Source organism: Janthinobacterium agaricidamnosum NBRC 102515 = DSM 9628 (genome assembly GCF_000723165.1).
In the GTDB taxonomy this organism is placed as follows: domain Bacteria; phylum Pseudomonadota; class Gammaproteobacteria; order Burkholderiales; family Burkholderiaceae_D; genus Janthinobacterium; species Janthinobacterium agaricidamnosum.
Window position 1 is genome coordinate 1914921 of record NZ_HG322949.1, and the last position, 57671, is coordinate 1972591.

General features: G+C 63.0%; 49 protein-coding genes and 4 pseudogenes (1 of these 53 only partly in view). 30 read left to right on the forward strand and 23 right to left on the reverse strand.

What is annotated here, in order from left to right:
* The first annotated feature begins 22 nt into the window (after positions 1-22).
* The 4 genes and pseudogenes from GJA_RS08150 (at position 23) to GJA_RS08160 (ending at position 10905) form a co-directional block, all read left to right on the forward strand.
* Complete coding sequence (locus GJA_RS08150) at positions 23-2041, forward strand: non-ribosomal peptide synthetase (RefSeq protein WP_206778343.1); 2019 nt, start codon at positions 23-25, stop codon at positions 2039-2041.
* Between the two features lie 36 nt (positions 2042-2077).
* Positions 2078-5299: pseudogene (locus tag GJA_RS08155) on the forward strand (amino acid adenylation domain-containing protein); the annotation flags it as partial.
* Positions 5300-5395: 96 nt separating this feature from the next.
* Positions 5396-6751, forward strand: a pseudogene (locus GJA_RS28675) (condensation domain-containing protein); the annotation flags it as partial.
* Positions 6748-10905 (forward strand): non-ribosomal peptide synthetase, encoded by a 4158-nt coding sequence (locus GJA_RS08160; protein ID WP_051780472.1) that lies wholly within the window; start codon positions 6748-6750, stop codon positions 10903-10905. The pseudogene GJA_RS28675 and the gene GJA_RS08160, both read left to right, overlap by 4 nt.
* Here GJA_RS08160 and GJA_RS08165 read toward each other — a convergent pair whose 3' ends face one another.
* From GJA_RS08165 to GJA_RS27185, 3 genes are all read right to left on the reverse strand, one after another.
* The gene (locus GJA_RS08165; RefSeq protein WP_038490820.1) at positions 10906-12186 is read right to left on the reverse strand and encodes a nucleotide disphospho-sugar-binding domain-containing protein; all 1281 of its coding nucleotides are present in this window, start codon (positions 12184-12186) and stop codon (positions 10906-10908) included.
* Positions 12187-12313: 127 nt separating this feature from the next.
* Positions 12314-12622 (reverse strand): YceI family protein, encoded by a 309-nt coding sequence (locus tag GJA_RS27770; protein ID WP_277914396.1) that lies wholly within the window; start codon positions 12620-12622, stop codon positions 12314-12316.
* A gap of 49 nt (positions 12623-12671) precedes the next feature.
* On the reverse strand, positions 12672-13136 hold the full coding sequence (locus tag GJA_RS27185; RefSeq protein ID WP_144241460.1) for a hypothetical protein: 465 nt from the start codon (positions 13134-13136) through the stop codon (positions 12672-12674).
* Positions 13137-13356: 220 nt separating this feature from the next.
* Between GJA_RS27185 and GJA_RS08180 the strand changes: the two genes are divergently transcribed.
* Positions 13357-14022, forward strand: a complete 666-nt coding sequence (locus GJA_RS08180) for a helix-turn-helix transcriptional regulator (RefSeq protein ID WP_051780476.1) — start codon at positions 13357-13359, stop codon at positions 14020-14022.
* 191 nt (positions 14023-14213) lie between these two features.
* Here the strand turns inward: GJA_RS08180 and GJA_RS08185 are convergent, their stop codons facing one another.
* Together GJA_RS08185 and GJA_RS08190 are read right to left on the reverse strand one after the other, a co-directional pair.
* Positions 14214-15155, reverse strand: coding sequence for a LysR family transcriptional regulator (locus GJA_RS08185; protein ID WP_051780478.1), 942 nt, complete (start codon positions 15153-15155; stop codon positions 14214-14216).
* Positions 15156-15521: 366 nt separating this feature from the next.
* On the reverse strand, positions 15522-15707 hold the full coding sequence (locus GJA_RS08190; RefSeq protein ID WP_038490830.1) for a hypothetical protein: 186 nt from the start codon (positions 15705-15707) through the stop codon (positions 15522-15524).
* Positions 15708-15805: 98 nt separating this feature from the next.
* Here GJA_RS08190 and GJA_RS08195 point away from each other — a divergent pair, with 98 nt between their 5' ends.
* From GJA_RS08195 to GJA_RS08230, 8 genes are read left to right on the forward strand one after another with little or no spacing between them, the layout of a single operon-like run.
* Positions 15806-18058, forward strand: coding sequence for a TonB-dependent receptor (locus tag GJA_RS08195; RefSeq protein ID WP_167541092.1), 2253 nt, complete (start codon positions 15806-15808; stop codon positions 18056-18058).
* 30 nt (positions 18059-18088) lie between these two features.
* On the forward strand, positions 18089-19027 hold the full coding sequence (locus GJA_RS08200; RefSeq protein WP_038490836.1) for a glycine betaine ABC transporter substrate-binding protein: 939 nt from the start codon (positions 18089-18091) through the stop codon (positions 19025-19027).
* Positions 19024-20439 (forward strand): ABC transporter permease, encoded by a 1416-nt coding sequence (locus GJA_RS08205; RefSeq protein WP_051780480.1) that lies wholly within the window; start codon positions 19024-19026, stop codon positions 20437-20439. The genes GJA_RS08200 and GJA_RS08205 overlap by 4 nt, the downstream gene beginning before the upstream one ends.
* Positions 20436-21371 carry an ABC transporter ATP-binding protein gene (locus tag GJA_RS08210; RefSeq protein WP_038490839.1) on the forward strand — a complete coding sequence of 312 codons (936 nt, stop codon included), beginning with the start codon at positions 20436-20438 and terminating at the stop codon, positions 21369-21371. Before GJA_RS08205 ends, GJA_RS08210 begins: the two co-directional genes overlap by 4 nt.
* A gap of 2 nt (positions 21372-21373) precedes the next feature.
* Positions 21374-22114 (forward strand): ABC transporter permease, encoded by a 741-nt coding sequence (locus tag GJA_RS08215; RefSeq protein ID WP_038490843.1) that lies wholly within the window; start codon positions 21374-21376, stop codon positions 22112-22114.
* A 13-nt stretch (positions 22115-22127) separates the two neighbouring features.
* Entirely contained in the window at positions 22128-23660 is a 1533-nt protein-coding gene (locus GJA_RS08220) for an HAL/PAL/TAL family ammonia-lyase (protein ID WP_197539786.1), read from the forward strand.
* A gap of 48 nt (positions 23661-23708) precedes the next feature.
* Complete coding sequence (locus tag GJA_RS08225; protein ID WP_242404483.1) at positions 23709-24668, forward strand: fatty acid desaturase; 960 nt, start codon at positions 23709-23711, stop codon at positions 24666-24668.
* 4 nt (positions 24669-24672) lie between these two features.
* Positions 24673-25476, forward strand: coding sequence for a phosphate/phosphite/phosphonate ABC transporter substrate-binding protein (locus tag GJA_RS08230; protein ID WP_038490849.1), 804 nt, complete (start codon positions 24673-24675; stop codon positions 25474-25476).
* An 18-nt stretch (positions 25477-25494) separates the two neighbouring features.
* Here the strand turns inward: GJA_RS08230 and GJA_RS08235 are convergent, their stop codons facing one another.
* From GJA_RS08235 to fur, 5 genes are all read right to left on the reverse strand, one after another.
* Complete coding sequence (locus tag GJA_RS08235; protein ID WP_038490852.1) at positions 25495-26172, reverse strand: HAD family hydrolase; 678 nt, start codon at positions 26170-26172, stop codon at positions 25495-25497.
* A gap of 105 nt (positions 26173-26277) precedes the next feature.
* Positions 26278-26724 carry a DUF2442 domain-containing protein gene (locus GJA_RS08240; protein WP_038490854.1) on the reverse strand — a complete coding sequence of 149 codons (447 nt, stop codon included), beginning with the start codon at positions 26722-26724 and terminating at the stop codon, positions 26278-26280.
* Complete coding sequence (locus GJA_RS08245) at positions 26721-27149, reverse strand: hypothetical protein (RefSeq protein ID WP_038490857.1); 429 nt, start codon at positions 27147-27149, stop codon at positions 26721-26723. The genes GJA_RS08240 and GJA_RS08245 overlap by 4 nt, the downstream gene beginning before the upstream one ends.
* Positions 27150-27267: 118 nt before the next feature.
* Positions 27268-28140: an EamA family transporter gene (locus tag GJA_RS08250; protein ID WP_038490860.1), complete on the reverse strand. Its 873-nt coding sequence runs from the start codon at positions 28138-28140 to the stop codon at positions 27268-27270.
* A 76-nt stretch (positions 28141-28216) separates the two neighbouring features.
* Positions 28217-28651 carry a ferric iron uptake transcriptional regulator gene (gene fur / locus GJA_RS08255; protein WP_038490863.1) on the reverse strand — a complete coding sequence of 145 codons (435 nt, stop codon included), beginning with the start codon at positions 28649-28651 and terminating at the stop codon, positions 28217-28219.
* 213 nt (positions 28652-28864) lie between these two features.
* Between fur and GJA_RS08260 the strand changes: the two genes are divergently transcribed.
* The 3 genes from GJA_RS08260 to GJA_RS08270 are packed head-to-tail and all read left to right on the forward strand — an operon-like array spanning position 28865 to position 31119.
* The gene (locus GJA_RS08260) at positions 28865-29587 is read left to right on the forward strand and encodes a CPBP family intramembrane glutamic endopeptidase (protein ID WP_038490866.1); all 723 of its coding nucleotides are present in this window, start codon (positions 28865-28867) and stop codon (positions 29585-29587) included.
* Between the two features lie 49 nt (positions 29588-29636).
* Positions 29637-30173 carry a gamma carbonic anhydrase family protein gene (locus GJA_RS08265; protein WP_038490869.1) on the forward strand — a complete coding sequence of 179 codons (537 nt, stop codon included), beginning with the start codon at positions 29637-29639 and terminating at the stop codon, positions 30171-30173.
* Positions 30174-30210: 37 nt separating this feature from the next.
* Positions 30211-31119: a hypothetical protein gene (locus GJA_RS08270; RefSeq protein WP_038490871.1), complete on the forward strand. Its 909-nt coding sequence runs from the start codon at positions 30211-30213 to the stop codon at positions 31117-31119.
* A gap of 315 nt (positions 31120-31434) precedes the next feature.
* On the opposite strand, the gene GJA_RS08275 is transcribed toward GJA_RS08270, so the two are convergent.
* Positions 31435-33075: a Na+/H+ antiporter gene (locus GJA_RS08275; RefSeq protein WP_038490874.1), complete on the reverse strand. Its 1641-nt coding sequence runs from the start codon at positions 33073-33075 to the stop codon at positions 31435-31437.
* 218 nt (positions 33076-33293) lie between these two features.
* Here GJA_RS08275 and GJA_RS08280 point away from each other — a divergent pair, with 218 nt between their 5' ends.
* On the forward strand, positions 33294-33953 hold the full coding sequence (locus GJA_RS08280; RefSeq protein WP_038490876.1) for a dienelactone hydrolase family protein: 660 nt from the start codon (positions 33294-33296) through the stop codon (positions 33951-33953).
* Positions 33954-33968: 15 nt separating this feature from the next.
* Here the strand turns inward: GJA_RS08280 and fghA are convergent, their stop codons facing one another.
* The 7 genes and pseudogenes from fghA to GJA_RS08310 all read right to left on the reverse strand — a co-directional run bounded on the left by fghA (position 33969) and on the right by GJA_RS08310 (position 38863).
* The gene (gene fghA, locus GJA_RS08285; protein WP_038490879.1) at positions 33969-34814 is read right to left on the reverse strand and encodes an S-formylglutathione hydrolase; all 846 of its coding nucleotides are present in this window, start codon (positions 34812-34814) and stop codon (positions 33969-33971) included.
* A 76-nt stretch (positions 34815-34890) separates the two neighbouring features.
* Positions 34891-35169, reverse strand: coding sequence for a Sir2 family NAD-dependent protein deacetylase (locus tag GJA_RS28580; RefSeq protein ID WP_339325652.1), 279 nt, complete (start codon positions 35167-35169; stop codon positions 34891-34893).
* Positions 35166-35732: a Sir2 family NAD-dependent protein deacetylase gene (locus GJA_RS08290; protein ID WP_339325653.1), complete on the reverse strand. Its 567-nt coding sequence runs from the start codon at positions 35730-35732 to the stop codon at positions 35166-35168. The genes GJA_RS28580 and GJA_RS08290 overlap by 4 nt, the downstream gene beginning before the upstream one ends.
* Positions 35733-35784: 52 nt before the next feature.
* Complete coding sequence (locus GJA_RS08295; protein WP_038499145.1) at positions 35785-36261, reverse strand: DUF6328 family protein; 477 nt, start codon at positions 36259-36261, stop codon at positions 35785-35787.
* 64 nt (positions 36262-36325) lie between these two features.
* Positions 36326-36827 (reverse strand): annotated as a pseudogene (lepB, locus tag GJA_RS26590) (signal peptidase I).
* Between the two features lie 49 nt (positions 36828-36876).
* Positions 36877-37458, reverse strand: a complete 582-nt coding sequence (locus tag GJA_RS08305) for a DinB family protein (RefSeq protein ID WP_038490882.1) — start codon at positions 37456-37458, stop codon at positions 36877-36879.
* A gap of 132 nt (positions 37459-37590) precedes the next feature.
* Positions 37591-38863, reverse strand: a pseudogene (locus GJA_RS08310) (class I adenylate-forming enzyme family protein).
* 134 nt (positions 38864-38997) lie between these two features.
* Here GJA_RS08310 and GJA_RS08315 point away from each other — a divergent pair.
* The gene (locus GJA_RS08315; RefSeq protein WP_242404484.1) at positions 38998-39501 is read left to right on the forward strand and encodes a molybdopterin-dependent oxidoreductase; all 504 of its coding nucleotides are present in this window, start codon (positions 38998-39000) and stop codon (positions 39499-39501) included.
* 22 nt (positions 39502-39523) lie between these two features.
* Here the strand turns inward: GJA_RS08315 and GJA_RS08320 are convergent, their stop codons facing one another.
* Complete coding sequence (locus GJA_RS08320; protein WP_242404485.1) at positions 39524-39883, reverse strand: flagellar basal body protein; 360 nt, start codon at positions 39881-39883, stop codon at positions 39524-39526.
* Between the two features lie 256 nt (positions 39884-40139).
* Between GJA_RS08320 and GJA_RS08325 the strand changes: the two genes are divergently transcribed.
* From GJA_RS08325 to GJA_RS08345, 5 genes are all read left to right on the forward strand, one after another.
* Positions 40140-41240, forward strand: coding sequence for a dienelactone hydrolase family protein (locus GJA_RS08325; RefSeq protein WP_242404486.1), 1101 nt, complete (start codon positions 40140-40142; stop codon positions 41238-41240).
* Positions 41241-41334: 94 nt separating this feature from the next.
* On the forward strand, positions 41335-42939 hold the full coding sequence (locus GJA_RS08330) for an NYN domain-containing protein (RefSeq protein WP_038490893.1): 1605 nt from the start codon (positions 41335-41337) through the stop codon (positions 42937-42939).
* Between the two features lie 179 nt (positions 42940-43118).
* Positions 43119-44726, forward strand: coding sequence for a hypothetical protein (locus tag GJA_RS08335; RefSeq protein WP_038490896.1), 1608 nt, complete (start codon positions 43119-43121; stop codon positions 44724-44726).
* Positions 44727-44789: 63 nt separating this feature from the next.
* The gene (locus GJA_RS08340) at positions 44790-45158 is read left to right on the forward strand and encodes a VOC family protein (protein ID WP_038499149.1); all 369 of its coding nucleotides are present in this window, start codon (positions 44790-44792) and stop codon (positions 45156-45158) included.
* 361 nt (positions 45159-45519) lie between these two features.
* Positions 45520-46140, forward strand: coding sequence for a phasin family protein (locus GJA_RS08345; RefSeq protein ID WP_242404487.1), 621 nt, complete (start codon positions 45520-45522; stop codon positions 46138-46140).
* A gap of 111 nt (positions 46141-46251) precedes the next feature.
* On the opposite strand, the gene GJA_RS08350 is transcribed toward GJA_RS08345, so the two are convergent.
* Together GJA_RS08350 and GJA_RS08355 are read right to left on the reverse strand one after the other, a co-directional pair.
* Positions 46252-47148, reverse strand: coding sequence for an alpha/beta hydrolase (locus GJA_RS08350; protein ID WP_038499151.1), 897 nt, complete (start codon positions 47146-47148; stop codon positions 46252-46254).
* Positions 47149-47256: 108 nt separating this feature from the next.
* Positions 47257-48141, reverse strand: a complete 885-nt coding sequence (locus tag GJA_RS08355; RefSeq protein WP_038490902.1) for a LysR family transcriptional regulator ArgP — start codon at positions 48139-48141, stop codon at positions 47257-47259.
* An 87-nt stretch (positions 48142-48228) separates the two neighbouring features.
* Between GJA_RS08355 and GJA_RS08360 the strand changes: the two genes are divergently transcribed.
* Entirely contained in the window at positions 48229-48834 is a 606-nt protein-coding gene (locus GJA_RS08360; protein WP_038490905.1) for a LysE/ArgO family amino acid transporter, read from the forward strand.
* 55 nt (positions 48835-48889) lie between these two features.
* The gene (gene trxC / locus GJA_RS08365) at positions 48890-49339 is read left to right on the forward strand and encodes a thioredoxin TrxC (protein WP_038490909.1); all 450 of its coding nucleotides are present in this window, start codon (positions 48890-48892) and stop codon (positions 49337-49339) included.
* A gap of 9 nt (positions 49340-49348) precedes the next feature.
* Here the strand turns inward: trxC and GJA_RS08370 are convergent, their stop codons facing one another.
* A complete protein-coding gene (locus tag GJA_RS08370; protein ID WP_144241462.1) occupies positions 49349-49981 on the reverse strand; it encodes a hypothetical protein in 633 nt (210 codons plus the stop codon).
* A gap of 158 nt (positions 49982-50139) precedes the next feature.
* Here GJA_RS08370 and GJA_RS08380 point away from each other — a divergent pair, with 158 nt between their 5' ends.
* Complete coding sequence (locus tag GJA_RS08380) at positions 50140-50412, forward strand: hypothetical protein (RefSeq protein ID WP_038490915.1); 273 nt, start codon at positions 50140-50142, stop codon at positions 50410-50412.
* Positions 50413-50427: 15 nt separating this feature from the next.
* Here the strand turns inward: GJA_RS08380 and GJA_RS08385 are convergent, their stop codons facing one another.
* A complete protein-coding gene (locus tag GJA_RS08385; RefSeq protein ID WP_051780490.1) occupies positions 50428-52203 on the reverse strand; it encodes a glycoside hydrolase family 9 protein in 1776 nt (591 codons plus the stop codon).
* Between the two features lie 261 nt (positions 52204-52464).
* On the opposite strand from GJA_RS08385, the gene GJA_RS08390 reads away from it, so the two are divergent.
* The 4 genes from GJA_RS08390 to GJA_RS08405 all read left to right on the forward strand — a co-directional run.
* Positions 52465-53721, forward strand: coding sequence for an ROK family transcriptional regulator (locus tag GJA_RS08390; RefSeq protein ID WP_038490918.1), 1257 nt, complete (start codon positions 52465-52467; stop codon positions 53719-53721).
* Between the two features lie 122 nt (positions 53722-53843).
* Complete coding sequence (locus GJA_RS08395; protein WP_051780492.1) at positions 53844-54731, forward strand: carbohydrate kinase family protein; 888 nt, start codon at positions 53844-53846, stop codon at positions 54729-54731.
* Between the two features lie 28 nt (positions 54732-54759).
* Positions 54760-56007 carry an MFS transporter gene (locus GJA_RS08400; protein WP_038490922.1) on the forward strand — a complete coding sequence of 416 codons (1248 nt, stop codon included), beginning with the start codon at positions 54760-54762 and terminating at the stop codon, positions 56005-56007.
* Between the two features lie 91 nt (positions 56008-56098).
* Positions 56099-57671: the 5' portion of a TonB-dependent receptor gene (locus tag GJA_RS08405; protein ID WP_038490926.1), read on the forward strand. It continues 1130 nt past the right edge of the window; the window shows 1573 of its 2703 coding nt (coding positions 1-1573); its start codon is at positions 56099-56101; its stop codon lies off the right edge, out of view.

Genomic DNA, 57671 nt, shown 5'->3' on the forward strand with positions numbered 1-57671 from the left:
CCGGCCGTCGGCCGCGCTGCAGGTGGCGAGCGCGCATTATCAGTCGTCCGACGCGGCGATCCTGCTGCAACAATACCTGGCGCTGCTGGACGGCTGCTCGAACCAGCCGGATGCCGCGCCGTCCGAGTTGACCTTGCCGGCCGGCGCGGTCGGCGGCGCCAGCGCCGCCAGCGTCGATTTCGGCGACGTGTTGGTCGGCCAGCGCATCGGACAACTGGCTGCCGATACGCCGCAGGCGCCGGCCATCGTCGACGGCAGCAGCACGCTGAATTACCGCGAGCTGGACCAGGCCGCCAGCCGCCTGGCGCACTGGATGGCTGGCCAGGGCGTCGGCCGTGGCCACCTGGTCGGCCTGAACCTGGAACGTTCCGCCTCGTTCGTGGTGGCGCTGCTGGCGGCCTGGCGCCTGGGCGCCGGCTACCTGCCGCTGGACCCGCACTGGCCGGCCGGCCGGCGCGACGCGATCCTGGCCGACGCCCGGCCCGCGCTGCTGCTGCACGCCAGCACGGCGGCGCTGCACAGTGCGGGCGCCGACTGGCCCGCGCAGTTCGCGCTGGACGTGGTGCTGGAAACGCTGGCGGCCGGCGCCGAGCACAGCGGGCCGGTGCCTGCTGGCGCCGGCGACATCGCCTATCTGCTGTACACCTCCGGCTCGACCGGCACGCCGAAGGGCGTCATCGTCGAACACGGCCAGTTGCTGAACTATGTGGCCGGCGCATCCCAGGCGATGCAACTGGGCGACAGCCGCCGCTGGGCGCTGACCGGCACCGTGGCGGCCGACCTGGGCAATACCGCATTGTTCGGCGCGCTGTACAACGGCGCCTGCCTGGTGATCGCCGGCGCGGCCGACATGCAGGATGCGCCATCGTTCGCGCGCTTCCTGCGCAGCCAGCAGATCGACGCCGTCAAGCTGGTGCCGTCGCACCTGGAAGCGCTGCTCGATTGCGACGAGGCGCTGCTGCCGCAACGCGTGGTGCTGGGCGGCGAGGCCGCGTCGGCCGCGCTGATCGGCCGCATGCTGCGGCTGGCGCCAGCCTGCCGCATCTACAACCATTACGGCCCGACCGAAACCACCGTCGGCGTGATGATCCACGCCGTCGACGGCGCCGCGCCGCCGGTGGGCGTACTGCCGCTCAGCGCCGCGCTGCCGAATTGCCGCATCCTGGTGCTGGATGGACAGCGGCGGCTGGTGCCGGCCGGCGCGCTGGGCGAGCTGTATATCGGCGGCGCGCAACTGGCGCGCGGCTACCTGAACCGCGACGGCGCGGCGGTCTTCGTCGATGATCCGGCCGCCCCGGGCCAGCGCCTGTACCGCAGCGGCGACCTGGCCTGGCTGATGCCAAGCGGCGCCGTGCAACTGGCCGGCCGCGCCGACCACCAGGTCAAGATACGCGGCTACCGCGTCGAGCCGGCCGAAATCGAGGCGGTCCTGCTGGCGGCGCCGGGCGTGCGCCAGGCGGTGGTGCTGGCGGTGCCGGACCAGGCCGGCCAGGCCGGCTTGCTGGCGGTGCTGGTGCATGACGATGGCGCGCAGGGCGCCGAGGCGGAACTCAGGGCGCACCTGGCGGCGCGGCTGCCGGCCCATATGCTGCCGGGGCGCTATCTGTTCGCGGCGCAGTTGCCGCGCCTGGCCAACGGCAAGATCGACCGCGCCGCGCTGGCGCTGTCGGCCCCGCCGGAACGCGGCGCGGCCATCGTGGCGCCGCGCGATGCGCTGGAATGGCTGCTGGCCGATTGCATGGCCGGCTTGCTGGCGCGCCAGGAAATCGGCGTCGACCAGGACTTCTTCGAACTGGGCGGCCATTCGCTGCTGGTAATCAAGCTGACCGCGCGCATCCGCAAGTTGCTGAAGGTCGAAATCGCGCCCGGCCTGGTGTTCGACCACGCCACGGTGGAAGCGCTGGCGCGGCTGCTGCGCGGCGTCAGCCCGGACGCCGCCCAGCTCGACAAGCTGGCCGAGGCGCAGCGCAAGCTGGCGCTGCTGACGCCGGAACAGCGCGCCGCCTTGCTGGAGCGTTCGCGCCAGGGCCAGGCCGCGTAATTCATGAACAAGAGATCGGATCAATCGATGAGCGAGATGGACCAGGAGTTGCAGCAAGCGTCAGCCACGGAGTTCGACCCGGATTTGCTGGCCTTGCTGCTGGATGAACAGGATAGTGGCGACGGCCCGGACGCGATCGTCCGGCGCGGGCCTGGCGCCGCGCCGGCGCCGCTGTCGTACGGCCAGCGCCAGTTATGGCTGCTGCACCAGCTGGAGCCCGGTCTGACGGCCTACAACCTGGTGCGCGCCTTCCGCCTGTCCGGCGCGCTCGACGCGGCGGCGCTGGAACGCGCGCTGCAGGCGCTGGTGGCTTGCCACGATGTGCTGCGCACGCGCTTCGAGATCCGTGACGAGCAAGCGGTGCAGGTGGTGCAGCAGCATGCGCCGCTGGCGCTGCGGGTGGAGACGCTGGAGCATGGCGCGGCCGGCGCGGCGCAGCTGCGGCAGCGCCTGCGCGACGCGGCGGACACGGTGTTCGACCTGGCCAGCGCGCCGCTGCTGTTCGCGCGCCTGTACCTGACCGGGCCGGGCGAGCAGGTGCTGGTGATCGGCATGCACCACCTGGTCAGCGACGGCTGGTCCAACGCGGTGCTGATGCGCGACCTGGCGTCCGCTTACCGGCAGGCGCTCGGCGCGGATGACAGCGAGATCACGCTGCCCGCGCCGCCGCTGCGCTACGCCGATTACGCCGCCTGGCAACGCGGCCGCGCGGAGACGCCGGCGCTGCAGGCCGAACTCGATTATTGGGACGCCTATTTGCGCGGCGTGCCGCCGCTGGTGCTGCCGGGCGACCGCGCGCGTCCTGCCGCCGGCGAGGCCGCCTATGCCGGCGCGCAGTTGCGCTTTACGCTGCCGGCCGCGCTGTCGGCGCGGGTGCTGGCCTTTTGCCGGCAGCAGGGCTGCACCGAATTTGTCGCCTTCTTCGCCGCCTGGCAAGTGCTGCTGGCGCGTTACAGCGGGCAGGACGATTTTGCGGTCGGCGTGCCGAGCGCCGGCCGCGGCCGCGAAGAATTGCAGCAACTGGTCGGCTTCTTCGTCACCATGCAAGTCTACCGCGCGCGGCTGCGGCCGGACATGCGCTGGTCCGAACTGTGCCGGCAATTGCGCGGCGATGCGCTGGCGGCGCTGAACCATGCGGACGCGCCGCTGGAATTGCTGCTGGAGCGGCGCCGCGGCGCCACGCGCTACGCCACGCGCGACGCCACGCGCCAGCCGCTGTTCCAGGCCATGTTCGGCTTGCAAATGATAGACGGCGACGATACGCCGTCGCTGCAAGGCTTGCAGGTGGCGGCGCTGGAACTGGAACCGGGCAGCGCCAAGCTGGACCTGTCGCTGGAAATGTTCGTGGTGCGCGGCGAGGTCCATTGCGCCATCGAGTACGGCACCGGCATGTTCGACGCCGCCACCATCGAGCGCTTGCGCGACGGCTACCAGCGGCTGCTGGAACTGATGACCGATCATCCGCAGCAGGCGCTGGGCGAGGCCGATTTCCTGCCGCCCGCACAGCGGCGGCAACTGATGGCCTGGGGCCGCAATGAGCGCGCCTATCCGGCCATGGCGCCGGTGCAGCGCCGCTTCGAGGCGCAAGTGGCCGCGCGGCCCGACGCGGTGGCGCTGCTGTGCGGCGCACAGTCGCTCAGCTACGCCGAACTGAATGTGCGGGCCAACCGGCTGGCGCACCACTTGGCGGGGCTGGGCGTCGGTCCCGACAGCCTGGTCGGCATCGCGCTGCAGCGCTCGGAAGCGCTGGTGGTCGGCCTGCTGGCGATCCTGAAGGCCGGCGGCGCGTATGTGCCGTTCGACCTGGATTACCCGGTCGAGCGGCTGGCCTATATGGCGCAGGACAGCGGCGTGACGCTGCTGCTGACCGGTTCCGAGCCGGCGCCGTGGGCGCCCGGCGCGACGGTGCTGCAACTCGATACGCTGGATGTGTCCGGGCAGCCGGAGCATAACCCGGTCCCGCCGCTGCGCGACGACAACCTGGCGTACGCGATCTATACCTCCGGTTCGACCGGCAAGCCGAAAGGGGCGGCCAACCGTCACGGCGCGCTGAACAACCGGCTGGCCTGGATGCAGGACGCCTACGGTTTGCAGGCCGGCGACACGGTGCTGCAAAAGACGCCGTTCAGCTTCGACGTGTCGGTATGGGAGTTTTTCTGGCCGTTGAGCGAGGGCGCGCGCCTGGCGCTGGCGGCGCCGGGCGAACACAAGGATCCGGCGCTGCTGGTCGCGCGCATCGCGCGGCACCAGGTCGACACGATCCACTTCGTGCCGTCGATGCTGCAGGCGTTTATCGCGCACCTGGAAGCGGAAGGCGCGGCTGATTGCGCCAGCCTGCGCCGCATCGTGTGCAGCGGCGAGGCGCTGCCGGCCGAGCTGCAGGCGCGCACGTTCGCCTGCCTGCCGCAGGCCGCGCTGTACAACCTGTACGGCCCGACCGAGGCGGCGATCGACGTCACCCACTGGACCTGTGTGGCCGACGGCGCGCTGTCGGTGCCGATCGGCGCGCCGATCGCGGCCACCGAAACCCATGTGCTGGGGCCGGAACTGCAGCTGGTGCCGCGCGGCGCGGTGGGCGAACTGTACCTGGGCGGCGCGGGACTGGCGCGCGGCTATTTGCGGCGCGGCGCGCTGACGGCCGAGCGCTTCGTCGCCGATCCGTTTGGCGGCGGCGGGCGTCTGTATCGCACCGGCGACCTGGTGCGCTGGTCCGGCGACGGCCAACTGGAATACCTGGGCCGGATCGACCACCAGGTCAAGCTGCGCGGCTTGCGGATAGAATTGGGCGAAATCGAAGCGCAGCTGCTGGCCCAGGACGGCGTCAGCGAGGCGGTGGTGGTGGCGCGCCAGGGCGCGGGCGGCCTGCGGCTGGTGGCGTATGTGGCGCCGCGCGGCGACGCAGCGGTGCTGCGGGCGGCGCTGGCGGCGGTGCTGCCGGACTATATGGTGCCGGCGCAGCTGGTGGCGCTGGATGCGCTGCCGCTGAACGCGAACGGCAAGGTGGACCGCAAGGCGCTGCCCGAGCCTGAGAGCGAGCATGGTGTATATGCCGCGCCGCAGGGGCCCGCCGAACAGGCGCTGGCGGCGGTGTGGGCGGAAGTGCTGGGGGTGTCGCGGGTCGGACGCGACGATAATTTCTTCGCGCTGGGCGGCCATTCGCTGCTGGCGATCGGCCTGATCGCGCGCCTGAAACAGGCCGGCCTCGGCATGCTGGCCTTGCGCGACGTCTTCGAGCATGCGGGTCTGGCGGCGATGGCGGCCCGGCTGGCGCCGCCCGATGCGGTGGCGGGTCGGGCCGGGGTCGCGGAGATCGCGTTGCTGCCGGTACCGCGCGGCGCCGCCATGCCGCTGTCGCTGTCGCAGCGCCGCCTGTGGCTGCTGGACCGGCTGGCCGGCACGCCGTACAAGCGCGCCGCCTACAACATGGCTTCGGCGCTGCGTTTGTCGGGGCCGTTGTCGCTGGCCGCGCTGCGCGCCGCGCTGCAGCAGATCGTCGCGCGCCATGAAGTGCTGCGCACCGCCTATGTCGATGACGACGACGGCGAACCGCGGGCGGTGATCGCGGCGCAGGTGGCGCTGGAGGTGCCGCTGCTGGAACTGGACGGCCGGGCGCAGTCCGATATCGATGCGGCGCTGGCCGAACATGCCGGCCGGGTGTTCGACCTGGCGCGGGCGCCGCTGCTGCGCGCCGCCGTGCTGCGCACCGGGCCGCGGCAGCATGTGCTGTCGTTCGTGGTGCACCACATCGTCGCCGACGGCTGGTCGCAGGGCGTGCTGGTCGACGAATTCGTCGCGTTTTACCGCGCGGCGCTGGAAGGGAGGCCCGCCGCGCTGGCGCCGCTGCCGCTGCAATACGCCGATTACGCGGCCTGGCAGCACCGGCGCTGGCAGGGCGACTTGCTGGCCACGGAAGAGGCATTCTGGCGCGATTATCTGCGCGCTGCGCCGGCGGTGCCGGTGTTGCCATGTGACGGCGCGCGTCCGGCGCAGCCCAGCCATGCCGGCGCCGCCGTGCGTTGCGTGGTGCCGGCCGCGCTGGCCGCCCAGGTGGCCGCACTGGCGCAAGCCAACCAGCTGACGCCGTTCATGGTGCTGCTGGCGGCGTTCCAGCTGGTCCTGCACCGCCAGGCCGGCGCCGACGACCTGGTGCTCGGCACCGACGTCGCCGGCCGCAGCCAGCGCGAGCTGGAAGGCTTGATCGGCTTCTTCGTCAACGTGCTGCCGCTGCGTTCGCGGCTGGCGCCCGGCATGCGCCATATCGACTTCCTGCGCGCCAGCGGGCGCGCCGCGCTGGACGCCTTCGGGCACCAGGAGCTGCCGTTCGACCAGGTGGTGGAATTGTCCGGCGTGGAGCGCGACCGGCGCTGGAATCCGCTGCTGCAAGTGCTGTTCGTGCTGCAAAACGCGGCCCAGGGCCAGCTCAAGCTGCCGCAACTGGACATCGAGGTGCTGCGCGACCAGGACGTGTCGTCGAAGTTCGACATGGCGATGTTCGTCACGCAGTCGGCCGACGGCGGTTATGGCGCCAACCTGGTGTACGCCACCGAACTGTTCGGGGCGGACACGGCAGGCAAGCTGGCGGACGCGTGGCTCGACACGCTGCACAAGATGACCGTCGATCCGCTGCTCCCGGTGAAGGCGCCGGCGGCCGGTGCGGCGGCAAAATTGAAGAAACTGGGCATGTTGGCCGGCAAGGCTGTGGCCCGATGAAGCGGATGGATGTGATGGAGCAGATGGATCAGATGGATCAGATGGATCAGATGGATCAGATGGATGAGGATGTGCTGGCCTTGCTGCTGGATGACGAGGATGCCGGCGCCGATGGCGACGGCGCGGGAACGGCGCTGCGCACGCGGGTGGCGTTCGGGCAGGCGGCCCCGCTGTCGTACGGCCAGCATCAGCTGTGGCTGTTGCAACAGCTCGATCCCGGCCTGACCTCCTATAACATGGTGCGCGCCTTCGAGATCGGGGGTGTGCTGGACCCGGCCGCGCTGGAAGCGTCGCTGCGCGCGCTGATCGCGCGCCATGCGGTGCTGCGCACCCGTTTTGAGCAGCGTGACGGCGTCCCGGTGCAGATCGTGCAGGAGGGCGCGCCGTTCGAGCTCGATTTTGAAGACCTGGCCGAAACACTGGAGCAGGCGTCAGGCGCGGCAGGGCAACTGGCGCAAAGACTGCGCCAGGCGGCGGACCATGTGTTCGACCTGGGCGTTGCGCCGCTGCTGTTCGCGCGCCTGCTCCGCCGCGGGCCGCAACGCCATGTGCTGGTGCTGGGCATGCACCATATCGTCAGCGACGGCTGGTCCAACGACTTGCTGTTGCGCGACCTGGCGCAGGGCTACCGGCTGGCCCGGGGCGGCGCGCCGGCGCCGGACCCGGCCCCTGCTTGGTATGCCGAATATGCGCTGTGGCAGCGCCAAGGCATGCCCGGCGCCGGCTTGCCGGCGCAGCTGGATTATTGGGAGCGCTACCTGCGCGGCGTGCCGGCGCTGTCGATGCCGGATGCGCCGCCGCGTAACCCGGCGGCGGCGATGCCGCCGGGCGGGCGCCGCCGTTTCCCGCTGCCGGCCGCGCTGGCGGCGTCCTTGCGCGACTTTTGCCGCGTGCAGGGCTGCACCGCCTTCGTCGCCTGCCTGGCCGCGTGGCAAGTGCTGCTGGGACGGCTGGACGGCCAGCGCGATTTCGCGGTCGGCGTGCCGAACGCCGGGCGCGGGCGCGAGGAAGTGCAGCAGGTGGCCGGCTTTTTCATCACCATGCAAGCTTATCGGGCGCGGCTGCGGCCGGACCTGCGCTGGGCCGAACTGTGCCGCCAGGTGCGCGGCGATACGCTGGCCGCGCTCGGCCATGCCGACGCGCCGCTGGAACTGCTGCTGGAACGGCGCAGCGGAGAGGCGCGCCCGACCGGCCGCCATCCGCTGTTCCAGGCCATGTTCGGGCTGGAAATGCAGGCCGACCAGCGCGCCCTGGAATTGGACGGCCTGGCCGTGACGGCCTTGCCGCTGGACCCGGCCGGCAACAAGGCCGAGCTGTCGCTCGATATCGTCGGCGGCGACGGGCAATTTTCCTGCATCCTGGAATACGATGCGCACCGCTTCGACGAGAGTGCCGCCGGCGCGCTGGAAGCCGGCTATCTGCAACTGCTGCAGGCGATGGTCGCCGTGCCTGGCGCGGCGATCGGCGGCGCGGCGCTGCTGGCGCCCGGGCAACTGGCCTTGCTGCGCCAGCTGGGCGAGCATCGGATAGCGGACCAGGACCACCACGCGGTACCGGTGATGCGGCTGTTCGAGCGCCAGGCGCTGGCCACGCCGGACGCGGCGGCGCTGCTGTTCGACGGCCTGGAGCTCGGTTACGCGGAATTGAACCGGCGCGTCAACCGGCTGGCGCATTATCTGGTGGCGCAGGGCGCCGGCGCCGAGACGCGCATCGGCATCGCGCTGCCGCGTTCGATCGAACTGGTGGTCGGCGTGCTGGCGATACTGAAAAGCGGCGCCGCCTATGTCGCGCTGGACCCGGACTATCCGCGCGAGCGGCTGGCCGCGATGGTCGACGACAGCGCCATCGCGCTGATGCTGACCACCGCCGCGCTGGCGCCGGTGCTGCCGCCGGCGGGCCGCAAGATTCATGTCGATACGCTGGCGCTGGACGGTTACGACAGCGATAATCCCCGCATCGCCGTCGATCCAGCCCAGCTGGCCTACGTCATCTACACCTCCGGCTCGACCGGCAAGCCGAAGGGCATCGGCGTGGAACACCACGCGCTGAGCGGGCATACCCGGGTGGCGCTCGGCTACTTCGGCCTGACGCCGCTTGACCGGGTACTGCTGTTTTCGACGATTAATTTCGACGGCTTTGTCGAACAGCTGTTCCCGCCGCTGTGCATCGGCGCCGCGGTGGTGCTGCGCGGTCCGCAACTGTGGGACAGCGCGCGCTTTTACCGTGAAGTGATCGCACAGCGCATCAGCGTGGCCGACCTGAGCACCGCCTACTGGTTCTTGCTGGCGCAGGATTTTGCCGAGCACGGTGCGCGCGACTACGGCGCGCTGCGCCAGGTGCACGCCACCGGCGAGGCGATGCCGCCCGAAGGCATGCGCGCGTGGGCCGGGGCCGGCCTGGGCCGGGTCAAGCTGCTCAACAGCTATGGCCCGACCGAAACCATCGTCACCGCCAGCGTCTACGACTGCCATGCCTGCGTGTCCGGCGCCGAGCCGCTGCCGGCCGGCACCCCGATCGGCCGTCCGCTGGCCGGACGCCATTTCCATGTGCTCGACGGCGACCTGAATCCGGTGGCGCCGGGCGTTTCGGGCGAGCTGTGCATCGGCGGTGCGCTGCTGGCGCGCGGCTACCTGAACCGGCCCGGCCTGTCGGCCGAGAAGTTCATCGCCGATCCCGGCGGCGAAGCCGGCGCGCGGCTGTACCGCACCGGCGACCTGGTGCGCTGGCGCGCCGACGGCCAGCTGCTGTACCTGGGGCGCATCGACCAGCAGGTCAAGGTGCGCGGCTTTCGCATCGAGCTGGGCGAAGTCGAGTCGCAGCTGCTGCGCCAGCCCGGCGTGCGCGAAGCGGCGGTGATCGCCGACGCCGGCCAGTTGCTGGCCTACCTGACGGCCGATGCCGGCGCCGTGCCGGACGAAACCGCATTGAAGCGGGCGCTGGCGCTGGCCTTGCCCGACTATATGGTGCCGGCGCGTATCGTGGTCCTGGCGTCGCTGCCGCTCAGTCCGGCCGGCAAGGTCGACCGCAATGCGCTGCCGCGGCCGCAAACCGGCGCCTTGTGCGCACGCGAGGCGCCGCAGGGCGCCGCTGAAATTGCGCTGGCCGGGATCTGGCGCGAGGTGCTGCAAGTCGCCGGCGTCGGACGCGGCGATGACTTTTTTGCGCTGGGCGGCAATTCGCTGCTGGCGTTGCGCCTGCTGCGCCAGGTGCAGCGGCGCTTCGGCGAGGCCAGCCTGGCGCTGGCCGATGTGTTCAACACGCCGCGATTGATGCAGCAGGCGCTCAGGCTGGATGTGCGGCCCGATGCGGACCAGGCGGCGCATTGCGAGGTGGTGCGGATGAACCGCGCCGGCGCCGGCATGCCGCTGTACTGCTTCCCGGGACTGAACGTCAATTCCAGCGAATATGCGGCGCTGGTGCAGGCGCTGGGGCAGGACCGGCCGGTGCAGAGCTTTGTCTGCCACGCGCTGACGGCCGCGCGCTGGGATGGGCTGGAACTGGAACAACTGGCGCGCCGCTACGCCGCCCACATCCGCGCCGATGCCGGCGGCCGGCCGTGCGCCTTGCTGGGCTGGTCGTTCGGCGGCGACCTGGCGTTCGCCACCGCGCGCGAGCTTGAACGGGAAGGGGGGCAGGAGCGCAAGCAGCCGGTGGCGCTGGTCTGCCTGGTCGATGTGTTTGAAAGTCCCACGCTGCCGCGGCGCGGCTTGACGCAACAGGAAAGCGCGGCGGCGGAGCAAAAACTGGCGCGCTGGCTGGAGCGTTCCGCGATGGCCGGGCGCTGGCGCCAGCTGTTTGGGCGCATGACGGCGGACGAACGGAGCGCCGCGCTGCGGCACTTGCTGGACGAAGCCGAACTGCCGCTGGATGGGCCGGAGCTCGGCAGCGGCGAATACAGCCTGTGGGTGGCGTTCGACAATGCGCTGATCATGGACCGCTACCGTTACGCCAGCGGCGTCCCATTGCGGGCGCCGCTGCACGCGTTCCGGGCCGGCGCATCGCTGGAGCGGCGCGCGCCGGGCTTGCGCGACTGGAGCGCCCACGCCGAACTGGCCGGCGCCAGCGTGGTGCCGGGCGTCGATCACCGCGGCATCCTGCTGGCGCCGGCCTTCCAGCAAGAGGTCAAGCGCCGCTTGCGCGAACTGGATGCCTGATTACTTGGTATCGAATACGGCGATGGCGGCGGCGATGGCCGCGTACGGATCCAGGCCGGCGTATTCGGCTTGCAGCCGGCGCGCGTGCTGGCGGTAGCTGGCGGTCGCCAGGATGTGCTCGACCGCCGCGCGGATCGCCGCCACTGTCGGACGCTGGGTCTTCAGGTTGATCGCGGCGCCGCTGTGGGCGGTGCGCGCATTGCCTTCGATCTTGTCTTCGGTTTCACCGGCCAGCACCATCGGCACGCCGAAACTGAGCGCTTGCTGGGTGCCGGCAAAACCGCCGTTGCTGACCAGAATGCTGGTATGCGGCAGCAGGTCGACGAACGGCACAAACCTGGCTACCCGCGCATTGGCCGGCACGTGGGCCGGCACGGCGTCGCTGCCGGTGGCGGCCACCACCAGCACCGGCAGGCCCGCCAGCGCTTCCAGCGTCGGCTCGATCAGGTGGCTGAAGTCGCTGTTGGCGATGGTGCCCTGGGTCACCACCACCACCTGTTCCGCATCGAGCACATCTTGCCACCAGTCGGGCAGCTTGGCGTCCGAGGGCGGCGACGGCAGCGCGCCGACGAATTCTATATGGGCTGGCAAGTCGGACCGTTTATAGCTCAATTCCTCGACCGACAATTGCAGGTATTTGTCGGCGTGCGTAGCCATGGTTTCCAGGATAAACGAAGCCGGTTCGGTCGCGCCGAGGCGCGCCAGTTCTTGCGCATACAGCACTTGCGTTTCGCCGAACAGCGTCTGTTTGAAGAATTCGTTCTGGGCCGCGTTGCGGGCTCGTCCTTCCGGCGTGCTGTCGGGCGGCAAGCCCGCGCCCCCCGGCGCGGTGTCGATGCTGCTCAACATCAGCGGCACGGTGCCGACCACCACATAGCCCTTGGCGCGCACGCCCGGGGCGCCATGCAATGCCGGCGCCACGCCGTAGAAGCCGGATTCGGTCAAGACCACCGCCTGGTCGTCGCCGAATTGCGCCAGCACCCGCTGCAAGGTGCGGTACTGGTCGGCCATGGCGTCAACGACCAGGTGTTTCAGGTCGTACTTGACCTGGTCCAGCCCTTGCAGCGCCAGGCGTTCCGGCGAGACGAAGAGGGCCTGGTCGAATTCGGCGGCGCCGCTGACGCGCACGAAGGTGGCGCCGGTTTTTTCGACGGCGGCCTGGAACTGGATGCCGGTGATGAACGACACCTGGTGGCCGCGGCGCACCAGGTCGGCGGCGATGAACAGCATCGGTGAAGTGTGGCCTTGGGCGTCGGTGGCGCCGATGATTATCTGGGTCATGCTGTTACCTCGTTGATTGTGGTGGTCGCCGCTTGCGGGCGGCTGTTGATGAAAGTGGCGGTTGCCATGTTGATGATCCTTTGTTGAAATGCCGCGTCAGTGCGGCGGGTGAGTCGGAGAGTCGTGATCAAGATACTTTGTTCATTTCCAGCTGAAACATCAATTCCACGTCGTCCGCGATCGCGGCCGGATCAGTGCGTATGCCGAATGCGCTGCGGCTGACATGGGCGCTGCCGGAAAAATCGACCGATGGCACTTTCAGGAACGGATTCATGATTTGCTGCGCCATCGTGGTATTGAATTCCACCGGCACGGTCTTGCCGCGCACTGTCAGGTCGCCAGCGATGACGTGTGGCTGTGGGAAGGTTCGATTTCCCGGGACGCATGGCTGACGCGGGGCAGGATGCCGGCTGCAAGCAGCAGGCCGGAAGTGCAAATTGTTGACTTCATAATAATGGTTTCTGTGGTGTCGAGACTGCTGAATATTAGGCGTTGAGGGCGTGTCCGGAAATGCACATTTTCATCAAGCCTATTTCAAAAAATCGACAGCATGCGCCATGCCTGTGCACGCTGGATACGTGATAGTGTGATACAGGTTCAAATGAAATGATGCTGGCGGCAGCGGCGAAGCCGGCCGCTTCTTGATGAGAATGCAAGCGGACCGCCGTGGTCACGAAGGCGATGTCGTCGGCGTCGGCATTGACCAGGCGGGCGAACTTGGCGCGCACCTGGTCCCGGTCCAGCGGCGTGCCGGATGGCGACAGCATGCGGTGCTTCAGGTGGGCATCGACGGCCCGCTTGACGCCGATGCTGGCGGGTGCCGGAAACCGGAGTCGAGCTAGCAGAGGTCGCCGGACAGGAACGAGCGCCGGTCGGGCAGTTCGGGCGGCGCGCCTGGCGGTGGAAAGAATTTTTACATGAAATGTGGATAATTCCTGGAATTTATACATTTTGTTGTTTTTCGACGAGCCACCGAATGGCCGTATCTGCCGCGCTGTGGCCGCGCACCGCAGCGTCTCTCCTTACGAATGCAACAAATTGTTGATATAGTATGCCTGCTTGTCGCTTTGCTTATTTTTCCTACACCGCCATTCAGGATCGGATCCCTTCATGCTCTCTAAAAAGCGCGCCACATTGTCTCCGGAGATCGTCACGGAGCGCAGACTGCTGATGAGTGCACTGCATCCCATCGTCGACATGCTGGGCGGTATTGTCGGCCCGCATATCGAAGTGGTGCTGCACGATCTGACCCAGCCTGAGACTTCCGTGGTGGCGCTGGCCAATGGCCATGTGTCCGATCGGGGGCTGGGCGCTTCGATCCTCGGCGGCCTGAAGAACGACAAGGCGTTTATCGACGCCACCGAACAGCTGTCGGTGCGCGGCGAGGCGGTGCATTCGGTGATGGCCAGCTATGCGACCGTGACGCGCTCCGGCCGCGAACTGAAGTCCGCGACCGTGCTGTTCCGCGACGCCAATGGCGACCTTTACGCGGCGCTGTGCGTGAACGCCGATTTGAGTCATTTCCAGATGGCCCACAGCTTTCTGACCAAATTGCTGCATCCGCAGCCGCAGAGCGGGCCGGCCGATGCGGTGCTGCCGGATATGGATGTCTTGATGCGCGAGATTATCAGCGATGCGGTGCGCCTGCACGGCAAGCCGGTGTCGATGATGAACAAAAAGGAGAAGACGCTGGCGGTGAAGAACATGCTGCAGCGCGGACTGTTCATCGTCAAGGGCGGAGTGGAGCGGGCCGCCGCCGCGCTGGAAGTGTCGCGCTATACCGTCTACAACTACCTGGAGGCGCTGCGCCAGGAAGACGATCACGACGCCGGCTGAGGGCATGACCTGAAGGCTTCTTGAACGGTAATTGTGGTAAAAGTGCGAGTTTAAATGGACGTGCTCGATCCGGCCGCGCTTCTGCCACGCCGGCCGGTCCGTTCGAAGCGATACTGGGCGCGCGGCCGTTCGCACCGTTTATCGAGGCCCGGGAGGTCATCTGTGAGCCGGAAGCACGCTGCCGCGCCGGATTACGCTGTACTGGACGGGGCTTGCAGCATGGTTTCCGGCCAGATGGCGTATTGGCCGCCGTTGCCATACAGATCGCGTTGTTGCCGCACATGCTCGGCCATGTGTTCGATAAACAGCTTGATCCGTGTCGCATAGCGCAAATCCGCATGCGTCAGCAGCCACAGTTCGGAATTGCCGGACTTCGGCACCATGCTGACACAGCGCAGCGGCGAGCCTGGCCGTACCAGCATCACCGGCAGCGGCGCCACGCCGAGTCCCGCTTCGGCCAGCTGGCGCAGCACGATGAAGGAGTTGGCCCGCAGCGCGGCCGGCTGATTCGGCAGCGCCCGTTGCAGCCAGCTCGACACCGACGAGTTTTCCAACGCGCCGTCCGGCAGCAGCCAGTACAGGCCGGCCACGCTGGCCACGTCCGCTTGTGCCAGGTAGCCGGGCGTCGCATACAGGCCGAACACCAGCGGGCCGAGGCGCTTGCCGACCAGCTTGTCCGGTGGTGCGACGGAGGGGCGCAGCGCTATGTCGGCCGCGTGTTTCTGCAAGTCCAGCTGGCTGTTCGAGATCATCACTTCGACGGTGATCGCGGGATATTTGGCGCGGAAGCTGGCCAGGATCGGCGACACCATGCACTCCATCAGCGCGTCGGTGGTGGTGAAACGGATTTTGCCGTCCACTTCGGCGCGCTGTCCCGATAGCCGGCGCCGCGTTTCATTGACGGTGGCCTCGATCGTTTCGGCGGCGGCGATCAGGAGCTTGCCGCCTTCGGCCCCCTTGTAGCCGGCCGCCAGCCGGTCGAAAATGCGGGTGCCCAGCGTCAACTCGGTTTTTTGCAGGCGCCGCAAGACCGTCCCGTGCGTGACCTTCAAAATCCGTGCCGCCGCGGCGACCGAGCCGTGCCGCGCCACCGCCAGGACAAAGCGCAGGTCGTCCCAGTTGAAATCATCCATATTGCTTCTTTCGTGTTTTTTATTGCGCGATGACGTAATGTTGCGCTATTTCAGCGGCCATGCATACTAAATAAGTCTTTAGTTTTCAATGTCATATACGGAAGATAAGACAGATTGGACGTCAGCTTGCCGAAATTGAACAAAGTTGAACATACAGCCATCGGCCGCGCCAGATTTTTCCACCTGCCAAGAAAAAGTGCAGCAATTCTTTTCCCTTTTTAAACAATAACTTGCCATCCACGGCCCTGCCTTGTGAACAAACTTATCCACAGATTTTGTTAACAAGTGGCGCTTGCCGGCCGCCGCTGCGCCGTCCGGGCCATGGGGCCGCGTCGGGCCAGCTGCTGCAGCGTCTTTTTTTCATTATCAAATTTCGTATAAATAAGCATATTTTTCTTCGTATTCAAGGTTTTTTAACTTGTATATACTTTTTCTGATGGTGATGCTCTTTACCGAAGTGCGGTTCTCCACGTATCCGGCGCTGGCGACGATCTTGCCCTTGGTACCGGCTTCCATGGCGCCGGTCGCGGCGCATCCAATGCTGACACCCAATCTCATTGCTGTAGCAAAATGCTGGTGCTGTATTAAAAAATACTAAAAATTAACTCTAAGGGATGGTAATGGGAAAGCATTTGATTGGTCATGGTACCTTGGTCGTACTATCGGCTGTAGTCCTTACATCGCCGGCGCAGGCGCAGCAAGCCGCTTCGGCTGGCGGTTCGGATACGATCGAGCGGGTCGAAGTGACGGCCACGCGTGCCGCCGGCTCGGTCGATGTGCAAAAAGTGCCGGCCGCGATCACGGTATTGCAGCCGGAAAGCCTGGCCAAGTTTGGGCTCGGCAACCTGACCGATATCGCCAGCGCGGTGCCGGCGATGAGCGTGCAAGAGCAGGGGCCGGGCGTCAACAACATCACCATGCGCGGGCTGGTGGTGCGCGGCATCGTGCCGTCTGAAATCCAGGATGCGTCGCTGGTGGCGGTGTATGTCGACGATATGCCGGTGACCTTGAAATCCAGCAATCCTGATTTGAAAGTGCTCGACCTGGAGCGCATCGAAGTATTGCAGGGCCCGCAGGGCACGCTGTTCGGCGCCGGCGCGATGGCTGGCGCGGTGCGCCAGATTACCCAGAAACCCGACACCAACGAGCTGTTCGGCTCGCTGGAAGCGGTCGGTTCACGCACCTCCGGCTTCGGCGGCAACAACCATAATCTGCGCGGCATGGTCAACATCCCGTTGAAGGATGACGTGCTCGGCTTGCGCCTGGCTGCTTACACCGGCAATGATTCCGGTTATGTCAGAAATGCCCTGACCGGCGACACCACCAACGCCGTGTCGACCAACCAGGGCCGCGCCGCGCTGCGCTTGCGCGCCAGCCGCGACTTGACGGTGGACGCCAGCGTCACTTCGTCGAATATCAAGGGCGGCATCAACGACGCCTACGCCGACCTGGCGCCATACACCACGATCGCCTTGCTGCCGCAAAAAAGCAATGACAACCTGCAACTGTATAACGTTGCGCTGAATTACGACCTGGGCGGCGCGCAACTGGTGTCGTCCACCTCTTATCTGCACCGCGACACCTTGTATGTGCAGTCGGCGCAATATCCGGCCACCGCCTTCATTTTCGGCGGCAATCCGCCGCTGATGCAAGCCGCTTACCAGATCGCCAATGCAGTGACCGACTTTGCGCAGGAATTGCGGCTCAACTCGAACAGCACCGGTCCCCTGAAATGGACCGCCGGCGCGTTCTTTGAAAGCGGCAAGCGCCACGTGGTGCAGGAAGAGCCGACGGTCGGTTTCGATGCGCGTTTCGCGGCCACCCATAATTTCCCTGGTTATAACTCGCAAACCAACGAACTGGCGTCGACCCCGGATAACTTCTTTTCCGGCTTGCAAAACACCAAGTCGCGCCAGGTCGCGCTGTTTGCCGAAGGCACTTACACCGTGTGGGATAAACTCGATCTGACGGCCGGCTTGCGCCTGTTCCGTGGCACCCAGGATTTCGACCTGCGCTTTTCCGGCCTGTTCGGCAACCTGGTCGGCGCCACGCCGGCGTCGCCGGTCGGCACGCCCGAAACCAGCAGCAGCAGCGCCACCTCGCAAGGCGCCAACCCGCGCTTTGCCGCCGCTTACCGGCTCGACCAGGATCACATGCTGTATGCCAGCGCCGGCAAGGGCTTCCGTTATGGCGGCAATAACCAGCCGGTGCCGTTCAAGCTGTGCGGCGTGAACGCGCCGACCACGTTTGCGCCGGACAGCTTGTGGAACTATGAAGTCGGCTCGAAAAACACTTTGCTGGACCACCGCATGACCTTCAACGTCAGCGCTTACGTGATCGAGTGGAGCGATGTGCAGGTCTTCAATAAATTGCCGTGCACCTATTACTACACGCTGAACGCCGGCAAGATCCGCAGCCAGGGCCTGGAACTGGAAACCGCGTTCAAGCTGACCCGCCGCGCCACTTTCGGCCTGAGCGCGTCGTATAACAATGCCTATGCCAAGGATACCGTGGTGACCGGCATCGCCGCGCAAAACATTCCGGCCGGCAGCCGCACGCCGTATGCGCCGCACTTCGCCGCCAACGCCACCGTCGGCTACAGCATCCCGCTGTCGGGTTCGGATGAAATCGGCGTTTCGGCCAGTTATGCCTATCGTGGCGATTCCTACACTAACTTTGCCAAGGCGCAAGGCAGCTACGAAGAAATCCCGTCGTCGAACATGGTCAACGCGACGCTGACCTATAAAACGCGCGGCTACGAAGTCGGCCTGTTCGGCAGCAACTTGACCAACGGCACCAAGGTCAGCGACGTAACGCCGAACGTGATCGCGATCCAGCCGGGCAATGCCTTGTACATGGCGCGTCCGCGCACCATCGGCCTGCGTTTCAAGACGCGTTTTTAAGCGGCGCCGCACTTTTTCCTGGAGATTGACATGACATCTGCTTCCCCTCGGCACTGGCCGGTCTGGGCCATCTGCGCGGCCCTGTTATGCGGGCCGGCGCAGGCTGAACCGGCCGAGACCGGCATCACCATCGGTTCCAAGATCGACACGGAAGCTTCGCTGCTGTGCCCGATGGTCAGGCTGGCGCTGGCGGCGCATGGCATCAAGGTCAGGGACAAGTGCGGCACCGGCGCCACCCAGGTAGTGCGCAAGGCCTTGCTGGAAGGGGAAATCGACGCCTATCCCGAATACAGCGGCAACGCGCCTTACCTGATCAAGAACGTCAAGTTTGAACCCGGCATCTTCAAGGATGGGGCCAGGGGTTACGCGGCCGGCGCCAGGGCCGACCTGGAACAGAACCAGATCGTCTGGCTGAAACCGGCGCCGGCCAGCGTCAGTTATGGCGTGGCGATTCCGCAAAAGCTGGCCAGGGCCGAGAAAATCGCCACCTGGTCGGACCTGGCGCGTTACATCAACGCCGGAAAAACCTTTAAAGTGGTGGTCAGCCAGGAATTCGTCGACCGCGACGATGGCTTGAAGGCGTTTGAAAAAGTGTATGGATTCCGATTAAAACCGGCGCAATTGATTATCCTGCCGGGCGGCAATACCGCACAGACCGAGACGGCGGCGGCGCAAGGCACCAGCGGCGCCAACGCGGCGATGGCGTACACCACCGACGGCCAGATTCCCGCGCTGGGACTGGTGGCGCTGACCGACAACGCCGGCGCCGTCGATGTGTCGCAACCCTTGCTGACGATACGCAGCGCGGCGCTGAAGAAATATCCCGGCATTCCCGCCATCATCGAGCCGATCTTCGCGACGCTGGACGTGGCCACGCTGTCGCGCCTGAACACCAAAATCGTCGTCGGCGGCCAGTCCGGGGCCAAGGTCGCCGAACAGTATTTGAAACAAAAAGGCTTTTTGAAATGAGCAGCGCGCTGCGGATGCGATTGCCGTTGGCCGGCAAGTCCGGTATCAGATGGCCCGGATTTTCGGCGCGGCCGAACAGCATCGCGCTGTGTGCCGCGCTGCTTGGCCTGCTGTCCTTGCAGTGGCCGTTTGTCGTGTTGCGCCTGAACCGCGTGATGCCATTGGGCGATGACTACTCCCTGTTTGCGTTGAATCCGGGCTGGGGCGGCCTGGCTGCCGGCGCCTGGCTGCTGTTCGGTGTCAGCGCGGTGCTGGCGCCAGGCAAGTTGCGCAAGGCGGCGCTGGCGCTGGCCTTGAGCATCGCCGCCGGCGCGTGTTTTGCCGCATTGACCTGGGGCGCGCTGCACCTGACCGCCGACAATGAATTTTCCCGCGTCGGCATCGGCGCCGGCGCATGGAGCAGCCTGGCCGCGCTGTATATCGCGCTGTTCGCGCTGCACGCCGAAGCGCCGTTATGGCTGCCGGCGCCGCTGCTGGTGCTGGCCGCGCTGGCCGGCGCCGCGCCGTACCGCCACCTCGGCATCGTGCTGGAATACCGGGAAGTCGCTGATGTATTCCAGCAAGAATTCCTGCGCCACATCTTGCTGGTCGGTGCGGCCTTGCCGCTGGTTATCCTGGCCGGCGCGGCGATCGGCGTGCTGGCGGTGCGCAAACCGGCTTGTGAAGGTGTGCTGCTGAGCGTCACAGGTTTCTTGCAAACCGTGCCGTCGATTGCCTTGTTCGGCTTGCTGCTGCCCTTGCTGTCGGTCTATGGCCGGCAGGTGACGGTGGCTGGTGCGCTGCTGTTTGCGCTGGCCTTGCTGGTGTTAACCGGCGCCGGCTGGCTGCTGCTGAAACGCTGGCCGCAGCCGCTGTTGTTGACCGTATATGGCGTGGTCATTGCGCTGGGGCTGCTTGTATTGCTGCCGGTGTTCGGTTTGACGGTGTATCAATTGATGGCGGACGGCGCCGCTTTTATCGCCAGCCTGCATGCTTCGGCCACGCTGGCCGAGCTGGGCTTGCGCGGCCTCGGTGCGGCGCCGGCCATCGTCGCGCTGGTGCTGTATGGCATTTGGCCGATCGTGGTGCATACCCATGCCGGCCTGGGCAGCGTGCCGGCCGCGATCCTCGAAGCGGCGCGCGGCATGGGCATGAGTAGCCGGCAAATTTTCTGGCGCGTCGAATTGCCGCTGGCCGCGCCCTTCCTGGTGCAGGGCGTGCGGGGAGCGTTGCTGCTGCTGATCGGCTTGACTACCGTCGCGGTGTTGGTCAATGCCGGCGGCCTCGGGTTTTTCCTGTTGCGCGGCACGGAACAATCGGTGTCCGACCTGGTGTTGCTGGGATCGTTGCCGGTGGTCGCGCTGGCCTTCGGCGCCGACGCCTTGACCCGCTTGCTGGCTTGGGCGCTGACGCCACGGGGAGCTTGGAGATGATACGTTTGAGTCACATCGACAAGCATTACGACAGCGTGGTGGCGTTGAATCGGGTCAACCTGGAAATCGACCACGGCAAGCTGGTGGTGCTGATCGGCCCGTCCGGTTGCGGCAAGTCGACCTTGCTGCGGGTGGTCAACCGCATCATCGAACCGAGCGGCGGCCGGATTTTTATCGACGGCAAGGACGCGCTGGACATCGATCCGGTCTTGCTGCGCCGTTCGATCGGCTATGTGATCCAGAACGCCGGCTTGTTCCCGCATTTGACGATACGCGAAAACGTTGCCGTCGTGCCCCATTTGCTGGGCTGGGACAAGGCCAGGCGCTTGCGCCGCGCCGACGAGATGCTGGCGCTGGTGCGACTCGATCCGCATCAGTTCGGCAATCGCTATCCGAAGGAATTGTCGGGCGGGCAGCAGCAGCGGGTCGGTATCGCCCGCGCGCTGGCGGCCGATCCGGCGGTGTTGCTGATGGATGAGCCGTTCAGCGCCGTCGATCCGATCACCCGCGAACAATTGCAGGAAGAATTGCTGCGCATCCAGCGCGACGTGCGCAAGACCATCGTTTTTGTTACGCACGATATCGATGAAGCGATCCGTCTCGGCGACAAGATTTGCCTGATGCGCGAAGGTTCAGTGGTGCAATACGCCGATCCCGACACCATGCTGCGCCATCCGGCCGACCCGTTCACCGCCCAATTCATCGGGCAAGAGCCGGAATTGAAGCGGCTGGGCCGTCACAGCGTCGGCGACTTCATGCGCCACGATGCGCCCGGGGCCGGCCTGGCCGGGGCCGAACGGGTAGGACTGTCGACCAGCGCGCGCAGTGCGCTGAGTAAACTGCTCGGCGGTCAATCCGCGCTGGTGGTGGTCGACGCCAGCGGCGTCGCGGTCGGCCATGTGTCGCTGGCCGATTTTGCGTCGCTGGCATGACGATGAGTAAATTCTTTTTAAACCGTCATGCGCCGGGCTTGCTGTGCTGGCCTGTGTTGTGGTTGCTGTACAGCCATGAAGCCTGGTGGCACGCTTTATTGGCGCCGCTGGGGGAGGCTGGCCAGCCGGTGCTGTACCAGCGCATCAGCCTGGTCGAGGCGGCGCAAAGCCATGTCCTGATTGTCGCCGCCGCGATGGCCGGCGTGTTGCTGTTGGGCTTGCCGTTGGCGATCTGGGCCACGCGCAGTCGCGGTAAAACCTTTTTACCGCTGATCGCCAATAGCGCGACGATAGGCCAGACCTTGCCGCCGGTGGCGGTGCTGTTCCTGGCCACGCCGATCTTCGGCTTTGGCTCGCAGGCGATCATTTTCGCCTTGTTTGCCTATGGCTTGATGCCGACGGTGCAGGGCGCGTTGACCGGTTTGCGGCAAGTCGATGGCGATATCAAGCGGGCTGCACAAGGCATCGGCATGGATTCGTCGCGGTTGTTGTGGACGGTCGAATTGCCGCTGGCGTTGCCGGCCATCCTGGCCGGTCTGCGCACCAGCCTGGTGTTGTCGGTCGCCACCGCGTCGCTGGCGCCGATGGCCGGCGGCGTCAGCCTCGGCACGCCGATTGTTTCCGGCCTGGCTGTCAACAATGCGACCCAGGTGATGGAAGGCGCGCTGGCCGTCGCGTTGCTGGCGATCGCTTGCGATTATTCGATGCGCGTGCTGGAACGTTGCCTTACGCCATGGCGCTGAACGGGAGTTGCTAATGAAAATGGAAAATCCGATGGTCTTGCTCGATGAAGCGGCGCTGGACTGGCGCGCCGTGGTCCGCGTGGCGCGCGGCGCGCCACTGGCCTTGAGCCCGGCGGTCCGGCAACGCCTGCTGAATGCGCGGCGCATCGTCGAACGCATCGTCGCCGATGGCGTGCGCGCATACGGCATCAATACCGGCCTCGGCGCCTTGTGCGACCAGGTGCTGCAGCCGGCGTCGCTGGCTGAATTGTCGTTGAATACCTTGAAAAGCCACGCTTGCGGCGTCGGCGACGCGTTGCCGGATGAGCTGGTGCGCGCCATCATCTGCGCCCAGGTCGCCAATTACAGCCATGGCAAATCCGGTATCAGCCCGGAGCTGGTCGATGGTTTATTGGCGCTGCTGAATCTCAACTTGATCCCGCTGGTGCCGTCGCGCGGTTCGGTCGGCTACCTGACCCATATGGCGCATATCGGCTTGCCGCTGGCTGGTTTGTGGCAAGTCCGGATCGAGGGCAAGGTGATCGACGCCAAGGATGCGCTGGCCGATGCGGGGCTCAGCCCATTAGTGCCGGGCGCCAAGGACGGCTTGAGCCTGGTCAACGGCACGCCGTGCGTGACCGGCCTGTTATGCGTTGCCTTGCATCATGCGGTGCGGCTGCAAAAATGGGCCGACATCATTGCCGCGATGAGTTTTGAAGCGCTGCGCGGCCAGACCGCCGCCTTCGATACCGACGTGCTGGCGCTGAAACCGCATGGCGGCGCGCAAATCGTCGGCCGCAACTTGCGCGCCTTGCTGGCTGGCAGCACGGTGCTGGCTGCCGCGCAAGGCATTCGCACGCAAGACGCGCTCAGTTTGCGCGCCGTGCCGCACATCCACGGCGCCACCCGCGACCAGGTCGAGCATGTTGCGAAGCAAGTTAATACCGAGCTGGCCTCGGCCACCGACAACCCGCTGGTGCTGGGCAGGCCCGACGATTACCGGGTGCTGTCGCAAGCCAATCCGCACGGCCAGTCGATGGCCTTCGCGGCCGATTTGCTGAGCATTGCGCTGGCCGAACTGGGTGGCGTTGCCGAGCGGCGCATCGACCGGCTGGTCAATCCATTGGTCAGCGGCTTGCCGGCCTTCCTGGTGGAAAACAGTGGTCTCAATTCCGGTTTGATGATCGTGCAATACGTCGCCGCATCGCTGGTCGCCGAAAACAAGGTGCTGTCGCAAGCGATGGTGGTCGACAACTATGTGACGTCGGCCTTGCAGGAAGACCATCTGAGCCTGGCCACGCCGGCCGCGCTGAAAACCCTGCAAGTGATCGCCAACACCGAACGGATACTGGCGCTGGAATACCTGGCGGCAGGACAGGCGCTGCAATTTTATCCGCTGGCATCGCTGGCGCCGGGCACCCGTGCCGCGCTGGCCGTGCTGCGCGAGCACGTCGATGCTTACACGCAAGACCGGATACTGGCGCCGGACATCGCGGCGGCCACCACGCTCATCCAGCGCGACGACGGCATCCGCCGCATCGAAGCGCTGCTGGACATCAGGCTGTAAGGCACGATTACGTCACCAGGGAAGCACGGCCATATGGGATCATCAGTATTGACACATGCACGTTCGGAATACATCGACGCGGAACAGCATACGCATATTTCCAGCGAACGGGGGCGCCGCTTGTGGCTGGCCGAATGGCCGACCTGGCTGTTGATCGTCGTCATTTATAGCGGCTGGTGCGCGACGCTGGCCTATTGGAAGCAGATCGGTCCGCTGCCCGGCACCGCGCTGATGATCTGGTGGTGCGCCTGGTATATGTCGCTGCAACACGAATTGATCCACGGACACCCAACGCCATGGCCCTGGCTCAACCGGATCTTCGGTTATGCGCCGCTGACCATCTGGTACCCCTACCGGCTGTACCGCGACAGCCATTTGCGGCATCACGTCGACTTTCATTTGACGATGCCGGCGCTCGACACCGAAAGTTATTATGTGTCGCCGGCAACCTGGGCCACGATGAGCAAGCCGATGCAAAAGCTGCACTGGTTTAACAAGACCTTCTGGGGCCGCATGCTGGTCGGTCCGGCGCTGTCGATAGGCGGCGTGTTCAGTGCAGCGATACGCCAGCCCTTGCGCGGCAATTGGCAAGACGTGCCGATGTGGCTGATTCACTTTGCCATGGTGGCCGTTTTGCTGTGGGCGATCCATGCGCTATTCGGCATGTCGCCGTGGTATTACATCGTGGCGATTTCCTATCCGGCGCAGTCGATCAACAAGATCCGCTCGTATTATGAACACCGGCCGGCGCAAGACCACAAGCAGCGCATCGTCATCAACGAGGCGGGTCCGGTATTCAGTCTGTTATTCCTGAATAATAATTTGCATCTGGTGCATCATGACTTTCCATCGCTACCATGGTATTTGATCCCGCGCGTGTACCAGGCGCGGCGCGCGGCCTACATACGGCGCAGCGGCGGTTTTCATGTCAACGGTTATGGCGAGTTGATGCGTCGTTTCGGTTTTAGCGCCATCGATGCGCCCGTCCACCCCCATATGCCGGAATAAGCTGATGACCTGGAAAATTGCCTTGCCTATGTATAACGTGTCGGTACCGGTGCGCGACGTTTATGAAGCCGTGCTCGACACGCTGATCGACGCGTTGCGGGCCGGCGGCTGGATCGGCCAGGTCGAACTGCAACGTCAACCGCTATTGCCTGACAGCTGGAAAGACCCGGATTTGTTGTTCAGCCAGACTTGCGGTTATCCGTATATGACGCAATTGCAAGACCATGTGCAACTGCTCGCCACGCCATGCTACGCCGTGGCCGGCTGTAGCGGCAGCGATTATTCGAGCGCCATCGTGGTGCGCAGCAATGGTCCGATCAGCAGCCTGGCCGACGCGCGCGGGCACATTGCCGCGGCAAATGATCCCGCTTCGAACAGCGGCATGAATGTGTTGCGCCATGCGGTCGCGCCGCTGGCCCGCGATGGCGGCTTCTTTGGCGGCGTGACATGGTCGGGCAGCCACGTTGCCAGCCTGGGGCTGGTGCGCGATGGCGCGGCCGATATCGCGGCGGTCGATTGCGTCACCTTTGCCTATTTGCAGCAAGAAAATCCGGCATGGCTGGAAGGGCTGTCCATCTTGCAGTACTCGGCGCCGTCGCCGGGCTTGCCGATGGTTGCCGGCAAAAACGTGCCGCCAGCAGTGCTGCGCCAATTGCGCCAGGCTTTGCTGGAACCCGGCCCGCGACTGGCGCAATTGATGCAATCGCTGCATATCAGCGGGTTCCAGCATCGCCCGCATCAAGATTACGCGCGTATCATGCAACTGGAGCGCGAGGCGCGCGAGCACGGCTATCCCGCGCTGGTGTGAGGCCGGGATGTTGCGGGCTCAGCCGGCGCGCCGGTCCAGCACGATAAAACCGTCGCCATCGACGCTGGCCACGATGGTGTCGTAACTGGCGATCGTCGCGTGCGGCGTATCGATCGCATGGGCGTGGGTGGCGGTGACCACCATCACGTTGGCGCCGGCCGCCTGGCCGGCCAGGATGCCGACGGTTGCGTCTTCAAACACCAGGCAATCGGCGGCGTCGACGCCCAGCTTGTCGGCGGCCAGCAGATAACAATCGGGATGCGGCTTGCCGGCGCTGACATCTTCGCCGGTGACCATTACCTGCGGCAACGGCATGCCGGCCGCCCTCAAGCGCTCGATCGCCAGGGCCCGCGGCGCCGACGTGACGATCGCCCATTTGCTGGCCGGCAGCGACTTTAAAAAGTTGGCCGCGCCGGCGATTTCGATAATGCCTGCCACATCGATAATTTCCGCCTCGGTAATCCACAGCGCTTCGGCGTGCGGATCGACGTTGGGCAAGTTCAGCTTGGCGATGGTGTCCACCCCGCGCGCGCCGTGTATGGTCGGCAAGAACGCGGCCACATCGAGGCCATGGCGGGTCGCCCACTGGCCCCAGATGCGTTCGGCCGCGGCGATCGAGTTGATGATGGTGCCATCCATGTCGAACAGGAAGGCGCGGTAGCGGTGGTTGATGTGCGATGGGGCGTGCTCAGACACGTGATTTCCTTCAAGGCATGGTGCGATGGCCGGCGGCCAGTGCATGCCTTGACGATTCTAAATCAACAGCTCGCTAAATGAAAGCTTGAGTCCGCCTGACGAGTATCACCCCGGCGCCAGTTTGCGGGGCCGGCCGCCTTTTAAGCCATTTTGGCGGGATGCATGGGCTTTTGCCGCACTATTGCTGCTGCCGTTGCGTACGGCAGCCAAACTAAGCGCCATCGCCATCAACGGCTTGCTGGCAGAGACCAGGCCGGTGATGGACATATGCAAATCGCGTTCATCGAGGCACAGCGCGGTTCCGCTCAGGCCCAGCGTCATACGTTTCAATTCCGCATCGCTTAAGTCGGCCAATTCCACATAGTTTTTTGTGGATAAGGCCAGCGCATTGTCATCGGCGAAACCGATCAACAAGCGTTTTTGCTCTGGCAGATAGTGTAGCGTCGTCGCTTGCAATGGCGCAGACTGTTCCCGCGAACGTACAATGGCTTGCTGTAGGATTGCTTCAGTCACAGGCTCATCGATGTGACTGCGTGCCTTGATGGTATTCATAGCGCGATCTCCAAATGGTTGGGTGGCCCGGATAATTGCAAGACTGTGATATAGAATTTTTCGTTAAAGCTCGCCATTTGAATGGTCCGTGTGCCGAAAAAACTGCTTCTGACGTTGACCACGGTTTCCTTGCCGACATCCCACATCTGATTGTCGAGGCAGACGCTGCCGGTGCTGCGCCACCACTGTTCGCGCGCCTTGCGCAAGTTGGCGGCCTGCAGCAGTACTTGGCGCAAATCTTCCAGTACGGCGGCAGTGGGCTGATTCTTGGCCGGGCTGACATCCCATAGTTGCACATCGTTATGCCAGTAACTGAAACGGAAACGTGCCTTCCATTTGTCGGCCCCGACATGCACATGCGGTGGGCAATGTTCATCGCGGCTTAGCACGACAAGATCGTATCCTTTGTGAGAGCAGATTTTCATGGTAACCTAACTGTTAGGTTTTTCAAGTGTTTTATACAAAGATCTTCGCATTACTCTTTTTGATGATGCCTGATCCGCACTCGAGGCAGTTTGATCTGTCCGGGAGATCGATGGCGCTTTATGCCGCTCTTTGCCGGCTGAGTGCGCTGAAGGCCGAGGCCGAGGCCGATACGATGCAGGCGATGGCCAGCCATTGCACCAGGCTCAGGTGCTCGCCCAGCACCAGCATGCCGGCCAGCGCGCTGACGGCCGGGGCGGCGCTGCTGAACATGCCGAATACGGCTTGCGGCAAGTTGCGCAGGGCGAAAATTTCCAGTGTGTACGGCACCATGCTGGATAACACGGCGATGGCCAGTCCGGTCAGCGCGATGCCGGGCGCCAGCATCGCCGCACCGGAGTAGGCGATGCCCAGCGGAACCGTGAACAGCGACGCGGCCAGCATGCCCCAGGCAACCGCCTGTCCGCCTTGCAAGCTGGCGGCGCGCTTGCCGAAGATGATGTACAGCGCCCAGCACAGCGCCGCGCCCAGCGCATACGCGATACCGGCCGGATCGAGATGGCCGGGGCCGGCCGACAGCGGCAACAGCAAATACAGGCCGAAGGCGGCGCCGGCCACCGGGACCAGGTCGCGCGGCCGGCGCGATGACAGCATCGCCACGGCCAGCGGCCCGGTGACTTCAATCGCGACGGCAATGCCGATCGGTATCAGGTTGAAGGCGCGGTAGATCAGCAAGTTCATCAAGCCCAGCACGCTGCCGTACATCAGCAGGTTGAGCATGTCGCGTTGGGCCAGCCTCTGGCGCCATGGACGAAAGATCAGCATCAGCAGCAAGGCGGAAAAGCCGACCCGGTAAGCGGTGATGCCTTCGACGCCGATCACCGGAAACAGTTGCTTGGCAACCGCCGCGCCGAGGTTGACGGAAATCTGGCCGCCCAGCACGGCGAGGGACGGCAACAGGGTATGGTGGTGAGCGGGTGTCGAGTGTGGCATAAGGTGAAATTCTAATATGCCCAACTTGATAAGCCGGGTTTATATTTTTCACCTGCTTGCTGCACGCTACGGAAATTCAGTTCTTGCCCGCTTGCTGCTGCTGGGTGCAGGCGGCGCAGGTGCCATACAGCGACAGCGCGTGTTCGTGCAGCACGAAACCGCGCTCGGTGGCGATTTCGTTCTGGCGCTGCTCGATGCCTTCGTCGACGAATTCATCGACTTTGCCGCACACGGTGCAGACCAGGTGGTCGTGGTGACCGCCTTCGTTCAGCTCGAATACGGCGTGGCCGGATTCGAAATGGCGGCGGAACAGGATGCCGGCTTCGGCGAATTGCATCAGTACCCGGTAGATGGTGGCCAGGCCGACGTCGATTTTTTCAGTCAGCAGGAATTTATAGACGTCATCCGCGCTCAGATGCTTGTTTTTCCCTTCCTGAAACAGCTGCAGAATCCGCATGCGCGGAATGGTTACTTTCAAACCGGATTCGCGCAGTTCTTTCAGAATATCCATTTGTCACCTTGTCGTTGTTGACCGCTGGCGCGGTGATATGATTTCATTTTTGAAAATGATAATCATTATTATTCTCATTTGCAATAAGGAATTGCATTATTTCAGATAAGTAAATTCTGTAGCGCACTATTGCCAATTCATTCAGACATATTTTTTGTCGCACAGAATCTTTTCAAGACTACAATTGATGTCATACGACTATTTTTTAAGACAATGCAAGAGATAAGCGCCTACCTGCTGGCCATCACGCCGGCCTTCGTGGTCTTTGCCGCCTTGCTGCTGGCCGTGCCGGCGCGGCTGGCATGGCTGCGTATCATCGTGCACATCCTGTTTTTCGTGCTGGTCCGCGACGCCATGACGCCGCAGGGATTTTGGCAAGTGACGGCCGGATCGCTGCGTTTTACCGCGCCGGCGCTCACTTTATTGATACTGGCCGCGCTGTCGCTGGCGCTGGTCGTCGTCACCAGCTGGCTGGAACGGGGCTGGAGCGACGGCATCCGCTGGTGCGGCGACAGCGTGCTGCTGTCGCTGCTGCTGGGACTGGGCGGGGCGGCCTTGATCGCCGCGCTGGTGGCCGCTTTAAAACAAGCGTTCGGCGTGCCGTCGCCGCCGCCGCTGGCGGTCAAGCTGCTGCCGGTGATTCTGTTGTTCAGCCTGGCCGGCAACTGCTACGAGGAATTGCTGTTTCGCGGCTTGTTGCAGCAATATTTGCAGCAGCATGTCGCGGCCGTGCGCGCGGCCTTGATCTCGGGCCTGCTGTTCAGCCTGTGCCACGCTTTCCTGGCCACCAGCGTGACGCGGATCGGTGCGCCGGTGCTGGTGTTTACCCTGATCGAAGGCATCGTCGCCGCGCTGGTGTACCTGCGCGCGGGATTGCTGGGCGCGGTGCTGGCGCATGGCCTGGCGATCTTTATCCTGGCGGCCCGCCTCGTTTGACTGCTGCTATCATCGCGGTATTGATCATTTAGCCTACTGCGGGAATCCGATGCCGTTAAGTCCTTACCTGAATACCCATCCACTGCTGGGCCAACGTATCTATGTGCATGATTCGGCCCAGATCATCGGCGACGTGCAGATCGGCGACGACAGCTCGGTCTGGTGTAACACCGTGTTGCGCGGCGACGTCAACCGCATCGTCATCGGCCATGGCAGCAATATCCAGGATTTTGCCATGGGCCACGTATCGCACAAGAACGCGGCCAGGCCGGATGGTTCGCCCTTGACGATCGGTAATGACGTGACCATCGGCCATTCGGTGATCTTGCATGGCTGCACCATCGGCGATGAGTGTTTGATCGGCATGGGCAGCATCGTCATGGACGACGTGGTGGTGCAGAAAAACGTGATGCTGGGCGCCGGTAGCCTGGTGTCGCCCGGCAAGGTGCTGGAAAGCGGTTATCTGTATCTCGGCCGCCCGGCCGTCAAGGTGCGTCCGCTGACGCCGGAAGAAGTGGCTTACCTGAAATACTCTGCCGAGCATTATGTGCGCGTGAAGAATAACTACCTGTCAACGTGCCGCTGATGTGCTGTGTGCGGGCCGATCAATTTTAGGGATCGTCATGAGTTTTCCGTTTGAACGTGCAGAGCCTGAGTATTTCGAAAAAACCGTCGAGTGGTTGTATGTAAAGAACTACCTGGACTTGTCCCTGACCATCGCGGCGCCGCTGGCCGGTACCAAAGAAGCGGCGGGAGATGTGCTTTTGTCTTTTGAGCAAGCCACATCCTGGTGCCTGATCGAATTCAAGCGCGATCGTGGATGCTTTTCCGCCGAGCGTGAAAAATATCCGGTGTTTGGCGCGGAAAAGTGGTTCAAAAAGATAGACTACGCTCAGAAAAAAGCCGGCTATATCAGCAGTTACAATCACTTAATCGATTCTTTTGTCAATCAGGATGGCGATCAGCCGCATATCTTTGTATATGGTCAAGTCAGATATACGTCCAGGGCGCAGGGGCTGCCGGGCTTGCTCGCGTTCGCCAAATCGGCGACCGGCCTGGTACGCCAGAATGGCGCCAGCGCACTGGTGCCGCTGATGAACAGGCAAATCAAGACGCTCTTCAAGAAAAGGCAGACCAAGGCACAAGTGTCTCGCTTGAATCGCCCCTATATCGCCTTGCGTGCCGAAACTTACTGGAATGATGAGTGGCCGAATTTCAAGTTGCCAAATGGCCTATCCAAAGCTACCGCTGTTGCCAAGGACATCGATATGCTCATGATAGGCAAGACGCATACCGCCGCCCAGCCAGCGTTCGATGCCTACCTGACGGCGCTGGTTCTGGCGAAGGGCAGCGATCCGCAAAGCGGCGGCCTGGAATATTCAATGGTGATGGCGCTCAACGACACTGGCGCGACGGGCGTCATGACGTTTCGGGACTACCTCAAATATCGCAGCATGGTATTTGATTTTCCGGAAGAAAAAGAACTGCAGATAGGGGCGAGCATCACCCGGTCGCAATCGCCGAAGCGCTGAGCAATACATCGCCTGCTGACAGGCCCTCAACAGCGTGAATCTGCCTTGTTCGTCGTCGCATTGGCTGGCCATGCGTCCTCCTCACGCCTTGCCCACGCTGCTGATGAGCAGCCATCCGGCGACGCTCTCTGCTGGGATAGGTTCTTAGAGCCTATCCCAGTAGATGAATACGCCCTCTTCTGGCGCTCCTCAGGAACGGGGACTGCGTTGATCGTCGTCGCGTGGCTCGCCACGCTTCCTCCTCACGCCTGGTCCGCGCTCCTGATGCGCGGCCAGAACAAGACGCTCACTACTGGGATAGGCTCTTAGCGCCGTTTATTCGTCTTGCAGTGTTGCTTCCAGTAAATCTATTTCGCGCAACAAACGCAGGTGGATCGTGTCGTCGAGTTCGCCGGCCATGCGGCGGCGAAACAATTCATCGCGTTCGACGCCCAAGGCGTTGAGCCGCAGCTTGCGCTCGAACTTGACCAACTGCAGGGTACGCGCCGCTTCGTCGTTGCTGCTTTCGCCGTACGCGACACGGCGCCGGTAGCTGTCGATCAGGCGGCTGGCGGCTTCTTCGTGGACTTGTTTTTCCGGGTCCTTGGCGCCCAGGCCGGCGCAACAGTCTTCCAGGTGGCGGATGGCCGCATCGGCCGCCGCGGCGCGCGCATTGCGTTCCTCGGTCGAGCGCTGCAGCGGCGGCGCGAACACCAGTCCCTTGGTCAGCAAGGGCAGCGCTATGCTGGCCAGCAACATCGACATCAAGATCACGCCCATCGCCAGGAAAATCACCAGGTCGCGTGCCGGGAAACGTTCGCCGTTCGGCAACAGCATCGGCAAGGTCAGGATGCCGGCCAGCGTCAGCGCGCCGCGCACGCCGGCGAACGAAGCCACCAGCAGCAAGCGCATGCTGGGGCGGCGCAAGGCGCTGCCGTCGTGACGGTTCTTGAACAAGGTCACCTTCATCGAAATGAAGACCCAGCAAAAGCGCAGGAAGGTCAGGGCGATGGTGATCGCCGCGACGAACATCGGCAATTTCCAGCCGCTGCCGGAGCCGATGTCGCGCGAGGCGACTTGCAGGCTGGCGATGGTGGCGGGCAATTGCGCACCCAGCATTACGAAGATGACGCCATTCAACACCAGTTGTACCGTATCCCAGACCGCCTTGCGCTGGGTGCGGGTGGCGGCCAGCGGGCGGCCGATCAGGTCGGCGTAATGCATCGACACGCCGGCCGTGGCGGCGGCCAGGATGCCGGAACCGTGGATTTGCTCCGCCCCCAGATAGGCGGCGAACGGGATCAGGATGCTGATCAGGATTTGCAGGCCGGGCTCTTCGCCGACCTGGCTGACCACCCATTTGTTGGTCAGGCCGACGCCCCAGGACACGGCCAGGCCCATCAGCACGCCGCCGCCGGCTTCTTGCAAAAAGCTGAAGGACGCGGCGCCGATCGAAAACTTGCCGGTCATCGCGGCGCCGACCGCGAACGTGAAGCAGACCAGGCCGGATGCATCGTTGAGCAGCGATTCGCCTTCGAGGATATGCATCAGGCGCGGCGGCATCGGATTGCCGGCGGCGATGGCCGATACCGCGACCGGATCGGTCGGCGACAGAATCGCGCCCAGCGCGAAAGCCACCGCCAGCGGCACGCTGGGGATCAGCCAGTCGATGAAAAAGCCCATGCCGGCCACGGTAAACAAGACCAGGCCGATGGCCATCATCAGGATCGGCCGCGCATCGCTGAAAAATGCGCCTTTCGGAATGCGCCAGCCATCCAGGAACAGCAGCGGCGGAATGAATAGCAGGAAAAATACTTCCGGGTTCAGCGGTAAATGCATGCCGAACATCGAGGCCAGCCCGGTGCCGCCGGCGATCTGTATCAGTGGCAAGGGTAGCGTGACCCAGCGCAAACGCGCGATAAAGCCGCACAGGACGACGGTCAGCACCAGGGTGAGGATGATGGTTACAGTATGCATGAAGTGGGGAATCCAGCGGTGATCGATATTGCGGAAGCAAATTATAAACGCCGCCGGGATGGGCTGTGCGACTATCCCGGCATCGTATGGTGCTCTGTGCCGTCAACAGGATATGGCCGCGCACGGCAGACCAGGATGGAAAGGCGCGGCGGCGATTCTGCTTGTACAATGGACTGCAACTTGTCGTGTTTTTCCTAGTCAAATTGTCAGGAGGCCGCATGGATCAGGAACTGGTCAGCATCACCACGGACGATATACACCTGGAAGGCGTACTGCAGTTGCCAAACAAGCCCATGGGGATTGTTTTGTTTGCCGGCGGCATAGGCCAGGATGGCGACGTGCTCAGTTCGGGCAACCATGCGCTGGCCAGCTATCTGCGCGAAGCCGGCATTGGCACGCTGCTGCTGGATCTGTTCAGCACGACGGCGGTGCAGGATTATTACACCCGCTTCGACCTGACGCTGTTGACCCAGCAACTGGACAAGGCGCTCGACTGGCTGGCGCGCCACGGCAATCCTGGGAAAGTGCCGCTGGGACTGTTCGGCGCCGGCACCGGTGCGGCGGCGGCCTTGCAATTGGCGGCCTGGCGCGGCACCGGCGGCAGCATCGCCGCGCTGGTGTCGCGCAATGGCCGGGTCGATATCGATGGGCGGCAAACCCTGGAAAAAGTCCGCGTGCCGACCTTGCTGATTGTCGATGGGAATGATCGCGGGGTGGTGGATGTCAACCGCATGGCGTTTGGCGCCTTGCCATGCGATAAACAGCTGGAGTTGATACCCGGTACGCTGGACGACCGCGCCATGCTGCAAGCGGCGGCGTTGCCGGCGCGCGAATGGTTCACCCGGCATTTCGCCGGGCGGACCATCGATTGGCAGTGACGCGCCGGCGCGGCATCAATCTGCCTTCAGATTCTTGCCGTGGAAGCGCAAGTGGTCTTCGATAAAGGTCGAGATGAAATAATAACCGTGGTCGTAGCCCGCATGGCGGCGTAGTTGCAGCGCTTGGCCGGCGCCTTTGCATGCCGCTTCGAACGCTTCCGGGTACAACTGGTCCGGCAGGAATTTATCGGCCAAGCCCTGGTCGATCAGGATGCCGGCAGGGAAGGGGGCGCTTGATCCTGCCATCAGGCTGCTGGCGTCGTATTGCGCCCAGCTTGCCTGATCCTGGCCCAGGTAGCCGGAAAACGCTTTCTTGCCCCAAGGGCACAGGGTCGGTGCGGCGATCGGGGCGAACGCCGATACCGAGCGGAACAATTCCGGATTGCGCAAGGCCAGCACCAGTGCGCCATGGCCGCCCATCGAATGGCCGAAAATGCCGACCCTGGCCGGATCGACCGGCAATTCCTGTACCACCAGTGCGTGCAATTCCAGCAGGTAGCTATACATCCGGTAGTGCTGATTCCATGGCGCTTCGGTCGCGTCGACATAAAAGCCGGCGCCGGCGCCAAAATCCCAGGCATCGGTTTCGCCGGCAATACCGGCGCCGCGCGGGCTGGTGTCCGGCGCGATCAGGATCAAGCCCTCGCTTGCCGCGACGCGTTGCGCGCCGCCCTTGATCATGAAAGTTTCTTCGGTGCAGGTCAGGCCGGCCAGATAAAACAGGGCCGGTAATTTTGCACCGGCCTGCGCCGCTGGAAGGAAGACCGAGAAACGCATCGGCAAGCCGATTGCGCGCGCATCGTGGCGGTAAAAACGTTGTACGCCGCCAAAGCAGGCATGTTCACTAAGTAATTCCAGCATACATTCTCCTATCGAATCCGCCAGTATAGCGGCTGGAACACGTGTGCAGCCCTGTTACTATTTGCAGCAGGAAATGTTAGCTTGTCGCCAATAAGACGGCCACCATCGGCAGCACCCGTTCGGACGATACTTCCGCCTTGAACGACAGCAAGTCGTCGGCGCGGGTCTTGCCGATATTGATGGCGGCCACCGGCTTGCCGGATGCCGCCGCCATGCGGCACAGCCGGAAACTGGAATACACCATCACGGACGAACCCACTACCAGCAAGGCGCTGGCGCCGGCCATTTTTTGTTCCGCTGCGTCGGCGCTGCTGCGCGGCACGCCATCGCCGAAAAACACCACGTCGGGTTTCAAGGTGCCGCCGCAGTGGATGCAGTGCGGCACGCGAAAGGTGTCGAGCCACGATGGCTCCAGGTGCGCATCGCCATCCGGCGCCGCCGCGGCATGGGCCAGTTGCGGATTGTCTTCGAGCAAGAGATCCTGCACCAGGCGGCGCGTAAAAGTGCGCAGCAATCCAGGCACACCACTGAATGTATGCTGCCATGCAATTCGGTGACCTGGCGGCTGCCGGCGCGCTGGTGCAAGCCGTCGACGTTTTGCGTGACGAGGGACGCCACCCGTGCACCAGCTTGCAGTTCGGCAATCGCCAGATGGCCGGGATTCGGTTGCGCCCGCGCCAGCGCCGGCCAGCCGACCATGCTGCGCGCCCAGTAACGGCGGCGCACGGCTTCGTGGCGGCGGAAGTCCGGCCCCTGTATCGGCGGGTTGCCGCGCCGCCGGCCGTCCTTGTCGCGGTAATCCGGGATGCCCGACGCGGTGCTGATGCCGGCGCCGCTCAGTATCAACAAGTCAGGATGGCGTTCGACGAAGTGGGCCAGGCGTTCGGCGGCTTCATGTTCCAGCGTAGCAGCAAGCATGTTCTTCTTCATCCAGCAGAGGCAATGCCGCCATGCTACCTGAAATCAGCTATCAGACGCCTTTGCTGCGTTGCAAATAGAGCGGCAGCAGGCACCAGATGAACAAGATGATCGTCGCGATCAAGCCGCTGGCCAGCAAGCCTGCCGTAGCGCCGGACACTTCCGAAATCACGAGATTGGTGCCCAGCACGAATGCGACCGCCAGCGACAGCGCTCCCGCGACAAGTTGCTGGTTTGCCACTCGCTTGAAACGGGCGCGATTACTCAGGGGCCACATCCAGCGATGCTGGATCGCCGGCGCACTCAGGAATATCAAACTGAGCAGCGAGAAAAAGAAGGTGGCGAGAAAGACGTATTTTTCAGCCTGGATAATTTGGCTGAAGCCGCCGTTGAATGGCAGGATAATCAGAAAGGCGGTCAGCATTTGTGCACCCGGCAAGAGAATGCGCGCTTCGCTGAGCAAGTCCGACAAATCGCCGCCATCAGGCGGCGCATCCTGGCGGGTGCTTGGATCGCGGATATCAGACATGGCTTGCCCCTCGTATGACGACACCGTGTCATTATACGAGGGCATGGCTGGCCGCCGCGCCACCTTACGCCAGCTTCATGCCAAACCGTTGCGGCCGTGGCCGCCAATGATCCAGCATGTCGGCCGACACCAGGATACGCTCGGCGCGGCCGATCAGCAAGGCGCGCGGCACCAAACCGAAGACGCGCGAATCGCCGCTATTGTCGCGGTTATCGCCCAGCATCAGATAATGATTGGGCGGCACCGCCAGCGCGGCGAAGTTTCTTGGCGCATCGACTTGCGGCAGGAGTTAAATCCGGTGCTGCATTGATGACCAACCGTTCGTCGCGCATTTCCACGGTGTCGCCAGGCAGCGCGATCAAACGCTTGATCAGGCGCTTGCCATCCTTCGGCGACGAAAAGGTGACGATGTCGCCCCGTTGCGGCTCGCCGGTATGGGCCAGTACGATGTCCGTCAGCGGCAGCTTGACATTGAAGGCCAGCCGGTTGACGAATACCACGTCGCCTTCCAGGCTCGCGATGTATGAAGAGCAATTATATCGGTCCGCAATCGACAAAGGTAACAGCCGTGTGCCTGCCGCCACCGGCCTGAATGAACCCGGCTGCGGATCGCGCTCAGCTCCAGATCTCGGCTTCGGTCCAGCCCAGTTCGGCAAAGTCCGGCGCCCGCTCATCGGCTTCGCCCTCGGAGAAAAATGCATCGAGCTGCGGCGCTTCCACCCGGGTGCCGGCCAGCATTGCATGGACTTGGCCGCGATGGTGGGTTTGATGCTCGAACAAGTGCGCCAGCAAGCGGGTGCGGGTGTCGCGCTGGATGCTATCGGTGCGCAAGATGCTGACGCGGCGGCCCAGTTCGTCATCCTTGATTTGCCGGCAATAGGCGATCAGGCGCTGGTCGCTGTCCTTTTGCGCCGCCTGCAGTGCGGCGCAGGTGGCAAACGGTTGCTCGGGCTCGAAAAATACCTGGTAGCGCGGATGCGGCATGCTGCCGCGCAGTTCGCGTTCCAGTGCGTCGATGTAAAACCAGTCGGTCGTCAGGATATGATTCAGCGTGGCCTTGATCGACGGGAAAAAACCGCTGCGGGCGGCGTCGAATTCTTGCTGGTTTAATAGGGCGCAAACTTTCAGCAAGCGGTGGTTGGCCCAGCCATTGTTGTAGGCGCAAGTCAGCAAGTGATGGGAAAGCGGGTTGTGCATGATGGACGTTCTCGCTATGGAAATGGAAGAAAGCGATTTCAATGACTGTGTTTATGTACAGTCTATCGATTTGACGGCAGCTTGCCAGAAAAATCTGGCCATCTTTTGCGCTATTCGACCATCGCTGGTTTTTTAGAGTGACAGCGCCCTCTGTTTCAACTGTCCTTTCAATATCTTGCCGGTCGCCGCCGCCGGCAAGGCATCCATGACGATCAGCGTTGACGGGCATTTATAGGGCGATAGCCGTTGCGCCAGATAGGCGTGCAATTCCTGCTGCGTGACCGGGTGGCGCGGATCGCATTCGACGAAGGCGATGATTTCTTCATTGCCATCGGCGCCGGGCGCAACGTCGATGCCGTTGTGATCGACGATGCGCACTTCGACGCCGGGGATCGCCAGGCCGACCGAGCTGTCGTGGCGCGGCGCATCGAGCCGGGTCTGGCTGATGGTCGGTCCGCTTTCCGTCAAGCTGTAGCCATTGTGCAGCGCTACGCCGAGCAGGGTTTCGACATCCCGTTTCAAACTGGGCGCCAGCGGCGCGCCGCCGGCATAGGCGAAGCGCAAATCGGTTGCCAGCGGCGTGCCGGGCCGGCCCGGTTTTTCCAGCAATCTGGCGTACATCGCCGGCACGCCCTGCAAGATGGTCAGCCGGTCTTCCTTCAATGCGTGCAGCAGCGCATCGGGCGTGTAGCGCCGGGCCAGGTACAGGCAGGCGCCGGCGTACAGCGTGCCCAGCATGACCGAGGCCAGTCCATACACATGCGATATCGGCAACACGCCATAAGCCCGGTCGGCCGGGTTCAAGCCGCGCAGCTTGCTCGATACGGCGGCGACGAACAGCAGGCTGCGATGGCTCAGCATCACGCCTTTGGGATGGCCGGTGGTGCCGGTGGTGTCGATCAGCGCCGCCACCTGTGCGTGATTCGCGGCATATACCGCTTCGGCGCCGCATGCCTGGTTTAGCGGACCGATCAGCAAGTCGCCGAAGGCAGTGCGCGCCGGCAGCGCGCCGTGGCGCAGGCCATGGGCCGCGGCTTCGGCCGACCAGGCGCCAATATAGAGTACCCGTCGCGCGCCGCTGTGGCCGAGTATGGTATCGACTTCGGGCGCCAGACAGGCGCGCGTTGACATTGACGATCCACGCATCGATGCTTGCCGCCGCGAACGTCAGCATGACTTGCGCGGCGCAGTTTTCGGCGACCACCATCAAGCGGTCGCCGGGACGCACGTCCAGCCGCAGCAGCAGTTGCACCGCCGTATCGACTGCGTTGGCCAGTTCGGCATAAGACCAGCTGCGGCCGTTGTCGTGCAGCGCCGGCGCTTGTGGCGTGTGTTGCACCCAATGATGGAGAAGCGCGCTGATGCGTGCTGGCAGGGTGTTGATGGTTGCTTGATCGCGTATCATCTGTTCTTTGCCCGGAGCGGCTTGTGTTGCCGGCCAGCGCCACCTTGCGCGGGCCGGAATGCAGCCGAAATGATACAGGGCATACCATCTCCTGGAAGGGAAATCCCATGCGACGCATGCTGTGCAGTTTGTTATTGACGACCTTACTTACTGGAACGGCCGCGGCCCACGCCGTGCCCGATCCGGCTTATGTGACCCAAAGCATTACCGTCTCGGGGCAGGTCGAGCAGGGGTTGACGCTGACGGTGCAAGACTTGCGCCAGTTTCCGGCCCGGCAAGTGACCGACGTGCCGTCGGCCGGCAAGGGCGGCGCCGACATGGGCAAGTCGCGTCATTTTAAAGGCGTGCTGCTGCGCGACATACTGGACCAGGCGAAGCTGGCCGCGCCGACACACAATGATGCGAAGAAATTGTATATCGTCGCCACCGCCAGCGACGGTTACCAGGCGGTGTTTTCGTGGGGCGAGATTTTTAATGCGCCGCTCGGCGATGGCGTGCTGGTGTTGTATGAACAGGATGGCAAGCCGCTGGACGATGGGGAAGGCAAGATTGCCATGATTTCAAGCAAGGATACGCGTACCGGTCCGCGCCATGTCAAATGGCTCAAGAGCATCAGCGTCAGGAAAGTCGCCGATTAACGATCAAGCGGCTGTCATCCATTCAAGTCTTGACGTCGATCACGCTGCCCAGCGCCTGGTCGGCGGACTTGACCACATTCGCCGACAACTGCGCGCCCAGCTTGTAGACCAGGGTATTGTTCACTTCCTGGTTCAGGTTGACGCCGTTTTCCTTGGTTTCCGGGCCGTTGATGCGGTTGAGATTGTTGGCGGCCAGGTTGCGGCCTTCGACCGACAAGGTGACGCCGCTGCCGGCTGGACTGCTTTCCTGGAACGACGCTTGTTGCGCCTTGAGGTTGGCGGTATTGGCGTTGGCGATATTGTGGCCGGCCACATCCAGCGCGCGCTGGTTGGCGCTGATGCCGGACACGCCGGCGCTCAGCGGGCCTGAAATAGTAGACATGGTGTCTCCCTTCACGAATCGTCAAAGTATACACCGGTCCTGGATCAGAAGTGTATGTGCGAAGCAATAATTAATGCTATCAAGGCAAGCATTTCGATGAAAAAAATAATGCCAGACGCTATTATTTTGACCTTGCCTTCAAGAATATAGATGCCTAGAATCAAAGGCTTGCACATGCTTGCCTGATTCGGAGCGCATCATTTTCACGCCCTTGTTTCTTCGCCGCCACCTTGTTTTATTGGCTCTCTGCCACGGATTGCCGGCCGCGTCGCTGGCGCTCGACGCCCGGGTGAATGAACAGATCATCATGGTACCGGCCAGCCAGGGACGGGTGGCGCTGGAAACCACCTTGTTCCGTCCGAATGGCGATGGACCATTTCCCTTGTTAATCATTAATCACGGCAAGCAGGCCGGCGATCCGCACGCCCAGCGGCGCGACCGTTTTATTTATATGGCGACTTCCTTTGTGCGGCGCGGTTATGCGGTGCTGGTGCCGATGCGCACCGGCTTCGCGCAGTCGAGCGGCACCTATGTCGGGCATGGCTGCGACATGACGGCCAACGGCAATGCGCAGGCCGACGATATCGTCGACGTGGTCAATTATGCGCGGCGCCAGCCTTGGGCCGATGGCGAGCGCATCGTCGTGGCCGGGCAATCGTATGGCGGCTTGGCGGCCGTGGCGCTGGCCGCGCGGCCGGTGCCGGGGGTGCGCGGCGTGCTCAATTTCGCCGGCGGCTTGCGCGACGACGACCACGGCTGCGACTGGAAGTCGGCGCTGGCCAAGGCCTACGCCAATTACGGCGCGCACAATCGCATCCCGAGCCTGTGGCTGTACGGCGCCAACGATTCCTATTTCGCCCCGCAACTGGTGCAACGCATGTATCGTTCCTTTACCGGTTCCGGCGGCGGCGCCAGCCTGTATGCTTACGGACCCTATAAAAACGACGCCCACGTGATGCTGGCCAGCCGCGATGGCGAGGCGGTGTGGCGCGCGCCAACCGAGCGTTTCTTGCAAGTTATCGGCATGCCGACCGCCGATATCTATCCTGTGCCGGACACGCCGGCGCCGCCGAAAACCAATTTTGCGCCGCTGGACGATATCGCCGCCGTGCCGTTTCTGCCGGACCGTGGCCGCGACGCTTACCGTGATTTCCTGGCCAGGCGCACGCCGCGCGCATTCGCCGTGTCGCCCAGCGGCGCCTGGGGCTGGGCCGAAGAGGGCGAGGAACCGGACAGCCGTGCCGTGGCCGCTTGCCAGGCCAGGAGCAGCCAGCCTTGCCGTTTATATTCGGTTGACGATGACGTGGTGTGGCCTGAAAACAGCGCCAATCATACGGCGGTGGGACGCACCGAATAAGGCGGCTGGTTCGCGGATTGTTCTCATCCATCAAAAACGGGTGCCATTCGGTATAATCGCGATAGGCCAACCCATCAATCGAGAACAATAACTTATGGCTTCATCACCGGAAAACCTCAGCATGGCCGTGTTTTGCGACTTTGAAAACGTCGCTCTCGGCGTGCGTGACGCGAATTACGAGAAGTTCGATATCAAACCCATCCTGGAACGTTTGCTGCTGAAGGGCAGTATTGTCGTCAAGAAGGCGTATTGCGACTGGGATCGCTACAAGAGTTTTAAATCCACCATGCACGAATCGAATTTCGAATTGATCGAGATTCCGCACGTGCGCCAGTCAGGCAAGAACTCGGCCGACATCCGGCTGGTGGTCGATGCGCTGGACCTGTGCTACACCAAGTCGCACGTCAACACCTTTGTCATCATCAGCGGCGATTCCGATTTTTCGCCGCTGGTGTCCAAATTGCGCGAAAACGCCAAGCAGGTGATCGGCGTCGGCGTCAAGCAATCGACTTCCGACTTGCTGGTGGCGAACTGCGACGAATTCATCTTTTACGACGACCTGGTGCGCGAAAGCCGCCGCACCGCCGCCAAGCGCGATGCGCGGGAAACGCCGGCCGCCAAGCGCACGCCGGACGAAGAAAACCGCCGCAAGGAAAAGTACGAGTCGCGCAAGACCCAGGCCATCGACATGGCGGTCGAAACCTTCGATGCGCTGGTGTCCGAACGGGGCGACAGCGGCAAGATCTGGGCCTCGATGCTGAAGGAGGCGATCAAGCGGCGCAAGCCCGATTTCAGCGAATCGTATTACGGCTTCCGCACCTTCGGCAACTTGCTGGAAGAAGCGCAGGCGCGCGGCTTGCTGGAATTCGGCCGCGATGAAAAATCCGGCGCGTATGTTTACCGCAGCAGCGCCGCGGCCGTGGCCGCCGAAGTTGGCAACGAGCCGGTGCTTGCCTTGTCCGACGCGGCCGACAGCATGGAAGCGGTCGAAGCGGACGAAGTCAACGGCAATAAACGCGACGCGCGCGATGGCCGTGAAGCGCCTGAAGTCAATGGCAATGTGCTTGCCAGCCATAATGCCGGCAATGGCGGCGGCAAGCGCGAATCGCGCCGCAATGGGCGTGGCGGACGCAAGCAAAACGATTTCAGCCGCCAGGAGCGCGGCAATGGCAATGGCAACGTTGCCGAAGCGGCGCAGCCGGTGCTGCCGATGGAAGAAGCGCTCGACTTGCCAGCGCCTGAGCTTGCCGCTGTTGTGGAAACGGACAAGGGCCAGCAGCGCAGCGCCAATGCGCGCCGCAATGGACGCGGCGGGCGCAAGCCGGCGGAAGCGGGTGCCGCTTCCGGCCGCGAACGGCAAGCCAATCAGCGCGGCAATCGCGGCAATGCCCCGGCCGAGACGGTCGAGTTGGTGGCAGTCGTCGCGCAGCCGGTGATCGAGACAGTAGCGCCTGTCATCGTCGAGCTGGCGCCGGAGGAAGCCAAACCGGCCGCCAAAGCCCGCGCCGCGCGCAAGCCGGCGGCCAGGAAGGCCAAGCCGGTGCCTGACGCAGCGCCAGCGGCGGTGCCGGAAGCGCCAGCCGCAGTGGTCGAGCAAGCGGTCGTCGCGACCGAAGAAACGGCCGCCAAACCGGCCCGCAAGCCGGCCGCGCGCAGCCGTACTCCGCGCAAGAAAGCAAGCCCGTCCGACGCGGCATAAACACCGGCGCCGCGGCCGAACCAGCCGATGCCGGCAACGCTAGCCTGCGTTGCCGGCATGGTTAATTGCGTCGGAGCAGTTCGCTTAGCCCTCTTCGTGGCGTATTTCTGATACGCCGCAAACTCCCTTCCTTCCATCAGCGTATATCTTGGCCATTGGCGATTGTAGGGGAGGGCTGTATGGCATTCCACTTCTGGACCTTGCACGACTTGCGCAGTCCCGCCGCCAAGGCGACGTATCTGGGCCTGTTCATTATTGGCCTCGGTATTTCACGCCTGGCGTTCGACTCGCCGCAGCGCGATCCGCTGGACCGGGCCGGCGCGCTGGCGCTGGCGGCCTGCTTTCCGCCACTGGAAATCGGCGTCAATAGCGCCGTCACGCTGCTGCCGGTGCCGCCGCCGGTTGACGTGGTGCAGGGCAACAAGACGCTGCTGACCGAAAATCCGCCCAGCGCGCGCTTGTTAAAAGTCGTGGCGGCCGGTCCATTGATACTGGATATACCCGGCGCCAGCCTGCCGGCCGCCGGCCAATTGCTGCCGCTGTCCGGCAAGCCATTGTTGTTGAGCAAGGCGCGCGGCAATGTCGAATTCCGCGTCGAGGGCGCGCTGCTGCTGCGGCGCGGCGGCGTCAACTTCCTGCTGCAAAGCATCGAACCGCTGCGCTTCGGTCCGGCCGACGACGTCATCTATGAAATCGAGTCCGATGCGCGGGCGCAAATCATCCAGAGCGGCGACGTGAGGCAAGCCATGGTGCCGGCCGGCACCGTGCTTGGCAGCCTGGCGCTCGGCAGCGGGCAGGCGCTGGCCACCTTGCAGCCGGTCAGCGTGTCGTACTGGGTTGCCGACACGCCGCCGACGCTGATGCCGGTGCGCGTCTCGGGCCAGCCGGGCCTGGCTGACATCGCCATCGAGGCGAATCAGTCCGGCATCAATTTCAGCGCCCAGGGCGTCACCATCGCGGCCTGCGTCTTGCGCGACCGAGGGGCATCCTGGGCCGCCAGCCGCGATCTCAACTGGCTGCGCGCCGGGGTTGCGCAAACCGCTCCCGGTGTGCCCGGCTCGGCGCGGGTGATGGTGGCGCTGCCGAGTAATGTCTTGCCGGTCGCCTACGAGTTTTCGGCGCCGCTGCGGGTCGCGGTGGCCAGTTCCGACGGGCGCTATATCGCATTGGGCGGTTTTCACGCGATCGGCCGCCTGTACGCCGCGCTGGGCGCGACCTGCTTGACCGGCATGATGCTGGGCGGCGTCATGTATGCGCGCGGGCAACGCTTGAAAGCGCGACTCGATGGGCCGCCGCGCTGGTTTTCCGGCATGTTCATCGGCGCCGATGGCGAACCGAGCTTGTCGCTGATGCAAATCTTCGTCTGGACCAGCATTACCATGTGGGGCTTTTTTTATGTTTTTATCGTGGCCGGCAATTTGCTGACGATGGCCACTGAAATGATGGGACTGCTCGGCATCGCCGGTGCCGGCAGCGTGCTGGCGCGCTGGATCGCGACCGGTACCGGCGTTGCCAATACGCCTGCCTGCGCTGTGACGGCAGTGCTGCCGCCGCAGAGCTCCGGCGACAGTTTTTGGCGCATGCTGAGCACCAACGGCACCTTCGATTTGCTCAAATTCCAGCTGTTTGCCTTTACGGTGGTGATATCGATGTATGTCATCTGGCGCATCGCCGATGCGGCTGCGTTCCCTGTACTCGACAGCAATACCTTGCTGTTGATGGGGGTCAGCCAGGGCGTCTATGTTTCAGGAAAATTGGCCGCCGGTACCAGCCCGCCAAAAATTTGAAGCCGGATAATAGAGACTTTATAATAATGTCTATTATTTCATTCACGGTGAAAGGCAGCGATGATTATCGACCATATCGGACTCAGCGTCAGCGACTATGATGCAAGCAAGACTTTCTTTTCGGCCGCGCTGGCGCCGCTGGAGATTACCCTGCTGGCCGAAGTGCAAGGCTGGGCCGGTTTTGGCCGCGATGGCAAGCCGGAATTCTGGTTCGGCAAGGGCGTGCCAGTCCAGGCGCCGATGCACCTCGCCTTCATCGCGGCCAGCCGGGGCCAGGTGCGCGATTTCTATCAAGCTGCGCTGGCCGCCGGCGCCACCGATAATGGCGCGCCCGGCATCCGTGAAATTTACCATCCCGATTATTACGGCGCGTTTGTGATTGGCCCGGACGGCCATAATATCGAAGCGGTGTGCCACGCTCCGGCAGCGTGATCGGCAAGCCATGCATGACCCCGGCGCCGCAGGCTGGCGCTGAGTCCGTGCGCGCGTAGCAATGCCTTACGTTATCGCATAGTCCATCTTCTTCAGCGAATAAGCGCTCAGTCGCACACCTTTGATCAAGATCATGTCTTGATATCCCCTGCTCACGTAGCCTAGCAGTTCTCGCTGCAGACATGTCGTCAATCGATCTGGTTTCAGCTTGAGCATGTTGCTGCGATGCGGCCTTCGACACAATCGACGGGCCTGTCTTCATGCAACGCTTTAACAATTCCAATCCATTCTGATAACACTTTTTTGAGGCCTCTTTATGTACCCATATTCCCGCTCCGTCTCACCCGCCGCCAAAAACCATTTGGAAGCACATCTGTCTTTCTTTAACGACCTGTCCAAATCGCTGTTCCGTTCGGTTCAACAATTCTCCGACCTGAATTTGCAACTGGCGCAAACCTTGCTGGAAGAAGGCACCAATACCAGCCATGAAATCCTGACGTCGGAAAAACCCGAAGAAATCTTCAACGTCGCGGCGGCCCATGCCCAACCTGCGGCTGAAAAACTGCGCGTGTATCAACAGCACGTGTCGCGCCTGGCGGCCGATACGCAAGTTGATTTCGCCAAGGTGGCTGAAGATCACATCGTGGAAACCAGCCGCACGGCCAAAGCGCTGGCGGAAGAAGTTGCCCGCATTGCTACGGAAGAAACCGAAAAATCGGTGCGCAAGCAACAAGATGCCATCCAGCGCATCTCGGAACCGTTCCAGCGTTTCAGCGATGGCGCCCAGCACCGTGACGCCGCACGCGCCGAGTCGTCGCGCGCCGGCCAAAGCCTGCAAAGCGGCCAGGGCAATCAATCGGGCGGCACCGAAAGCCGTGAAGCGCAAGGCAGCAATCTGCACAGCGGTTCGGCACAAGGCAGTGCTGGCCAAAGCGGCGTTGCCGGCAGCAAAACGTCGTCGACCGGCTCGCGCAAGGAGTAATAGCGAGTTGAACAACGGGCATGATGCGGTGGCCTGTGTGACTTAAGCAATATGCGCTTGTCCAAGAAATTGGGCAGGCGTTTTTTTTATGTCTTTCTATTTGTTTTCACGCTATTTGGCAGGAGCGACAGGCTTGCTACCGCCATCGCTGTCGACGAATTGTTGCACCGTATCCAGTGTCGGCGCCAGGAAACGCAGCGGCGCCGCCAGCGAGGCGACCAGCGTGGCGTGGCTGACTTTATCGAAATGTAATTCCGTCACCGGCACGCCGGCGGTGCGCAATGCTTTTGCCAGCCCGCCGGTATTGCGCACCGGATCGACCAGCGTGTCCTGCTGGGGCGCGATCAGCAAGGCTGGCGGCGCGGTCGCAGTGACGTGGTTGATCGGCTGCGAATCGGCAGGCGTGTTCGGGAAAAAAAATACCGGGCGGGTAGTCTTGTTTTCGATCGGAATAAAATCGTAAGGCCCGGCCAGGCCGATCCAGCCGCGCAGTATCGAGGGCTGCAAACCGTGTTTGGCCAGCAATGTTGAGTCCAGCGCCACCATCGCCGCATTGTAGGCGCCGGCGCTATGCCCCATGACGAACAGGCGTTGCGGATCGCCGCCGTAGCGGGCCGCCTCCCTGGCGGTCCAGCTCAGCGCCAGCGCCGCGTCTTCCAGTACTTCAGGGTAATGCACATCGGGATAAAGGCGGTAATCGGCGATCACCGCCACCATGCCGCGCGACGCCAGCGCATGGCCGACGAAAGCGTAATCGCGGCGTTCGCCGCTGGTCCAGTTGCCGCCGTAAAAGAACAGCACCACCGGCAACGGGCCTGTGGGGTTTTTCGGGGCATAAATATCGAGTTGCTGGCGCGGCCCGCTACCGTAAGGCAAGTCGAGCGTGATGTGCGACGCGCTGCCGGGAGATAAAGCATTAATTGCCGTCAACGGCGAACACGCGACCATGCCGGCCAGCAGCGGCACCACAGCCAGCACGGCGATCAGGGGGGTGTTGAAAGTAGCCATGGCCATCCTGTTTTGTTCTTCAATGCAAGTGTATGCGATTCAAAAAGAATCGTGCACGCAATTCGTGCACGCAATATCACGCGACGGCTGGACGGCAGCCCAACGCCGTTAGCGCAGCCATTTGCGCGCCGTCTTGATCACTTGTTCCGACAAGGTACGGGTCAGCGGCGTCTGGATATCCCACGCATGCCAGACCAGCGGCACGTCGAGGCCGTCGCCGGGCGTGATATCGACCAGCTTGCCGCTCGCCAGGCTGCTTTCGGCGCGCAGCAGCGGCACCATGCCATAGGCAAAACCCGCTTCGATGAAACGCACGAAGTCTTCCGCCGAACCCAGCGCGTGATGCGGATAGGCGTCGCTGATGCCGAGGCGGTGCAGCAGATAACGTTCATGCAAGGCATCCTTGCTGCCGAAGGTGATCGCCGGCGCCTGCATCACGGCGTCGACCGTCATGCCTTTGGCAAACCAGCGCGCCGCGAAGGCAGGGGAGGCGGCGCAGATATAAGACATGCTGCCCAGCGGCACTGCCGTGGTGCCGGCCACCAATTCGGTGGAACTGGTGACGCAGGCAAATACCCGGCCTTCGCGCAACTGGCTCAGCGTGTGGTCCTGGTCATCGAGGCGGATATCGAGCAGGCAAGATGGCGGGTCGAGCAGCGGCGCCAGCGCTTCCGGGATCCAGCTGGCCGCGCTGTCGGCATTGACGGCGATCGCCAGCGCCGGCAATGGCGTGCTTTGGCCGGGTTGCTCGTCGAGCGCCGCTTCCAGCAATTTGACCTGGCGATAGTGGGCGATCAGCCTTTGTCCCGCTTCGGTCGGTTGCGGCGGATGGCTGCGCACCAGCAGCAGCGTGCCGGACAGGTTTTCCAAGGTGCGGATACGCTGCGACACGGCCGGCTGGCTGATCGCCAGCACATTCGCGGCTTTTTCAAAACTGCCCAGGCCGACCACGGCATCGAGCGCGGCCAAACCGCGATAGTCGACTACGCGCATAAGTTTCTCTTATATCAGGTCAATAATATTCATTATACTTATATTTCTTCATCCTTTAAGCTGATGCCTTAAGTGAAGGAGAGTTGGATGGATAGCGCAATTTTTTTGAAGGGAATGGGACTGGGCGGCAGCTTGATCGTTGCCATCGGTACGCAAAATGCTTTCTTGCTGAAGCAGGGTTTGCAACGTCATTACGTGCTGACCTGCGTCTGCGTCTGCATCTTGTGCGATGCGCTGCTGATCATGGCCGGCGTGACCGGCATGGGCAGCGTGATTTCGGCCAACCCGAACTTTTTACTGTGGGCCAAGGTTGGCGGCGCCACCTTCCTGATCGCCTACGGCTTGCGTTCGGCCCGCGCCGCGTTCCGGCCGGCGGCGCTGACCGCGGCCAGCAAGGAAACGCCGGCCGGCTACTGGGCGGTGATCGGCATGGGCCTCGGTTTCAGCCTGTTGAATCCGCACGCCTTTCTCGATACCGTGATCTTGCTCGGTTCGATAGGCGGCCAGCATGAAGGCAATGGACGCTTTTATTTTGCCGGCGGCGCGATCATGGCGTCGGTGCTGTGGTTCTTCACGCTGGGTTTCGGCGCGCGCTACCTGGCGCCGATCTTCGCCAAGCCGGTCGCCTGGCGCGTGCTGGATGGCATGATTGCCGTCGTGATGTGGAGTATCGCGGTATCGCTGTTTTTTTGACGCGGCTTTTCTGATACCCTGACGGCCATATTGTGACCGTTTTCAGGAAGCCCCGATGACCAGCACCACCCAAGCCGAATCGCTGCACCTTGTTTGTCCGCATTGCGACGCGGTCAACCGTTTGCCGGCGACCAGGCTGGGCCAGCAGCCAAGCTGCGGAAAATGCCAGAAGGATTTGTTTAGCGGACAAGCGCATGATGTGAGCAGCGCCCGCTTCCTCAAGCATATCGAACGCAACGACATCCCGGTGCTGGTCGACTTCTGGGCGCCATGGTGCGGCCCGTGCCGCACCATGGCGCCGTTTTACGCACAAGCTGCGGCGCGGCTGGAGCCGGCGTTCCGGGTCGTCAAACTCAATACTGAAGAGGCGCAGGAATTGGCGGCGCGCTATGCGATCCGCAGCATCCCGACGCTGGCGCTGTTCAAGAACGGCCGTGAAGTGGCGCGCCAGGCCGGCGCGATGGATGTGGCCAACATCATGGCCTGGGCGCGCAGTCACTCCTGATGACAACCATCATGGCGCCGGGCAAGTCACGTTCCACGCCGTCAAATCATTGCGGTAATACTTGACCCACACCGTGGCGCTGCTATCCCGGTCGCTTTGAAACACCAGCCCGAACATGCCGGCCGTGTTCTTGTCGGCCCCGATATCGATGCCGGCCAGCTTGAAATTGAGCGAACGCTGTCTGGCGCACGAGGTATTGCCCGCCATCAGCAGCCGGGCGCTTTGCAACAAGCGGGCTTGCTGGTTCATCAGCGCAATGACATGCGGATCGGGCAGCGGCTGTATCAGTTTGACCGGCTCGGTGGCGCGGCGGCATGCCGGACCACGGTCGAACCACGCATATTGTCCTGCTGGAATTTCTTCAATCCAATGCCTGGGGGCTTTCGTATCGTAGACAAAGCTGCTGCGCAGCATCTTGCATAAGGGCGCTTGTGCGCGCTGCGGCGCCGAATCCACGGTCGCCGTCACATGCCATTGCTTGCCTTGCGCTGCGCGCGTGACGCTCAATACCGGCTCGGCCGTGCTCTGATACGCAAAGCGGTCGCGGTAAAAAGCCTCGAATGACTTGATTTCGTGCTCTGACGCCGGACGTGTGTCCTTGGCCGTCGCCGGCAGCGGCAACAGCATCAATAATAGTGGCACGGCAAAACGCATACAGACCCTGGACGACGCCGAAAACCGCGATTATATCGTTTGTTCCGGCCCAGCCTGGCTGATTGTGCCCATCGTGCGCAAGCGCACCGACCAGCCGCCAGGGCCAGTTTATGGTAGACGCTGAGGTCAGAGACCAGGAGGCGATCATGCTGAACAATGAGCAGCAGCAAGACCAGCGCGAAGACCAGCGGCGCGCATTCATCAATGAATTGTGGCGCCGCTTCGAGGAAGTGCAGCAGTGGGCCATCGAACATTGGCCGGACCGGGAGCGGCCCTTGTCGTCGTCCGATTTTGTCGAGGCGCGCAAGGAGATACTCGGTTTGCGGGCGCCCGGCGGCGATCTGGATAAGCGCCGGCAAGCGGAACCGGCCGAAGGCGGCGCGCAATATATTTCCACTGCGCCGGCGCCCTGGCCGTGAAGGACGCGCAGGCGTTTAGCGTGCCATCGTGACCGCGTTCAGCAACAGCCACGCGGAGTGCGGCAGCCATTGTTCCACCCAGCGCCATTGATTGTCGTCCGGGCCGGGAGCGAAGACGATGCCGCGCCCGGTGGCGCTATCGGTGCTGCCGGTGATGCCGTTGGACACGCCGCCCTTGGTCATCGGGCCGGCGCTTTCGGCATCGGGCGGATTGCGCACGCCGAAGCCATGCAGCATGCTCATGCCGTAAGGATTGCGGCCCAGCGTCCAGTCGACCTGGTTCTGGGCGAAGTCGGCCAGGCCGGGACTGACGCCGAACGATCCTTCGGCTTGCGGCGCGACGACCCGGCCGCCAAGAATCGCGGCGCTGCTGAGCGAGGCCAGGCGCGCGCTTTCACCTTGCCACCAGTAGCCGGTCTCATTGTCGTGAGGTATGAAGAAACCTTCGTATATCTCCTTGGAAAGCTGGCCCTTGTCATAGGTACGAAATGTTTGACGCGCATAGTTATACGGATTCGCGACTTTGCTGTCGAGGCGCAGTTGCGCGTCGAGTGCGCTGGAAATCGTTTTTTGCGCGCGCGCGATGCGCAGCGGGTCGGTTTCGATCTCGCGGTAATAGACCAGGCTCAGTATCGGCAAGCCCGCTTCGACCCCATGGTAGTATGGCCGGCGGCCCTTGTCGCTGACGAACCAGCCCTCGGCCGTCATCCTGCCGCTCAGCTTGCTGGCGCGGAGGCGTGCCGCCGCCAGGTATTTTTCCTCGTGCGTGGCATGGTATAACTCGGTGGCGGCCATCAGCGCGGTATAGTCGTCGATGATGTTTTCCTTGCCGTCATAACAGTATTCGAGGTTATGCCGTTGCAGATGGTCGAATGCGCGTTTGGCGTCGGCCAGATAGGTTTCTGCGCCGAATTCGCCGTGCACGCCGCTGCTGTTGGCGACGATGGCGGCGCGCGCCAGTGCCGCGATGGCCAGGCCGCCGCCGGCGCGGAACGCCGATTTGTAGCTTTTGCTGTATTTGCCGTCGAGGCCTTCAAAGCCGGTGACCATGCGTTCGGCATTGTCGGTGCCCCATTTGTCGAACACGGTTGTATAAAAGTAGCCTTGCGGATCGAGTATCCGGTGCAGATAATCAGCACCCCAGAAGGCTTCATCCAGCACCCGTGCCTCAAGGCCGGCCTTGCGGTACAGTTGTGGCGCGGCATCTGCTGTTTTTGCCAGTACCCAAGTCACCATCGATGCCTGTTGCGGGTTGAAAAAATTAGCATAGGAAAGATGCGACAGATATTTTCCCGTGTCGCCGCCGGCATCGTTCCAGCCGCCCCAGACATCGGCGTAGCGCTGGCTGTTGTAAATGCGCAGGTGGCGGTCCTTGGGATTGGTATTGCGGCTGCTGTGGAAGTAATCCAGCAAGCTGCCGGCGGTAGCGTTGAACAGGGCGTTCTCTTGCACGATGACGGGTGGCGATACGGCTTTTTCACCATCCAGTTCGGCTTCGATGACATAGCTGCCGGGTTCGCTGTCCTGTGAAAAATCGGCGACAAAGTAATGTTTTCCGGCGCCCCATTCGTCAAACACCGGGAGCGGTATCAATTGCCCCGCGCTGCTTTGCTTGCCGTCCCGGATCACGCGATAGCTGCCGCGGGTTTGCTGGCCGAGGTATTCGACGATCGCTTTCTTGGGGCCGTGCGACTCCAGCGTGACTTGATTGACTTGCACGGTGATCGATGCGGGGGCGGGGGAATCCGCCGCATGCAAGGGATCGGCGGCCAGCAGTGAACTGAGGGCCACTACCAGCGTCAGTATGGGGATCGGCAGATGAGTTTGTAAAGTGGCTTGGGACGGGTATCGCATGTTGAGCCTTATGGTTGATTCATGTCATATTTTCTATGCTTCTTTTAGAATATCATCAGAAATAAATACAAACAATGAATGTAAGAAATATTTTTTATCGGCGCCGGCCGCGTTGAACGATTCTCCGGGTGGAGGGGCAGACCACTTGGGGAGCGAGGGTCGGGTATCATGCTACTTTTAGAAAAGATTTTTATTGACATGAAGAGAAACATTAGCCGTGGTGCAACACAACAATCCAGTGCGCCGTATAACCGGCGCGTGGTGCTGGATTTGATACGGCAACAAGGATCAATTTCCCGCAAGGAAATTGTCGATGTGGTGGAACTCAGTCCGCAAACGGTCGCCAATATCACCAATGACCTGGAGGCGATCGGCTTGATCGTGGCGCGCCGTCAAAAGGTTGAAAATTCGCGCGGCCAGCCGCCGATCGAGTTTGCGCTCAATCCGGACGCCGGCGCGTCGATCGGCATCAGCCTGGAGCCGGGCAGTGCTTCGGCGGCGCTGGTCAACCTGGTCGGCGACGTGCTGGCGCGCTGCAAAGTCGAGGTCGATACCCGCGATTCCAACCGGGTGCTGGCGGCGATGGTGTTACTGGTGGGGAATTTACGGCGCAGCGCCGCGGGACGTATCTGGGGCATCGGCGTAGCCATGCCGGGACCGCTGGTGGCGACCGAAATCAGCTTTGTCGGACCGACCGTGCTGGAAGGGTGGAGCGATATGTCGGTGCTCGACGACTTGCGCGATGCCGTCAACTTGCCGGTTTTTTACAGTGTCGACAGTGTTGCCGGCGCCTTGGGCGAAACCCTGTTCGGCATGGCCAGGGCGATGGACAATTTCTTTTACATGCATTTCGGCATGGGGCTGGGCGGCACGCTGGTGGTCAACCGCGCCGCCTACCGCGGCGCGAATGGCAATGCGACTGAAATCGGCCATATTCCGGTGGTGCATGGCGGCGTGCCTTGTTACTGCGGCAATGCCGGATGTCTTGAACGTTATGTGTCGCTGCATTCGCTGGCCGAGGCGCTCGGCATCGACGATATCGCGATCCATGAGTTGCCGTTCGCCGACTTGATCAACGATACCAGCCAGGCTGCGTTCCATGCCTGGTGCAAGCAGGCCGCCGCGCGGCTGCGCGACGCGATCGGCATCATCGAAAACATGCTCGATCCGCGCACGATTATTATCGGCGGTTCGGCGCCGAAGGTATTGGTCGCGCATTTGATCCGCCTGGCCCAGCCGCTGCTGAAGTCGGTGCGTGGTGGTTTGAGCGGCGGTGGCGAGCGCATATTGTTATCGGAAAAACAGGAAGACAGTTCTATCTTGGGAGCCGCGGTGTTGCCGCTATACGACATGCTGGCGCCAAATATTGACGTACTGCAACAAGACCGCCGCATAGAGGTGGACATGGCGGAATTGCTGGGGCAGCGTGGCGGAGTGCGTGGGGGTAGCTTGTAAAAAATACTTACATCCATTGGATTTATTTATTGACGTGGTGTTGATGGCAATCTATATTTATTGCCATGGATACTAAAAAACCCCACCTCAGTATTATTGGAGATCTCGGCGTCGACCTCGTCATGGGATCGATCGATGGCTGGCCGCAGATCGGCACTGAAGTCATCATGTCACGCAGCGAGTTGCGCGCTGGCGGTTCCGGGGCCAACGCGGCCCTCGCGATGCGCCATCTCGGGCAGCCGGCGCACCTGATCTCGGCCGTCGGCAACGACGACTTCGGCGTCTGGCTGCGCACCCAGTTCCATGAGCTGCGTACCGACTTGCAGGTGTGCCCGGTGCCGTCGACGGTGTCGGTCGGCATCATGCATGGCATCGGCGAACGCAATTTCTTTACCACCCAGGGCCATCTGGAACACCTGTCGTCCGCTTATGCACTGGAGCAATTGCCGCCAGCCGACTGCCCGGGGGCGATCGTCTTGTTCACCGGCGTGTTCCTGCTGCCGGCACTGCGCCGCGATTATCCGCAACTGATGCGCAGCGTCGCATCGCTGGGCTACCAGGTGGCGCTCGACACCGGCTGGCCTTCCGACAACTGGAATACGGCCAACCGCGCCGAATTCGCCGCGTGGCTGCCGTTGTGCGACCACTTGCTGATCAACGAACTCGAAGCACTCAGCATCACCGATAACACCGACCTCGACAGCGCGATCGCGGTCCTGTCCGCAGGATTGAAGCCCGGCGCGACACTGGTCGTCAAAACCGGCCCGCGCGGCGCCACCGGCGTGCAAAACGCCAGCCGGGTAGACCACGCGTCCGAAAACGCCGCCATTTTCGACACCATCGGCGCCGGCGATTCGTTCAATGCCGGTTATCTGGCCGCCCGCCTGCAAGGGGCGTCCTTGGCGCAAGCGTTATCGACCGGTTGCCGCGCCGCGGTGGCCATCCTGACCCGTTTCCCACGTCACACCATCGTTCCCGGCGAGTTCGCGTCGGTTCTTTCCCACAGCTAGTATATAAAAAATAAACAAGAGACAAATCATGAAAAACCGCCGCCTGCTGATCCTGTACATCATGCTGATCTGGTTCGTCATTTCGTTCGTGACCAACTTGATCGGCCCCCTGATGCCCATCATTATCAATGACTTCCACCTGAGCCTCGGCTTAGCCGGTTTTCTGCCATTTTCCTTTTTTCTGGCGTATGGCTTGATTTCGATTCCAGGCGGCATATTAGTGGAACGCAAGGGCGCGCGCACCACCTTGCTGATCGCATTCGGCCTGAACCTGCTGGGCAGCCTGGCGATTGCGCTCAAGCCCGAGTATGGCTTCGTCATCGGCGGCTTGTTCGTTATCGGCCTCGGCATGGCGCTGCTGCAAGTGGTGATCAACCCGCTGTTGCGCACCACCGGCGGCGAATCCCAGTTCGCGTTTTTCTCGGTGATGGGGCAACTGGTGTTCGGCCTGGCGTCGTTCGTCAGCCCGGTGATTTTCCAATGGCTGATGGAGCGCCCCGGCGCGGCCGGTTCGGCGCTGGTGTGGGTGGTGTTTTACTGGGCGTTTTCGGGACTGTTTTTCGCCTTGATCGCCATCAATTACAGCTTGCCGCTGCCACGGCTGGAACTGACCGATGCTGAAAAGGCCGGCGGCTGGGGTGCTTACCGCGAATTGTTGAGCCGTAAAGATGTGCGCTTGTTCTTCATCGGCATCGTCGCCTACGTCGGCACCGAGCAAACGCTGGCCAACTGGATGTCGCAATTCCTGATCACCTACCACCATTTTTCGGCAACCGGCGCTGCCGCCGACGCGGTCGGTCAATTCTGGGGCTTGATGTCGCTGGGTTGCCTGGTCGGCCTGGTGATGCTGAAACTGCTCGACTCGAAGATTGTGCTGGCCATCTTTTCGGTGATGGCGCTGGCTTGTGTCGGGTTGGCGCTGTACGGCACGGCAGGGGTCGCGATCCTGGCTTTCCCGGCGGCTGGATTCTGCCTGTCGGTAATGTTTTCGGTGATCTTTTCGCTGGCCCTCAATTCCGTGCCGCGCCATCAGGGCGCCTTTTCCGGCATCTTGTGCACCGGCATCCTGGGTGGCGCCGTGGTGCCGCTGCTGGTCGGCCAACTGGGCGATCACATCGGCCTGCGCGCCGCAATGAACGTGGTGTTCGTGACACTGGGCTTTATTTTCGCGATCAGCTTCTGGGCGCGGCCATTGATCAGCAATGAAACATCGGGCTGGTTCAAATTCGGCAAGCGCTTGGCTCCTGGCCAGCAGGGCGCTGATTTCTCACATTAAACGGCAGCACCGGATTGCAAGACGCTTGACCCCTCGTCACCGGGATCTGATTTTACACAATAACTAAACCACAAGAGTAGTCGGAGAATACATGCATATCGTACATCGCACCCCCGTCGCCATCGCCGTCGCCATGGCGCTCAACAGCCTGATGGGCGTGGCCCATGCGCAACAGGCCCATGTGCCGGAAACCCCCGCCGCCGATGCGGCGCCGGAACAGATCGTTGTCACGGGCTTGCGCGCCTCGCGCGAAAAATCGCTGGTCAAGAAACGTGACGCCGATTCCGTCATGGATGTGATTTCCGCCGAGGATATCGGGAAACTGCCGGACAAGAATATCGCCGATGCGGTGCAGCGCTTGCCAGGTGTCAATATCAGTTCCGGTTCCGGCGGGCAGGGCGGTTTTTCCGAGAATGACCGGGTCAGCATCCGCGGCACCAATCCCAGCCTGACGCAAACCACGGTCAACGGCCACACCATCGCCACCGGCGACTGGTATGTCGGCGACCAGAGCGGCACCGTGGGACGCAGCGTCAGCTTTACCTTGCTGCCATCCGAAATCGTCGGCTCGGTCGAAGTACTCAAGAGCGCGCAGGCCGACCTGATCGAAGGCGGCACCACCGGCAGCGTCAACATCGTCACCCGCAAGCCGCTCGACTTCAAGAAAACCCTGACGCTGGAAGCCACGGTGCAAGGCATGTATGCGGACTTGCCGGGCAAGACCTCGCCGCATGCGAACGCCTTGCTGAACTGGCGCAACGAGGACAAGACCCTCGGCGTGCTGTTCCAGGCATTTTCCGAATCGCGCAATGAGCGCCGCGACGGCCAGGAACTGTTCTTGCTGGGACAGGGCACGATTAGCCATCCGGACGTCATTGCCGCGCATCCGGACTTGAACGGCGTGGCCTATCCGGCGCAAATCGGCTCGTCGCTGTTCACCCAGAAAAGCCAGCGCCGCGGCGCCTTGCTCGACGTGCAATTGAAGCCGAGCCGCGCGCTGACGCTGGAAGCCAACGGTTTTTACTCGCACTTCAGCGGCACCAACCTGGATACGAATTACCTGGCCAACCCGACCGGCTTGCTGGAAAACGGCATCTCGCCGACCAGCTACAAGGTGGTCAACAACACGCTGGTGTCGGCCACGTTCCCGACGACCCATTTCGATCCGTCCGGCGCCAGCCCAGGCGGCAACCAGCCGATCGCCGGCTTGCGCGATTCGATCTACCGGCCGAAAGCGGCATCGATGGCGTCCTACCTGGACCTGTCGGCCAAATACCGGCCCAGCGACCGCTGGCAAATCACCACCCAGGTCGGGTATACCAAGGGCCTGGGCGAGACCCCGCATGATTACGGGCACGAGGCATATCTGATCAACTCGGGACTGTCGTACCAGATGCACGGCAAGGGCAGCCCGGCCGATGTCGCCTTCCCCGGCGTCGATACCGGCAATTTCAACAATCCGGCCAATGTCACCAACGGCGGCAGCTGGTCCAGTACCTATCATGTGGCCGACAGCGAAGCCTACGGACAGCTCGATGCGCTGGTCGACCTGGGCCACGGTTACCTGGAAAGCGCCAAGTTCGGCATCCGTTACGCATCCCATAAGCGCGAGTCGGAGGGCCGCAATTTCGGCTGTTCGGCCGATGCGAATCATGCCTGTTTTA

What these genes read in the sequence shown, in the direction of transcription:
- GJA_RS08185 (WP_051780478.1), bottom strand. Translation starts at nt 15,155, where the DNA reads ATGGATGATTTCAACTGGGACGACCTGCGCTTTGTCCTGGCGGTGGCG.
- GJA_RS08215 (WP_038490843.1), top strand. Translation starts at nt 21,374, where the DNA reads ATGAGTAAATTCTTTTTAAACCGTCATGCGCCGGGCTTGCTGTGCTGG.
- GJA_RS08380 (WP_038490915.1), top strand. Translation starts at nt 50,140, where the DNA reads ATGCTGAACAATGAGCAGCAGCAAGACCAGCGCGAAGACCAGCGGCGC.
- fghA (WP_038490879.1), bottom strand. Translation starts at nt 34,814, where the DNA reads ATGCTGGAATTACTTAGTGAACATGCCTGCTTTGGCGGCGTACAACGT.
- GJA_RS08205 (WP_051780480.1), top strand. Translation starts at nt 19,024, where the DNA reads ATGAGCAGCGCGCTGCGGATGCGATTGCCGTTGGCCGGCAAGTCCGGT.
- GJA_RS08350 (WP_038499151.1), bottom strand. Translation starts at nt 47,148, where the DNA reads ATGGCTACTTTCAACACCCCCCTGATCGCCGTGCTGGCTGTGGTGCCG.
- GJA_RS08220 (WP_197539786.1), top strand. Translation starts at nt 22,128, where the DNA reads ATGAAAATGGAAAATCCGATGGTCTTGCTCGATGAAGCGGCGCTGGAC.
- GJA_RS08320 (WP_242404485.1), bottom strand. Translation starts at nt 39,883, where the DNA reads ATGTCTACTATTTCAGGCCCGCTGAGCGCCGGCGTGTCCGGCATCAGC.
- GJA_RS27185 (WP_144241460.1), bottom strand. Translation starts at nt 13,136, where the DNA reads ATGTATAAATTCCAGGAATTATCCACATTTCATGTAAAAATTCTTTCC.
- GJA_RS08160 (WP_051780472.1), top strand. Translation starts at nt 6,748, where the DNA reads ATGAAGCGGATGGATGTGATGGAGCAGATGGATCAGATGGATCAGATG.
- GJA_RS08165 (WP_038490820.1), bottom strand. Translation starts at nt 12,186, where the DNA reads ATGACCCAGATAATCATCGGCGCCACCGACGCCCAAGGCCACACTTCA.
- GJA_RS08335 (WP_038490896.1), top strand. Translation starts at nt 43,119, where the DNA reads ATGGCATTCCACTTCTGGACCTTGCACGACTTGCGCAGTCCCGCCGCC.
- GJA_RS08260 (WP_038490866.1), top strand. Translation starts at nt 28,865, where the DNA reads ATGCAAGAGATAAGCGCCTACCTGCTGGCCATCACGCCGGCCTTCGTG.
- GJA_RS08360 (WP_038490905.1), top strand. Translation starts at nt 48,229, where the DNA reads ATGGATAGCGCAATTTTTTTGAAGGGAATGGGACTGGGCGGCAGCTTG.
- GJA_RS08280 (WP_038490876.1), top strand. Translation starts at nt 33,294, where the DNA reads ATGGATCAGGAACTGGTCAGCATCACCACGGACGATATACACCTGGAA.
- GJA_RS08295 (WP_038499145.1), bottom strand. Translation starts at nt 36,261, where the DNA reads ATGTCTGATATCCGCGATCCAAGCACCCGCCAGGATGCGCCGCCTGAT.
- GJA_RS08245 (WP_038490857.1), bottom strand. Translation starts at nt 27,149, where the DNA reads ATGAAAATCTGCTCTCACAAAGGATACGATCTTGTCGTGCTAAGCCGC.
- GJA_RS08355 (WP_038490902.1), bottom strand. Translation starts at nt 48,141, where the DNA reads ATGCGCGTAGTCGACTATCGCGGTTTGGCCGCGCTCGATGCCGTGGTC.
- GJA_RS08400 (WP_038490922.1), top strand. Translation starts at nt 54,760, where the DNA reads ATGAAAAACCGCCGCCTGCTGATCCTGTACATCATGCTGATCTGGTTC.
- GJA_RS08180 (WP_051780476.1), top strand. Translation starts at nt 13,357, where the DNA reads ATGAGTGCACTGCATCCCATCGTCGACATGCTGGGCGGTATTGTCGGC.
- GJA_RS08270 (WP_038490871.1), top strand. Translation starts at nt 30,211, where the DNA reads ATGAGTTTTCCGTTTGAACGTGCAGAGCCTGAGTATTTCGAAAAAACC.
- GJA_RS08265 (WP_038490869.1), top strand. Translation starts at nt 29,637, where the DNA reads ATGCCGTTAAGTCCTTACCTGAATACCCATCCACTGCTGGGCCAACGT.
- GJA_RS08395 (WP_051780492.1), top strand. Translation starts at nt 53,844, where the DNA reads ATGGGATCGATCGATGGCTGGCCGCAGATCGGCACTGAAGTCATCATG.
- GJA_RS08240 (WP_038490854.1), bottom strand. Translation starts at nt 26,724, where the DNA reads ATGAATACCATCAAGGCACGCAGTCACATCGATGAGCCTGTGACTGAA.
- GJA_RS08275 (WP_038490874.1), bottom strand. Translation starts at nt 33,075, where the DNA reads ATGCATACTGTAACCATCATCCTCACCCTGGTGCTGACCGTCGTCCTG.
- GJA_RS08230 (WP_038490849.1), top strand. Translation starts at nt 24,673, where the DNA reads ATGACCTGGAAAATTGCCTTGCCTATGTATAACGTGTCGGTACCGGTG.
- trxC (WP_038490909.1), top strand. Translation starts at nt 48,890, where the DNA reads ATGACCAGCACCACCCAAGCCGAATCGCTGCACCTTGTTTGTCCGCAT.
- fur (WP_038490863.1), bottom strand. Translation starts at nt 28,651, where the DNA reads ATGGATATTCTGAAAGAACTGCGCGAATCCGGTTTGAAAGTAACCATT.
- GJA_RS08390 (WP_038490918.1), top strand. Translation starts at nt 52,465, where the DNA reads ATGAAGAGAAACATTAGCCGTGGTGCAACACAACAATCCAGTGCGCCG.
- GJA_RS08305 (WP_038490882.1), bottom strand. Translation starts at nt 37,458, where the DNA reads ATGCACAACCCGCTTTCCCATCACTTGCTGACTTGCGCCTACAACAAT.
- GJA_RS08290 (WP_339325653.1), bottom strand. Translation starts at nt 35,732, where the DNA reads ATGCTTGCTGCTACGCTGGAACATGAAGCCGCCGAACGCCTGGCCCAC.
- GJA_RS08250 (WP_038490860.1), bottom strand. Translation starts at nt 28,140, where the DNA reads ATGCCACACTCGACACCCGCTCACCACCATACCCTGTTGCCGTCCCTC.
- GJA_RS08210 (WP_038490839.1), top strand. Translation starts at nt 20,436, where the DNA reads ATGATACGTTTGAGTCACATCGACAAGCATTACGACAGCGTGGTGGCG.
- GJA_RS08200 (WP_038490836.1), top strand. Translation starts at nt 18,089, where the DNA reads ATGACATCTGCTTCCCCTCGGCACTGGCCGGTCTGGGCCATCTGCGCG.
- GJA_RS08330 (WP_038490893.1), top strand. Translation starts at nt 41,335, where the DNA reads ATGGCTTCATCACCGGAAAACCTCAGCATGGCCGTGTTTTGCGACTTT.